This window comes from Mesorhizobium sp. M0923, from assembly GCF_040319365.1.
Lineage (GTDB): Bacteria > Pseudomonadota > Alphaproteobacteria > Rhizobiales > Rhizobiaceae > Mesorhizobium.
In genome coordinates, this window is sequence record NZ_JAMYNW010000019.1 from 1 (window position 1) to 57,270 (window position 57,270).

51 protein-coding genes (1 of these 51 only partly in view) are annotated in these 57,270 nt (G+C 63.2%); 23 read left to right on the forward strand and 28 right to left on the reverse strand.

Annotated elements, in window-relative coordinates; translation table 11 throughout:
• Both NKH89_RS26460 and NKH89_RS26465 read left to right on the forward strand, forming a co-directional pair.
• Positions 1-372: ABC transporter permease subunit (locus NKH89_RS26460; protein WP_352910621.1), on the forward strand; the 372-nt coding region annotated here is incomplete at its 5' end.
• Positions 373-405: 33 nt separating this feature from the next.
• On the forward strand, positions 406-1,407 hold the full coding sequence (locus NKH89_RS26465) for an Ldh family oxidoreductase (protein WP_352591783.1): 1,002 nt from the start codon (positions 406-408) through the stop codon (positions 1,405-1,407).
• A gap of 57 nt (positions 1,408-1,464) precedes the next feature.
• Here NKH89_RS26465 and NKH89_RS26470 read toward each other — a convergent pair whose 3' ends face one another.
• Positions 1,465-1,734, reverse strand: coding sequence for a hypothetical protein (locus tag NKH89_RS26470; RefSeq protein ID WP_352484389.1), 270 nt, complete (start codon positions 1,732-1,734; stop codon positions 1,465-1,467).
• Positions 1,735-1,977: 243 nt separating this feature from the next.
• On the opposite strand from NKH89_RS26470, the gene NKH89_RS26475 reads away from it, so the two are divergent.
• Positions 1,978-2,952: a complex I NDUFA9 subunit family protein gene (locus NKH89_RS26475; protein WP_023718032.1), complete on the forward strand. Its 975-nt coding sequence runs from the start codon at positions 1,978-1,980 to the stop codon at positions 2,950-2,952.
• A gap of 27 nt (positions 2,953-2,979) precedes the next feature.
• Here NKH89_RS26475 and NKH89_RS26480 read toward each other — a convergent pair whose 3' ends face one another.
• Positions 2,980-4,353, reverse strand: coding sequence for a cytochrome P450 (locus NKH89_RS26480; protein ID WP_023718033.1), 1,374 nt, complete (start codon positions 4,351-4,353; stop codon positions 2,980-2,982).
• A 184-nt stretch (positions 4,354-4,537) separates the two neighbouring features.
• On the opposite strand from NKH89_RS26480, the gene NKH89_RS26485 reads away from it, so the two are divergent.
• From NKH89_RS26485 to NKH89_RS26500, 4 genes are all read left to right on the forward strand, one after another.
• Positions 4,538-5,107, forward strand: coding sequence for an NADPH-dependent FMN reductase (locus NKH89_RS26485; protein WP_023718034.1), 570 nt, complete (start codon positions 4,538-4,540; stop codon positions 5,105-5,107).
• Between the two features lie 58 nt (positions 5,108-5,165).
• Positions 5,166-7,832 (forward strand): caspase family protein, encoded by a 2,667-nt coding sequence (locus tag NKH89_RS26490; protein ID WP_352910624.1) that lies wholly within the window; start codon positions 5,166-5,168, stop codon positions 7,830-7,832.
• Between the two features lie 146 nt (positions 7,833-7,978).
• Entirely contained in the window at positions 7,979-10,450 is a 2,472-nt protein-coding gene (gene gyrB, locus NKH89_RS26495) for a DNA topoisomerase (ATP-hydrolyzing) subunit B (RefSeq protein ID WP_352789354.1), read from the forward strand.
• A 248-nt stretch (positions 10,451-10,698) separates the two neighbouring features.
• Positions 10,699-11,616, forward strand: coding sequence for a hypothetical protein (locus NKH89_RS26500; RefSeq protein WP_352789356.1), 918 nt, complete (start codon positions 10,699-10,701; stop codon positions 11,614-11,616).
• A 102-nt stretch (positions 11,617-11,718) separates the two neighbouring features.
• Here NKH89_RS26500 and NKH89_RS26505 read toward each other — a convergent pair whose 3' ends face one another.
• The 11 genes from NKH89_RS26505 to NKH89_RS26555 form a co-directional block, all read right to left on the reverse strand.
• A complete protein-coding gene (locus NKH89_RS26505) occupies positions 11,719-13,185 on the reverse strand; it encodes a hypothetical protein (protein WP_036244458.1) in 1,467 nt (488 codons plus the stop codon).
• Between the two features lie 141 nt (positions 13,186-13,326).
• The gene (locus NKH89_RS26510) at positions 13,327-14,724 is read right to left on the reverse strand and encodes an NAD(P)(+) transhydrogenase (Re/Si-specific) subunit beta (RefSeq protein ID WP_023718039.1); all 1,398 of its coding nucleotides are present in this window, start codon (positions 14,722-14,724) and stop codon (positions 13,327-13,329) included.
• A 6-nt stretch (positions 14,725-14,730) separates the two neighbouring features.
• A complete protein-coding gene (locus NKH89_RS26515; RefSeq protein WP_036244434.1) occupies positions 14,731-15,153 on the reverse strand; it encodes an NAD(P) transhydrogenase subunit alpha part 2 in 423 nt (140 codons plus the stop codon).
• Entirely contained in the window at positions 15,153-16,427 is a 1,275-nt protein-coding gene (locus NKH89_RS26520) for a Re/Si-specific NAD(P)(+) transhydrogenase subunit alpha (RefSeq protein WP_352484384.1), read from the reverse strand. The genes NKH89_RS26515 and NKH89_RS26520 overlap by 1 nt, the downstream gene beginning before the upstream one ends.
• Positions 16,428-16,508: 81 nt before the next feature.
• Positions 16,509-16,733, reverse strand: a complete 225-nt coding sequence (locus NKH89_RS26525) for an aa3-type cytochrome c oxidase subunit IV (RefSeq protein WP_023718042.1) — start codon at positions 16,731-16,733, stop codon at positions 16,509-16,511.
• A 236-nt stretch (positions 16,734-16,969) separates the two neighbouring features.
• Complete coding sequence (locus NKH89_RS26530; RefSeq protein WP_023718043.1) at positions 16,970-17,119, reverse strand: DUF3096 domain-containing protein; 150 nt, start codon at positions 17,117-17,119, stop codon at positions 16,970-16,972.
• A gap of 125 nt (positions 17,120-17,244) precedes the next feature.
• Positions 17,245-17,928 carry an N-acyl amino acid synthase FeeM domain-containing protein gene (locus tag NKH89_RS26535; RefSeq protein WP_245278538.1) on the reverse strand — a complete coding sequence of 228 codons (684 nt, stop codon included), beginning with the start codon at positions 17,926-17,928 and terminating at the stop codon, positions 17,245-17,247.
• 244 nt (positions 17,929-18,172) lie between these two features.
• A complete protein-coding gene (locus NKH89_RS26540) occupies positions 18,173-20,485 on the reverse strand; it encodes a putative bifunctional diguanylate cyclase/phosphodiesterase (RefSeq protein WP_023718046.1) in 2,313 nt (770 codons plus the stop codon).
• 152 nt (positions 20,486-20,637) lie between these two features.
• Positions 20,638-24,117 carry an indolepyruvate ferredoxin oxidoreductase family protein gene (locus tag NKH89_RS26545; RefSeq protein ID WP_352716438.1) on the reverse strand — a complete coding sequence of 1,160 codons (3,480 nt, stop codon included), beginning with the start codon at positions 24,115-24,117 and terminating at the stop codon, positions 20,638-20,640.
• A gap of 224 nt (positions 24,118-24,341) precedes the next feature.
• The gene (locus tag NKH89_RS26550) at positions 24,342-24,887 is read right to left on the reverse strand and encodes a hypothetical protein (protein WP_023718048.1); all 546 of its coding nucleotides are present in this window, start codon (positions 24,885-24,887) and stop codon (positions 24,342-24,344) included.
• Positions 24,880-25,503, reverse strand: a complete 624-nt coding sequence (locus NKH89_RS26555) for a CGNR zinc finger domain-containing protein (RefSeq protein ID WP_023718049.1) — start codon at positions 25,501-25,503, stop codon at positions 24,880-24,882. The genes NKH89_RS26550 and NKH89_RS26555 overlap by 8 nt, the downstream gene beginning before the upstream one ends.
• Before the next feature lie 160 nt (positions 25,504-25,663).
• Between NKH89_RS26555 and NKH89_RS26560 the strand changes: the two genes are divergently transcribed.
• From NKH89_RS26560 to NKH89_RS26580, 5 genes are all read left to right on the forward strand, one after another.
• Positions 25,664-26,569 carry a branched-chain amino acid ABC transporter permease gene (locus tag NKH89_RS26560; protein ID WP_023718050.1) on the forward strand — a complete coding sequence of 302 codons (906 nt, stop codon included), beginning with the start codon at positions 25,664-25,666 and terminating at the stop codon, positions 26,567-26,569.
• Between the two features lie 204 nt (positions 26,570-26,773).
• Complete coding sequence (locus NKH89_RS26565) at positions 26,774-27,358, forward strand: TRAP transporter small permease subunit (RefSeq protein WP_023718051.1); 585 nt, start codon at positions 26,774-26,776, stop codon at positions 27,356-27,358.
• Positions 27,358-29,130 carry a TRAP transporter large permease gene (locus NKH89_RS26570; RefSeq protein ID WP_031193698.1) on the forward strand — a complete coding sequence of 591 codons (1,773 nt, stop codon included), beginning with the start codon at positions 27,358-27,360 and terminating at the stop codon, positions 29,128-29,130. The genes NKH89_RS26565 and NKH89_RS26570 overlap by 1 nt, the downstream gene beginning before the upstream one ends.
• 16 nt (positions 29,131-29,146) lie before the next feature.
• Positions 29,147-30,172: a zinc-dependent alcohol dehydrogenase family protein gene (locus NKH89_RS26575; protein WP_023718053.1), complete on the forward strand. Its 1,026-nt coding sequence runs from the start codon at positions 29,147-29,149 to the stop codon at positions 30,170-30,172.
• A gap of 275 nt (positions 30,173-30,447) precedes the next feature.
• The gene (locus NKH89_RS26580; protein WP_352484380.1) at positions 30,448-30,822 is read left to right on the forward strand and encodes a VOC family protein; all 375 of its coding nucleotides are present in this window, start codon (positions 30,448-30,450) and stop codon (positions 30,820-30,822) included.
• A 150-nt stretch (positions 30,823-30,972) separates the two neighbouring features.
• Here the strand turns inward: NKH89_RS26580 and NKH89_RS26585 are convergent, their stop codons facing one another.
• The gene (locus tag NKH89_RS26585) at positions 30,973-32,082 is read right to left on the reverse strand and encodes a TRAP transporter substrate-binding protein (protein ID WP_023718055.1); all 1,110 of its coding nucleotides are present in this window, start codon (positions 32,080-32,082) and stop codon (positions 30,973-30,975) included.
• A 285-nt stretch (positions 32,083-32,367) separates the two neighbouring features.
• On the opposite strand from NKH89_RS26585, the gene NKH89_RS26590 reads away from it, so the two are divergent.
• Complete coding sequence (locus NKH89_RS26590; RefSeq protein ID WP_352484379.1) at positions 32,368-33,141, forward strand: gamma-glutamyl-gamma-aminobutyrate hydrolase family protein; 774 nt, start codon at positions 32,368-32,370, stop codon at positions 33,139-33,141.
• A gap of 6 nt (positions 33,142-33,147) precedes the next feature.
• On the opposite strand, the gene NKH89_RS26595 is transcribed toward NKH89_RS26590, so the two are convergent.
• The 5 genes from NKH89_RS26595 to NKH89_RS26615 form a co-directional block, all read right to left on the reverse strand.
• Positions 33,148-33,543: a hypothetical protein gene (locus NKH89_RS26595; protein WP_352484378.1), complete on the reverse strand. Its 396-nt coding sequence runs from the start codon at positions 33,541-33,543 to the stop codon at positions 33,148-33,150.
• A 154-nt stretch (positions 33,544-33,697) separates the two neighbouring features.
• Positions 33,698-34,678, reverse strand: coding sequence for a 2-hydroxyacid dehydrogenase (locus NKH89_RS26600; protein ID WP_023718057.1), 981 nt, complete (start codon positions 34,676-34,678; stop codon positions 33,698-33,700).
• Positions 34,675-35,697, reverse strand: coding sequence for a LacI family DNA-binding transcriptional regulator (locus NKH89_RS26605; protein WP_023676245.1), 1,023 nt, complete (start codon positions 35,695-35,697; stop codon positions 34,675-34,677). Before NKH89_RS26605 ends, NKH89_RS26600 begins: the two co-directional genes overlap by 4 nt.
• Before the next feature lie 68 nt (positions 35,698-35,765).
• On the reverse strand, positions 35,766-36,650 hold the full coding sequence (locus tag NKH89_RS26610) for a DMT family transporter (RefSeq protein ID WP_352484377.1): 885 nt from the start codon (positions 36,648-36,650) through the stop codon (positions 35,766-35,768).
• Between the two features lie 185 nt (positions 36,651-36,835).
• The gene (locus NKH89_RS26615; RefSeq protein ID WP_023718059.1) at positions 36,836-37,243 is read right to left on the reverse strand and encodes a DUF2000 family protein; all 408 of its coding nucleotides are present in this window, start codon (positions 37,241-37,243) and stop codon (positions 36,836-36,838) included.
• 51 nt (positions 37,244-37,294) lie between these two features.
• Here NKH89_RS26615 and NKH89_RS26620 point away from each other — a divergent pair, with 51 nt between their 5' ends.
• Positions 37,295-38,167: an AraC family transcriptional regulator gene (locus NKH89_RS26620; protein ID WP_352910629.1), complete on the forward strand. Its 873-nt coding sequence runs from the start codon at positions 37,295-37,297 to the stop codon at positions 38,165-38,167.
• Between the two features lies 1 nt (position 38,168).
• Here the strand turns inward: NKH89_RS26620 and NKH89_RS26625 are convergent, their stop codons facing one another.
• Together NKH89_RS26625 and NKH89_RS26630 are read right to left on the reverse strand one after the other, a co-directional pair.
• Entirely contained in the window at positions 38,169-38,651 is a 483-nt protein-coding gene (locus tag NKH89_RS26625) for a MarR family winged helix-turn-helix transcriptional regulator (protein ID WP_023718061.1), read from the reverse strand.
• 203 nt (positions 38,652-38,854) lie between these two features.
• Positions 38,855-39,577 (reverse strand): intradiol ring-cleavage dioxygenase, encoded by a 723-nt coding sequence (locus NKH89_RS26630; protein WP_352484376.1) that lies wholly within the window; start codon positions 39,575-39,577, stop codon positions 38,855-38,857.
• Between the two features lie 186 nt (positions 39,578-39,763).
• On the opposite strand from NKH89_RS26630, the gene NKH89_RS26635 reads away from it, so the two are divergent.
• Both NKH89_RS26635 and NKH89_RS26640 read left to right on the forward strand, forming a co-directional pair.
• Positions 39,764-40,825 (forward strand): CobW family GTP-binding protein, encoded by a 1,062-nt coding sequence (locus NKH89_RS26635; protein ID WP_023718063.1) that lies wholly within the window; start codon positions 39,764-39,766, stop codon positions 40,823-40,825.
• 153 nt (positions 40,826-40,978) lie between these two features.
• Positions 40,979-41,953, forward strand: coding sequence for a WD40 repeat domain-containing protein (locus NKH89_RS26640; RefSeq protein WP_352910633.1), 975 nt, complete (start codon positions 40,979-40,981; stop codon positions 41,951-41,953).
• 4 nt (positions 41,954-41,957) lie between these two features.
• Here NKH89_RS26640 and NKH89_RS26645 read toward each other — a convergent pair whose 3' ends face one another.
• On the reverse strand, positions 41,958-42,479 hold the full coding sequence (locus NKH89_RS26645; protein ID WP_348633211.1) for a hypothetical protein: 522 nt from the start codon (positions 42,477-42,479) through the stop codon (positions 41,958-41,960).
• Positions 42,480-42,568: 89 nt separating this feature from the next.
• Here NKH89_RS26645 and NKH89_RS26650 point away from each other — a divergent pair, with 89 nt between their 5' ends.
• The 3 genes from NKH89_RS26650 to NKH89_RS26660 all read left to right on the forward strand — a co-directional run bounded on the left by NKH89_RS26650 (position 42,569) and on the right by NKH89_RS26660 (position 46,196).
• A complete protein-coding gene (locus NKH89_RS26650; protein ID WP_023718066.1) occupies positions 42,569-43,951 on the forward strand; it encodes an aspartate aminotransferase family protein in 1,383 nt (460 codons plus the stop codon).
• A 14-nt stretch (positions 43,952-43,965) separates the two neighbouring features.
• Positions 43,966-45,387 (forward strand): glutamine synthetase family protein, encoded by a 1,422-nt coding sequence (locus NKH89_RS26655; protein ID WP_352547943.1) that lies wholly within the window; start codon positions 43,966-43,968, stop codon positions 45,385-45,387.
• Between the two features lie 86 nt (positions 45,388-45,473).
• Entirely contained in the window at positions 45,474-46,196 is a 723-nt protein-coding gene (locus NKH89_RS26660; RefSeq protein ID WP_280940411.1) for a UdgX family uracil-DNA binding protein, read from the forward strand.
• Between the two features lies 1 nt (position 46,197).
• Here NKH89_RS26660 and NKH89_RS26665 read toward each other — a convergent pair whose 3' ends face one another.
• The 4 genes from NKH89_RS26665 to NKH89_RS26680 all read right to left on the reverse strand — a co-directional run bounded on the left by NKH89_RS26665 (position 46,198) and on the right by NKH89_RS26680 (position 50,748).
• Positions 46,198-47,463 carry a glycerate kinase type-2 family protein gene (locus tag NKH89_RS26665; protein ID WP_352910636.1) on the reverse strand — a complete coding sequence of 422 codons (1,266 nt, stop codon included), beginning with the start codon at positions 47,461-47,463 and terminating at the stop codon, positions 46,198-46,200.
• A gap of 175 nt (positions 47,464-47,638) precedes the next feature.
• A complete protein-coding gene (locus NKH89_RS26670; RefSeq protein ID WP_352910638.1) occupies positions 47,639-48,145 on the reverse strand; it encodes a heme-degrading domain-containing protein in 507 nt (168 codons plus the stop codon).
• Positions 48,146-48,220: 75 nt separating this feature from the next.
• Complete coding sequence (gene guaD / locus NKH89_RS26675; RefSeq protein ID WP_352910640.1) at positions 48,221-49,534, reverse strand: guanine deaminase; 1,314 nt, start codon at positions 49,532-49,534, stop codon at positions 48,221-48,223.
• Positions 49,531-50,748: a urate hydroxylase PuuD gene (locus NKH89_RS26680; RefSeq protein ID WP_023718072.1), complete on the reverse strand. Its 1,218-nt coding sequence runs from the start codon at positions 50,746-50,748 to the stop codon at positions 49,531-49,533. Before NKH89_RS26680 ends, guaD begins: the two co-directional genes overlap by 4 nt.
• 139 nt (positions 50,749-50,887) lie before the next feature.
• Between NKH89_RS26680 and NKH89_RS26685 the strand changes: the two genes are divergently transcribed.
• From NKH89_RS26685 to dps, 4 genes are all read left to right on the forward strand, one after another.
• Positions 50,888-51,808: a LysR family transcriptional regulator gene (locus tag NKH89_RS26685; protein WP_023718073.1), complete on the forward strand. Its 921-nt coding sequence runs from the start codon at positions 50,888-50,890 to the stop codon at positions 51,806-51,808.
• A gap of 76 nt (positions 51,809-51,884) precedes the next feature.
• Entirely contained in the window at positions 51,885-52,892 is a 1,008-nt protein-coding gene (locus tag NKH89_RS26690; protein ID WP_031193704.1) for an LLM class flavin-dependent oxidoreductase, read from the forward strand.
• Positions 52,889-54,142 carry an LLM class flavin-dependent oxidoreductase gene (locus NKH89_RS26695; RefSeq protein ID WP_023718075.1) on the forward strand — a complete coding sequence of 418 codons (1,254 nt, stop codon included), beginning with the start codon at positions 52,889-52,891 and terminating at the stop codon, positions 54,140-54,142. The genes NKH89_RS26690 and NKH89_RS26695 overlap by 4 nt, the downstream gene beginning before the upstream one ends.
• A 144-nt stretch (positions 54,143-54,286) precedes the next feature.
• Entirely contained in the window at positions 54,287-54,775 is a 489-nt protein-coding gene (gene dps / locus NKH89_RS26700) for a DNA starvation/stationary phase protection protein Dps (protein WP_023718076.1), read from the forward strand.
• Positions 54,776-54,784: 9 nt separating this feature from the next.
• Here dps and xdhC read toward each other — a convergent pair whose 3' ends face one another.
• Both xdhC and xdhB read right to left on the reverse strand, forming a co-directional pair.
• Complete coding sequence (xdhC, locus tag NKH89_RS26705; protein ID WP_352910683.1) at positions 54,785-55,747, reverse strand: xanthine dehydrogenase accessory protein XdhC; 963 nt, start codon at positions 55,745-55,747, stop codon at positions 54,785-54,787.
• Between the two features lie 62 nt (positions 55,748-55,809).
• Positions 55,810-57,270: the 3' portion of a xanthine dehydrogenase molybdopterin binding subunit gene (gene xdhB / locus NKH89_RS26710; RefSeq protein ID WP_023718078.1), read on the reverse strand. 891 nt of this gene lie beyond the right edge of the window; the window shows 1,461 of its 2,352 coding nt (coding positions 892-2,352); its start codon lies off the right edge, out of view; the stop codon is at positions 55,810-55,812.

The following is a 57,270-nucleotide window of genomic DNA, read 5'->3' on the forward strand; positions in this document are numbered from 1 at the left end:
ATCTCGTATGCCGGCTATGAAGGTGAAGTGATGCGTGGCGCCTTCGCCGGTGTACCGCACGGCCAACTCGAGGCGGCCCGCGCTTTCGGCATGAGCCGTTGGAAAATCTTCGGGCGAATATGGCTCCCGCAGGCGATCAGCCGGGCGCTGCCGACGCTGGCGGGTGAAACCGTTCTCCAGCTGAAAGCAACACCGCTGGTGGCAACGATAACCATGGTCGACATCTATGCCGTAGCCTCGCGGGTGCGCCAGGATCTCTTCGTCACCTACGAACCCTTGCTGCTTCTGGCGTTGGTCTATATGTCCATCACCGGTATCCTGGTGTTCGGCTTCCGCCGGCTCGAGGCACGGATCCCGAGCAAGCTAGGCTAAAGCTGTTAAAGTCGCGAATTCAGGGCAGCTACCATGCAACTCAGTCTCGACCAGGCGACAGGGCTGTGCCGGATGGCCGCACTTGGCGCCGGCGCCAACGAAGAGGCGGCGCAGTCGCTGGCTGCCTCGATCGTCGCGGCCGAGGCTGAAGGACTATCGACCGTCGGGCTGTCGCATTTCATTGATTATCTCGAAGCGCTGGAAGCCGGCCGTATCGACGGCAATGCCGATCCTGTCATCACCAGGCCAGCGCTCGCGGTTTATCTCTCCGATGCCCGCGGCGGACTGGCGCATACCGGTTTCGACCGCACGATCGATGACCTCGCCAAGGCGGCGCGGCTGTTCGGCGTTGCCATCTTTTCGCAGAAGAATGCCTATACGTGCGGCGCGCTCGGCTATTTCACCGGACGGCTGGCCTCGCAGGGATTGGTATCGTTCGCCGCGACCAACGGCCCGGCCGTGCTTGCCGGCTCGGGCTCGGTCAAGCCGGTCTACTGCACCAACCCGATGTCCTTTGCCGCACCGGCCGCGGACGGGGCGCCGCTGGTCATCGACCAGTCGTCGAGCGCCACCGCCTTCGTCAACATCCGCAAGGCGGCCGAGGACGGCAAGAAGATCCCCGAAGGCTGGGCACTGGACGCCAGCGGCAATCCAACCACGGACCCGGCAGCCGCCATGAAAGGCGCCATGCTTGCCTTCGGCGGCCAGCGCGGCGCCAACATCGCGTTGATGGTCGAGGTGCTGGCTGCCGGCCTGTCGGGCGCCAACTGGTCGCTCGATGCGCCATGGTTCGACGGCGGGCAGGACAGTCCGGGGACCGGCCTGTTCGTGCTCGCCGTCGAGCCCAAGCTGCTCGATCCGGACTTCGAGAAACGGATGAAGGACCAGCTCGACCGGTTGCGGCGGCGCTATGGCGTGCATGTGCCGGGGCGTGCCCGGGCCGAGGCCGCGGAGAAGTCGGCGGCGCGCGGCATAAGCGCGCCGAAAGCTGTGGTGCAACGCATTTCCGAATTCGCCGCGCGCTATTCGTCCTGAAGAAATTCGTTTGTCCGATGAGCGGCTGAGGAGGCCGGCCGATCCGGCAGCGCGAGCCTACTTCCCGCAATAATGATCGTTGATGACGTTCGCCGCATTCGCGTCCGGTCCTACCCTGTTGTAGGAGCAGGGTTCGGCGGCTGTCGTGAACAGGTGGTTGTCATAGTAGCGCGGGCCACCGAACAGGAACTCAATGATGTCGCCGTTGGCGGGAACATAGCGTTCGGGTTGAGCTTGGTGGTGATGCCGGTTTCCGGCGAATGCCGAGGCGCCAATGCTGCAGCCTGCTGCTAATGCCAGAGCGAAGATCGCAACGCGTTTTGTCATTGGCAATATCCTTCATTCGGAATCAAACCATACATCTAAAATCGCCGACCGAACAAAGGTTCCTGTTTCGAATGGAGTTACCGCAAAGCCGGGCCTCGGCGGAGTTTTCTGCCGTTTCGAGCGGATCCGGAAAATCATGCTTCAACAATGCCGGGCGACCTATGGTCGCCCTTTGCCTTTGGCGCGAAACGGACTATGAAACGGCTTCAACCAAGCCATCTGGATAGCCCGCCGGAGCCAGCCATGACCGAAATCCTGCAGACCCCAAAGCTCGTCGTCGTGTTCGGCGGCTCCGGCTTTGTCGGTCGTCATGTCGTGCGGGCGCTGGCCAGGCGCGGCTACCGCATCCGGGTCGCCTGCCGTCGGCCCGATCTCGCCGGCCACCTGCAGCCGCTCGGCAATGTCGGGCAGATCCAGCCGGTGCAGGCCAATGTCCGGGTGCGCTGGTCGGTCGACCGCGCCGTGCAAGGCGCGGACCATGTCGTCAATCTGGTGGCGATCGCGCATGAGGCCGGCCGGCAGAAATTCACTGCCGTCCACGAGTTCGGCGCGCGCGCTGTCGCTGAAGCGGCGCGCGCCGTCGGCGCCGGCCTCACCCACATCTCGGCTCTGGGCGCGGATCTCCACGCACAATCGGACTATGCGCGCACCAAGGCGCTTGGCGAAAAGGCCGTTCTTGAGACGGTCCAGGACGCTGTGATCCTGCGGCCATCGATCAATTTCGGGCCGGAGGACGGTTTCTTCAACCGCTTTGCCAACATGGCCCGCTTTTCCCCAGTCCTGCCGCTGATCGGCGGCGGTCAGACGAAATTCCAGCCGGTCTATGTCGGCGACGTCGCCGAAGCGGTGGCGCACTCGGTCGACGGCAAGGTCCAGGGCGGCCATATCTATGAGCTCGGCGGGCCGCAGGTGCTCACTTTCAAGGAATGCATGCAAGAATTGCTTGTTATCATCGAACGCAAGCGGTTTTTGCTGCCTATGCCGTGGTGGCTGGCGAACCTCCAGGCATCAATTCTCGGGCTGCTGCCCAATCCGTTGTTGACCAAGGACCAGGTCCTGCTGTTGCGCCAGCACAATGTCGTGTCGGATGCCGCCGTCAAGGACAACAGGACGCTCGCCGGCCTCGGAATCCAGCCACGGTCGATCGGAACCATCCTGCCCAGCTATCTCTGGCGCTACCGCGCCGCGGGCCAGTTCCAACGCAAGTCCGCCGCATAATACCGGCGCGAATGGACGTTCAGCCGCTTACGAGGCGCGCCGGGTGACTTGCATCGGCAGCCCGCCTTGCGGTTGCGTCGTCAGCTTCTGCACCGGCCAGGGGCGGGTCTCCGCGGTGGTGTCGAAACGGTAGCGCGACAGCATGATCGCCAACGCAATGATCGCCTCCTGCATGGCGAAGCTGGCACCGATGCAGACGCGGGGGCCGGCGCCGAACGGCAAATACTGGAAACGGTCGATCTTTTCGCGATTCCCCGGATGAAAGCGCTCCGGCATGAAAGCGTCCGGTCGGTCCCATAATTTCCTGTGGCGATGGACGACCCACGGCATCACCAGCACCGCGGCGCGGCGCGGTATATAGAGGCCGTTCCAGGTTTCGGGTTCGATCGGTTCGCGGTTGATCGACGGCGCCGGCGGATAGAGCCTGAGCGCCTCGTCGAAGGCGGCACGGGTCAGCGGCATGGCGTCGAGCCATTTCGTCGGGTCGGGCTCACGCGCCAGCACAGCATCGATCTCGTGCTCGATCTTTTCGCGCTCCCACGGCGCTTCGGCAAGGCAGTAGAGCGTCCAGCCGAGCGCCCTGGCTGTAGTCTCATGGCCGGCGCCGATGAAGGTGATGATGTTGTCCTCGACCTCGGCCCGGGTCAGCCCGCCCGGTCCCTCCGCCTTCAGCAGCAGCGTGAGAAAATCCTGCGGCACCGTGTCCGGAGCGCGCCTCAGCCGCGCCTCGCGCATCTGCACCGTGTCGGTTACGATCTTGCGGAAGTAGGCCATGGTCTTGCGGCCGCGGATGCGCGTCAGGCGCGGCAGCCAATCGGGCGCACGCAAAAGGTCGAGCGGATCGACCCGGCCCATCGTCTCGAACAGGCGGTCGATCTCCTTGGCGAAGCTGCCCGGCTCGCCCGATATCTCGCCCGAAAACAGCGTCTCAGCCAGGATGTCGAAGGTGAGCAGCGTCATGTCGTGGGCGATATCCGACGTGCCACCTTGCTCGTAACGGGTGACGAATTCGAGCGTGCGTTTCAGCATCGGCTCGGCGAAGCCGAAAATGTGACGCGGCGTGAACACCGGCGCCATCGCCTTGCGCGAACGCCGCCACACCTCGCCTTCGGCGGTCAGCAGCCCGTCGCGCAGGATCGGCCGCAGGATCTTCTGGCGCACCGTCGCCATCTTGTAGTTCTTGGCGTTGTCGACCAGCACATGGCGGATGAGGCCGGGATCGTTGGCGATGACCAGCGGCCCACCGACGCCGTTCACCGAAATCCAGGGCTCGTTGTAGGTCGCCTCGCCCCACAGTTCGAGCGGATTGCGATAGACGATGCGGATCATCTCCAGCGTCGAAGGCGGCGCGGTGCGCGGCTTCGGCGCCGGCGGGACGAAGGGGACGGGCTGACTGTCCATGGCTTGCTCCGCTGACCCCTCAATGTAGTGGCTGGCAAGGCAAGCGTCCATGTGGCCGGACGACAAGGCGAAGCATCCGCTCTCTGGAATGTGACCGGGGCACCGGAAAGTGCCTGCTTGCTGTGTCCGGCTGTGTGTCTTAGGTGGCAGCACCACAGATGCCACTAACCGGCGGGTGCCTGCCTTGAAGCACCAGTTGAACGTCATCATCGGCAGCACGCGGCCGGGCCGCGCCGGACCCGTTTTCGCAAGGTGGTTGGAAAGTTTTGCGCGCGAACACGGCAAATTCGAGCCATTGCTCACCGATATCGCCGCCTTCAACCTGCCGGTGCTGGACGAGCCGCATCATCCTAGACTCGGCAGATACGAAAACAGCCACACGAAAGCCTGGTCGAAAGCAATCGACGCCGCCGACGCGTTCGTCTTCGTAGCGCCGGAATACAATTATTTCGCAGCCCCCGCGATCGTCAACGCGGTCGACTACCTGCTCAGGGAATGGCGATACAAGCCGGCCGCCATCCTCAGCTACGGCGGTGTCTCCGGTGGCTTACGAGCGGCGCAGGCGGTCAAACCGTTGCTGACCGCGGTCGGCGTCATGCCGATTCCGGAAGGCGTGGCGCTCCCGATGTACCAGAAGCTGCTCGACGAGACCGGCGCCTTCCTGCCCAGCGAGCAGGTGCTCGGCGGAGCCAAGACCATGCTGGACGAGCTGTCCCGCTGGAGCGAAGCGCTGAGGCCGATGCGCGCCAGCTAACAACGCGAACGGCCGGGCTTGCCGATGCCATAACTTGCTCATGCCATAAAGAGATGGAATGCTCCGGGAAATGACCGGGCCGGGGCGGTTCGATTTGCGTCTTCTGTTTGCTTTGCTGCTGATCCTCTCGACGGCCTCCGGTGCCATGGCGGAGCGGCGCGTTGCGCTGGTCATCGCCGAGAACGACTACCGGCTGATCCGGCCGCTCGCCAATCCCGTCAATGACGGCGAGGTCATGGAAACGGTGCTGAGGAAGCTCGGTTTCGAGGTCTTCCTCGAAACCAACCGCGACCTGCGGCGCATGCGCCGGGCGCTCGACGATTTCCGCGAGGATGCTAAAGGCGCCGACGTGGCACTGGTGTTCTTCTCCGGCCACGGCGTCGAGATCGCCGGCGAGAATCGGCTCCTGCCGGTGGATGCAGACGCGTCGTCGCTCGCTACGCTGGAAGGGACCAGCCTGCCGCTGGAGGAGATCCGCGCGGCCGTCGCCGCCACCAGCAAGGTCGGACTGATCGTGCTCGATGCCTGCCGCAGCGATCTGTTTGCTGCCACGGGCGGCGAAGGCCGCGGCGCAACGGCGCTGGTAAAAGAGGTCAGCGACAAGGTCCGGCCGGGTCTTGGCCGCATCGGGCGGGCAGAAAACATCCTGTTTGCCTTCTCGGCGGCGCCCGGCGAGACCGCCTCGGATGGGACCGGCCAGAATTCGCCGTTCACCGCGGCGCTGACGAAATACCTCGGCACCGAGGGTCTTGAGATCCGCTCCGTGCTGACGCTCGTGCAGCAGGAGGTCTACGATCTCTCGCGCGGCAGGCAATTGCCCTATGTCGAGAGCGGCCTGCCGCAGTTGTTCTTTGCCACGACAGCCAAGGAGAAACTGCCGGAGCGCGAACGCTTGTTGCTGGCCATGGCCGAGGTGACGCCCGCGATGCGTGGCGAGGTGGAAAAGATCGCCAGCGACGCCGACATGCCGCTGGCACCGCTCTATGGCGCGTTGATCAGTTCCGATGCCGGCCGCCTCTCCGCGGACAGTCTGAACGCCAGGCTGCGTGAGGCAGCCGACGCCTTCGTCAAGGTGCGGAGCGAAATGCGGACGCTTTCCTCCGACGATCTCAGAGTGGCAGCGTTGCGCCGGCAGGCGGAAGAGCAGCTTTCGCTGGGAGCGTTCGATGCCGCGCGGAAAAAGCTTGCCGAAGCAGCCGAGATCGACAATATCTCGCGCAACGCGCTGAAGGCCAATTTCGTCAGTCGCACGCTTTCCGAAGCCGCGACGCGCTATTTGTCCGGCGGGGCAGCGCGCGCCGACCTCGACTACGCCACAGCCATCAAGGATTATGAATCCGTGCTCACGCTTTATGGCGAAGCCGGACAGGTGGTGCTGTCGCTCGACGACGCCGACCGCTTGATCCGCACGCTGGACGAGCTCGGCAAGCTCTATACCACGGTCGGCAACATCGATGCTGCTGGCCGCGCCTTCGAGGCGCTGCAAGCCGATCTCGAGCGGCGGTCGCGCCACGAAACCGATCCCAACGTGAAGCGCGACTTCGCCGTCAGCCACGTCAAGCTCGGCAACGTGCGGATGGCGCAAGGCAATCTGCCGGCAGCGCTGCAAAACTATGAAACGGCCAAGACCATTCTGCAGGACCTGACCGAGGCAGAGCCGGACAATCTGGAGTGGTTCGGCGACCTCGCCATGACCGACGACAAGATCGGTAACGTGCTGGCGACGCAAGGTGATCTGGCCGGCGCCGCACAGGTCTATCAGGAAAGCCTGTCGATCAAGAAACAGCTCGCTGCCGGCGAGCCCGACCGTGCCGAACTGCAGCGCGACCTGACCATCACCTATGATGAGATCGGCCACCTTGCCCATGTCGCAGGTCAACTGGACAACGCACAGGCGGCCTATCAAGAGAGCCTGAAGGTGCGGCTGGCGCTGGCGGCGGACAGACCGGGAGACGCCGATCGGCAGCGTGACGTCTCGGTCAGCCACGATACGATAGGCGACCTGCTGCGCGAACGCGGCGACGCCGCTGGGGCGCTGACGGCCTACAAGGAAGGCCTGGCGATCGTCAAGCAACTGGCGAAACGCGATCCGGACGACACCGAGCTGAAACGCGACCTGTCCGTCGGCAACGCCAAGGTCGGCAACGCGCTGAGCGACCAGCAGAATTGGCCGGCGGCACTTTCGGCTTATCGTCAGGCATTCTCGCAAGCCAGCGCGCTCGCCGCCGGCGACCCGAACAACACCGATTGGCAGCGCGACCTGTCCGTGTGCCTCGAGAAGGTCGCCGGCGTCCTGGCGATACAGGGCGACCACAAAGGCGCACTGAAAGCCTATCTGGACAGCTACGCGATTGCGGAGAGGCTGGCGAAGCTCGATTCCGCCAATTCCGACTGGCAGCGGGACTTGTCGATAACGCTGTCCGAAGTCGCCACGCTCCGCCTCAGGCAGCGCGACGTCAGGGGAGCCCGGCAAGCCCTTCAGGACAGCCTTGCCATTCGCGAGAAACTTGCCCAGTCAGATCCGGACAACGCCACCTGGCAGCGCGACCTGGTGCTTGCCTATATCGACTACGCCCAAGTCGCAAAGGACCCGAAAGCCGTCCTTTCCAAGGCACTCGACATGACGCTGGAGCTCGACCGGACCGGTCGGCTGGCGCCGCGATACAAGTTCATGATCAAGTTTTTACGTGAGCGGCTGGCCAGGATCGAAGCCAGGCGCCGGTAGCGGGTTCACGCGACGGTCATTCCGTTCGGAAATGCCTGCAAACCTTGGAAAAACCGCCTTTTGCGCCTATATCTACGACATTAGGAATGCGCGATTCGACGCCGATTTTTCGCGCTCTGCACACGGCACCAATCAGACAGGTTTTCATGAGCGACCAGACCGACATCGCCAACGGCGTTGAAGCCGAATACGGCGCCGATTCCATCAAGGTTTTGAAGGGCTTGGACGCCGTTCGCAAGCGGCCGGGCATGTATATCGGCGACACCGACGACGGCTCGGGCCTGCACCACATGGTTTATGAGGTGGTCGACAACGCCATCGACGAAGCACTGGCGGGCCATGCCGACCTGGTGACGGTGACGCTCAATCCGGACGGCTCGGTGACGGTCATCGACAATGGCCGCGGCATTCCGACCGATATCCACACCGGCGAAGGCATTTCGGCGGCCGAAGTGATCATGACGCAGCTGCATGCCGGCGGCAAGTTCGACCAGAACTCCTACAAGGTGTCGGGCGGCCTGCACGGCGTCGGCGTGTCGGTCGTCAACGCACTGTCGGCCTGGCTGAAACTGAAGATCCGCCGCAACGGCCAGATCTACGAGATGAGCTTCACGCATGGCGACGCCGACGCACCGCTGCGCATCACCGGCAGTTATGAACAAGACAAGGTCCCCGGCACCTATGAAGGGCGCAGCGGCAGCGAAATCACGTTCTTGCCGTCGTCCGAGACCTTCACCATGGTCGAGTTCGACTATGGTACGCTGGAGCACCGGCTGCGCGAGCTCGCCTTCCTGAACTCCGGCGTGCGCATCGTTTTGACCGATGCCCGCCATGCCGACATCGTGCGCCATGAACTGCACTATGATGGCGGGCTGGAAGAGTTCGTCCGATATCTCGACCGAACGAAGAAGCCGTTGCTCGACAAGCCGATTTCGATCCGCGCCGAGCGCGACGGCATCACCGTCGAAGTCGCCATGTGGTGGAACGACAGCTACCACGAGAACGTGCTGGCCTTCACCAACAACATCCCGCAACGTGACGGCGGCACGCATCTCGCCGGTTTCCGGGGTGCGCTGACACGCCAGATAACCGGCTATGGCGACTCCTCGGGCCTGACCAAGAAGGAAAAAGTGGCGCTGATCGGCGACGATTGCCGCGAAGGGCTGACCGCGGTGCTGTCGGTCAAGGTTCCCGACCCGAAATTCTCCTCGCAGACCAAGGACAAGCTGGTGTCGTCCGAGGTTCGCCCGGTGGTCGAAGGCCTCGTCAACGAGGCGCTCGGCACCTGGCTCGAGGAGCACCCGACCGAGGGCAAGGCGGTCATCGAGAAGGTCATCCAGGCCGCTGCCGCGCGCGAGGCCGCGCGCAAGGCACGCGACATCACCCGCAAGAGCTCGCTCGGCGTCACCTCGTTGCCCGGCAAGCTGGCCGATTGCCAGGAGCGCGATCCGGCGAAATCCGAAATCTTCATCGTCGAGGGCGACAGCGCGGGCGGCTCGGCCAAGGGCGGCCGTTCGCGCCAGAACCAGGCCATTCTTCCGCTGCGCGGCAAGATCCTCAATGTCGAGCGCGCCCGCTTCGACCGCATGCTCGGCTCCGACATGATCGGCACGCTGATCACCGCGCTCGGCACCTCGATCGGCAAGGACGAGTTCAATGCCGACAAGCTGCGCTACCACAAGATTATCCTGATGACCGACGCCGATGTCGATGGCGCCCATATCCGCACCTTGCTGCTGACCTTCTTCTTCCGCCAGATGCCGGAACTGATCGAACGCGGTCATCTCTATATCGCGCAGCCGCCGCTCTATAAGGTGACGCGAGGGAAGAGCTCGCAATATATCAAGGATGAAGCCGCCTTCGAGGAATTCCTGATCGGCTCGGGGCTGGAAGAAGCGTCGCTTGCGCTCAGCACGGGCGAGGTGCGGGCCGGACAGGATCTGCGCGGCGCCATCGACGATGCCCTGGCTGTCCGCCAACTCATCAACGGATTGCATACGCGCTATAACAGAGGCGTGGTGGAGCAGGCAGCGATTGCCGGCGCGCTCAACCCCGAAATCTTCACCGACCTCGGTCGCGCCAACGAGATGGCCGAGCGCGTTGCCCGCCGTCTCGACATTATCGCCGAGGACACCGAGCGCGGCTGGACAGGCCGCATGTCGACCTCCAACGAGGGCGTCGGCGGCTATGTATTCGAGCGCACGGTGCGCAGCGTCAAGGAGTTCGCGCATCTCGACCTGGCGCTGATCAATTCCGCCGACGCACGCCAGCTCGACCGCTATGCGCCGCGCCTGGCAGAAATCTATGGCGAGCCGCCGGTGCTGCGCCGCAAGGATGTCTCCGAAACAATTTCGGGGCCGCTGGCACTGCTCAATGCCGTGTTTGCCACCGGCCGCAAGGGTCTGACCATGCAGCGCTACAAGGGCCTTGGCGAAATGAACGCCGAGCAGCTCTGGGAAACGACCCTCGACCCGAATGTGCGCTCGCTCTTACAGGTCAAGGTCAATGACGCGACTGACGCGGACTCACTGTTTTCGCGACTGATGGGCGACGAGGTTGAGCCAAGGCGCGAATTCATCCAGGAAAACGCGCTGTCGGTCGCCAATCTGGACATCTGAGCCGCCATCCAGAATACCCAGCCTGCAGGCATGAAGTGCATTGGTGCATCTTGGCGCACCGACGCCGACTGCTGCACCGCAACAAAGATCACCGAGGATCTCCCGGAACGGAAAGTCTTTCAAGGCATTGTAGTTGATCACAATCGCCGCAGGAGGCATTCATGGGACGTGGCATTTTGCTCTGGCTTCTCGGAGTCCCGATTCCGATCATTATTCTGATTCTGCTTTTTGCAAGGTAGGAGGCTTCCATGCCGTCCACCCTAACGACTACCGAGGTTTCCGCACCGACGGAATCCTCATCCCCCGCCGTCAGCTGGGGACCAATCGTCGCCGGCGCCTTTGCTGCGTCGACGCTTACCTTCATCTTGATGCTGCTCGGCTCCGGGCTTGGGCTGAGTATGGTCTCGCCATGGTCCGGCTCGGGTGCGTCAGTCACAACTTTCGCCGTTTCCACCGCCGTCTGGCTGATCGTCGTGCAGTGGCTGTCGTCGGCCCTCGGCGGCTATCTTGCCGGGCGCCTGCGCACCAAATGGGTCGGCATCCACACCGATGAAGTCTTCTTCCGCGATACCGCGCATGGCTTCCTGGCCTGGGCGCTGGCGACGCTGCTCGTCGCCGGTATACTCGGCACGGCGCTGTCGGCCGCGATAGGCACCGGTGTCCAGGCTGCTTCGACTGTGGCATCCGGCGCGGCAATGGGCGCTTCGACAGGTGCTGCTGCAAACGCTGGTGGCGCCTCGACTGACAACGCCACATCGTATTTCGTCGATATGCTGTTCCGCCCGGCCGATCCGGCAAGGCTCGCTGCCGCCAATCCGGAGAGCGACGCCGCGGCAACGGCGCAGGCATCGCGCATTCTGATCGCGAGTGCCGCAGCAGGCGAAATATCGGCCGACGACAAGACCTATCTGTCGCGGCTGGTGGCCGCCCGGACAGGCCTGTCCGAAGCCGATGCCACCGCTCGCCTCGATGCGGTAATCGCCAGAGCGCAGGACGCCAAGGTCAAGGCCCAGCAGGCGGCCGACACCGCCAGAAAGGCCGGCGCCACCTTCTCGCTGATTGGCGCGCTGTCGCTGGTCGTCGGGGCTTTCATTGCCAGTGCGGCTGCGGCACTTGGCGGCAGGCAGCGCGACGACGAGGAAGCGATTTTCCTGACCAATCGCTGATCGGCGCCTAAGCGAACTCGGTCCGCTTCGAAGATTACTCCGAGCGGACCTTGCTTTGGGCTGTCGGCGCAGCATTGTCGTGCGTTGCTCGCCACCGACAGCTCAGTCCCCCAGCTTGCGGCCGAGATCGACCGCATCGCGCAGCACGGCAAGGTGCGAGCGCGGCACGCCGGACGGTGCGTTGGCCTCGACGCCGCTCGCCGTCAACGACCAGTAGAGAGTGTGCGTGAAGACGCGGCCGAGCGAGCCGCGCAGCTCGACCTGGATGTTTTCCACGCCCGGACCAAAGTTCTCCGTCATCGGCCCGGAGATCGGGTCGCCGGTCAACCAGCCATTGCCTCTGTCGAAAATGTTGGTCCAGCGCATCGCGGCAAACATCGCGCCATGATGCACCGCCCGCTGTGGCTTGCCCGAATGGCTGCGGCCTTCCTGATAGAGCATAGTCCCGCCCGCCGCCCTGTCGGCGATCGGCGGGCATGCCGAGAACAGCCGCTCGGCGATGCCGCGCCTGAACTCGGCAAGATTGTAGGTCACCAGAAACTCGCTGTGGGTCAGCGGACTGCCCAGCGTGACGAAATCGCTGATCTTCCACGGCAGCGGATGATCGGCGTCACTGTCGCGAAGCTGCCGGTAGAGTTCCCATTGGCCGCGCCGGAATGCGGGGAGGTCATCGAGGCGGTCGGGCCAGGCGGAAGCATCGGCGGCCAGCGTCGCCTTATCGACGGCGTGGATCGCCTTCAGCCTCGCTCTGTCGCGAATGGCTTCCAGCTTTCGAGGCCTGAAATCGGCCCATAATATCTGCAACAGATCATAGGCTATGATCGACCCCAGGCTGTGCGAGACCAGCACGATGCGGTCGTAGGCGTCGTCCACCATAAGGCGCTTCAGCAGCTTGAGGCCACGCTCGCGGACCAGCGCGCGCTTCTCGACCGTCGCCGCTTCGGCCCGCACATAGGCGGCGACATCGCCGAAATAGGGCAGGCCAAACTGGTCCACCGACCAGATAACGAACGACGCCAGGACGGTGACAAGAACGCCGGTCGTCCAGGAGATATAGCCTTGCCAGGCCGACGTTGCGAGCGCCAGCGCCGCGCCAAGGACGACGATGGTGGCCAAAAGCGTGACGACATAGAGTTTGCGCACATCGCGCGGAATATCGGCGGGCTTGCGCCAGAGCAGGGTCGTCACCCAGGCAGCAAGGCGGCTCCGGGTCGTGCCCTGGGTGATGTCGGCCCAGTAAAGCTCGTAGAAATCGGTGCGGCGGCCATCGACATCATACGGTGTGGTGATCCGGCGAAGCTCGTGCGAATTGGTCCGGCTGTCGGGCGTGATCCAGCTCTGGTTGATCTTCGCACCCATTGGGTCGGCCGGATCAGCGACATGGGCATAGAACGGAGCACGGGCCGGATCGTGGCTCCAAACGGCCTGGACAAATCCCCTCAACGTGTCCATGGGCCGCTGTTCGCCCATACCGTGCACGACCACCACCGCCTGGCTGCGCTTGCGCGGCACCTTCTCTGCTGCGGTCAGATCGGCGGCCGGCGACGCGGCAGAACCAGGGTCGGGCACCAGCACCTCCACCGATCACGCCGTTAGACAAGACGACGGGTCGCTATCGTAGCTTCAGAACCGGTAACAGCCAAGAAAAAGCCCGGCGCGGAGCCAGGGCTGTATTTCGACGACCGGCAGTGAGTTGGCAACGACGCCGTTTCAGTGATCAATCGCCTTGACGATCTCCTCGGTCATCTTCTTGGCGTCGCCGAGCAGCATCATGGTGCCGTCCTTGTAGAACAGCGTGTTGTCGATGCCGGCATAGCCGGACCCGAGCGAGCGCTTGACGAACAGGCAGGTGCGCGCCTTGTCGACGTCGAGGATCGGCATGCCATAGATCGGCGACGATTTGTCGTCGCGGGCGGACGGATTGGTGACGTCGTTGGCGCCGATGACATAGGCGACATCGGCCTGCGCGAACTCAGAGTTGATGTCCTCCAGCTCGAACACTTCGTCGTAAGGCACGTTGGCTTCCGCCAAGAGCACATTCATGTGGCCGGGCATGCGGCCGGCCACCGGATGGATGGCGTATTTGACGTCGACGCCGTTGGCCTTGAGCTTGTCGGCCATTTCGCGCAGCGCGTGCTGCGCCTGGGCGACGGCCATGCCGTAACCTGGCACGATGATGACCTTTTGCGCATTCATCATCAGATAGGCGGCATCCTCGGCAGAGCCCTGCTTGACGGTGCGCTCGATGCCGTCGTCGGCAGCGGCTGATGTCTCGCCGCCGAAGCCGCCGAGGATGACCGAGATGAAGCTTCGGTTCATGCCTTTGCACATGATGTAGGACAGGATGGCGCCCGATGAGCCGACCAGCGCGCCGGTGATGATCAGCGCCAGATTGCCGAGCGTGAAACCGAGTGCCGCCGCTGCCCAGCCCGAATAGGAATTGAGCATCGATACGACCACCGGCATGTCGGCGCCGCCGATCGGGATGATGAGAAGGACGCCGAGCACGAGCGAGGCGGCAACGATCAGCCAGAACACCAGCTTGGACTCGGTGGTGACGAGCAGCATGATCAGCACAATGAGCGCTATGCCCAGGGCTGCGTTGATGAAGTGACGGCCGCCGATCATGATCGGCTTGCCCGACATGCGGCCGTCGAGCTTCAAGAAGGCGATGACCGAGCCGGTGAAGGTGATGGCGCCGATGGCAACGCCGAGGCTCATCTCGATCAGCGCCTGGGCATGGATATCGGCGACGGTGCCGATGCCGAAACTTTCCGGCGCATAGATGGCGGCGGCCGCCACCATGACCGCGGCAAGACCGACCAGCGAGTGGAAGGCGGCGACCAGCTGCGGCATCGAGGTCATGGCAATGCGCCGTGCCGTGACCGCACCGACCGAGCCGCCGATGGCGAGGCCGAGCACGATCAGCGCAAAGCGGCCGGCGGAAGGGGTGGCCAGCGCCAGCGTCGTGACAATGGCGATGCCCATGCCGATCATGCCGTACATGTTGCCCTGGCGGCTGGTGGTCGGATGCGACAGGCCGCGCAATGCCAGGATGAACAGGATGCCGGAGACCAGATAGAGGAAGGAGGCGAAGTTGGCGTTCATAGCGGCCTACTTTTCCTTCTTCTTGTACATGGCCAGCATGCGCTGGGTGACGAGGAAGCCGCCGAAGATGTTGACCGATACCAGCATCAGCGCAACAAAGCCGAAGCCGGTGGCGATGCCCGAGGCCGAGATGCCGACGGCAAGCAACGCGCCGACGACGATGACGGAGGAAATGGCGTTGGTGACCGCCATTAATGGCGTGTGCAGCGCCGGCGTGACCGACCAGACGACGTAGTAGCCGACGAAGATCGCCAGCACGAAGATGGCGAAGCGGAAGACGAAGGGATCGATCGCGCCGCCGGACAGCGCGTGCGCGGCGTCACCAGCGGCCTCGGTGCCGGGCGCGGTGGCCAGGTTCTGGACCGCAAGGCGGACGGCAGCTGTGGCCTGGTCGAGCTGGTCGAGGGCTTTCTGCAGGGTCTGATCCATCACGCGATCCCTCCGGTGGTCTTGGGCTTCCTCGAAGCGGCCGGCCTCTTCGCAGCCGGCTTTGCCGAAGCCTCGGCAACCATCGTCTTGGCCGGAATGGCCGGCGGTTCGACATGTTGGCCCTTTGGCGGCTCCTGCTCAGCCCTGACGAAGGCGGGATGCACGACCTTGCCGGCATCGGTCAGCATGGTTGCCTTGACCAGCTCGTCGTCGCGGTTGATGGCAAGCGTCTTCGTCGCCTTGTCAACCAGCGTCTCGAGGAAGGCATAGAGGTTTCTCGCATAGAGCAGCGAGGCGGAGGCGGCGACGCGACCGGGAACGTTGAGATGGCCGACGATCTTTACCCCGTTGGCGGTGGTCACCACCTGCCCCGGAACGGCGCCCTCGACGTTGCCGCCACGCTCGACCGCAAGGTCGACGATCACCGAGCCGGGTTTCATCGAGGCGACCATTGCCGCAGAAACCAGCTTCGGCGCCGGCCGGCCCGGTATCAGCGCGGTGGTGATGACGATGTCCTGCTTGGCGATGTGCTCGGCGGTCAGCGCCGCCTGCTTGGCCTGATACTCCCTGGACATTTCCTTGGCGTAGCCGCCGGCCGTCTCGGCCGCCTTGAATTCCTCGTCCTCGACCGCCAGGAACTTTGCGCCGAGCGAAGCAACCTGCTCCTTGGCAGCCGGGCGCACATCGGTGGCGGTGACCACGGCGCCGAGGCGGCGCGCGGTGGCGATGGCCTGCAGACCGGCGACGCCGACGCCCATGATGAAGGCCTTCGCCGCCGGTACCGTGCCAGCCGCCGTCATCATCATCGGCAACGCCCGGTCATATTCGGCAGCCGCGTCGATCACCGCCTGATAGCCGGCGAGGTTCGCCTGGCTGGATAGAACGTCCATCGACTGGGCGCGGGTGATGCGCGGCATGAACTCCATGGAAAAAGCAGTAGCACCGGCCCTGGCCAACGCGGCGACGCCGGCATCGTTGCCATAGGGATCCATGATGGCGATCACGGCAGTGCCCGGCCGATAGACTTTCAGCTCGGCATCGCTCGGCCGGCGCACCTTCAGCACGACATCAGCCCTGGAAACATCGCCGGCCTTGCCGATCGCGGCGCCGGCCTTGGCAAACTCCTCGTCGGGAATGCGCGACGCCGCGCCGGCGCCAGCTTCGACGACCACGTCGAAACCCAGCGCCGCCAGCCGCTTCACCGTGTCGGGCGAGGCCGCGACGCGCGGTTCGTTCGCGTCGAGCTCACGAGGGATGAAAACCGTCTGTCCCACCGCATGATCCTTTCGGCCGCAACCCGTTACCGCAAGACGCCGGCCGGCCCCCGGCGGCGTCCTCGACAAAAATTGGAGGAGTTATCGGAGAATAAAGGCGCCGACGGCCAGGATCAGAACGAACAGGATGGTCCCCGAGAAGAAGCCGCCCACAAAGAAGCCGAACGCCATGGCCAGAAGCACTGCGGCGCAAAACAGCGACCCGTATTTGGCCAGCATCAGGAAGCCGGCATAGGTGCGGTCGTGCTCGGCATAGTCCATCTTCGCGCCCAGTTCGACAGGACCGGTCGGCGTGTGTTCAGCCATAGGAATACCCCTTCGAAGACATCTTTCAGGCACATAGCGAAAAGCCGCGTTAAGGGCAATGGCGCTATTGCCGCATCGCCGCAGCCAACAGTCTCAAGCGAAACTTGAAATCGCTGCGTCAATGATGTGGCGCAACGTGCGCAGCGGCTATGACTGACCCAACCCCTGAAACGAGGCGGGTCGGAGCGCGGCGATACCAATCACAATGGATGGCAGGTCCGCTATTGCCGATGTCGTTAGCTGGCGAGATGCGGGAACAGCCCGAGCAGGCCGACAACGATCAGATAAAGGGCGACGATATAATTGAGCAGCCGCGGCATCACCAGGATCAGCACGCCTGCAATCAGTGAGATAAGCGGGGTGAGGGCGAGCGTGGAAATGGTCATATCGGTTCCTTTGATCGGATGGCTGTCGAAGCGATACGTGGCGGATATCGGCCGTGCCGACCTACCACCAGCACCCTTGCCGTTATCCAGAACGCCGAAGCTACCGGAAGGCTCCATGGGCTCGTTCAGGCGGCTTCGCGAAAATACTTGGCGGTTGGCAGGATGGTCAGCGGAGCGAGTTCGCCGGCACCGGGCGCATTGAATAACATACGCTGCTCCATTGGCGTCGAACGGAAGAATGGAAAGCGCGACAGCGACCGTTCGCGAATAGCGCCAACATCAGCACGGTAGAGCACGACCTTGTTATAGACGCCAGGATAGGCACGAGGCTCACTGATCTTCTCGGCGTAGTAGATCCGCTTGTAGAAGCCGGCGTGATCCTCGCGGATGGTCGAAAGGCAATAGGGCGCGTTGAAGTGAAAACATGCCATGCCGGCGAGCCGCAGCGTGAGATAGGGTATTTGCGGATAGACGCGCGACCATTCCGGGTCGGAGGCGAACCGACTGGGGCAGACGAAGCTCATGCCCTCCTCGAGCATCGGCATGACGATGTCACCGAAAGCTTTGGTGGAAGGCGATCTTGGCGTCGACAGCGTTACGTGATGAATACGCAGTGTGCTGACGAGTTCCTGGTCGATGTAGACACCGAACCGGAAGACGTTAGGCACCTCGTCGAGTTCGTCGTGAATGGTGTGGTTCTCGTTATCGGGAACCATATCGTTGGAACGGTACGACTTGTAGCGCAGGCGATAGATGTCCTCGAGATCCTCGCCCTTGTCGCAACGGCGGTATTCCGTCCGCTCCAGCATCGCCGAAACATTCCTGGCGAAACTAGACATAGTTTCGGACGAATTTTCACCGCCCGCGCTCGCCGCATGGCCGAGCGAACTCAACTGGGCACACATGAACTCTATTCCCCGCGATTACCGCCACCAGCCGACACTACGGACGGGTCATGAGATGTAAAGATGAAAATAAGTACGAGCTCGTTTACCGCTCGTTAAGGTTAACAATTAATAAAATTATACTAAAATACGCGGTTTTCAGCGCAAATCAGCGCCGCGGCGCCTTCCTTGCGGTCTGGATGTCTTTGGCGAATGGCCAGACGGTGCTTGACATCGTCTCGATGCCGGACGCGCTGAGTGCCGACCCGAACAGAAAGCCCTGGACCAGGTCCGGCTTGACCTGCAATGCTAGGATCTTGAGCTGTTCGAAGGTCTCGACACCTTCGACGGTAACCGAAAGTCCCAGCGGCCGTGACAGGTTGACGATGCCCTTGAGCAATTCGAGCGACCGGCTGTTCTGGGTAACGTCGATCAGGAACGAGCGATCGATCTTGATCTTGTCGAGCGGCAGTTTGTGGAGATAGCTGAGGCTCGAATAACCGGTACCGAAATCGTCGAGCGCGATGCGAACGCCGAGCCGCTTCAATTCCTCGATATATTGGCGTGTCAGCGACTTGTCATCGAGCAGCGCCGTCTCGGTGACCTCGATCTCGAGGCGGTCGGCCGGCAGACCGGAACCGGCCAGCGCATCGCGAACCTTCTGGATGACATCACGATTGCGGAAATCCTTGGCCGAGAGATTGACCGACACGCTGGTCTGGGCCGGCCATTTGGCGCATTCCGTGCAGGCCGCATGCAGGACGAAAGTGCTGATGTCGGAAATGATGCCCATTTCCTCCGCAAGAGGAATGAAGATACCGGGGGAGATCGGCCCGAGGTCGGGATGATCCCAGCGGCACAGCGCCTCGCAACTGGCGATCCGCATCGTGTTCATCGCGACGATCGGCTGGTAGACGACTCGCAGCTCCTTGTTTTCCACCGCACTGCGCAGATCCGCCTTCATCAGCTGGCGGCTGCGGAAGGCAGCGTCCATGGAGGCCTCGAACAGCCGCCAGCCGTTCTTGCCAAGCTCCTTTGCCTTGTAGAGTGCAAGGTCGGCCTTGACGATCATGGCATCGACGTCGGTATCCCTGACCCGCGAGAGCGCCGCACCTCCGCTGGCCTGGATGCGCAATCCGTGGCCGGCGACATCGACCTCGCCCTGTAGATTGACAAAGATCTCATCAACCTGGCCGGTCAGATGGCTTTCATCTTCGATGCGTTCGAAGAAGATCATGAACTCGTCGCCGCCGAAGCGGCTGACGGTGATACCTGGCCCGGCGATCGCGGCCAGCCGCTCAGCGACGGCGTAGATCAAACCGTCACCGACCGGATGGCCGAGCGTATCATTTACGCTCTTGAAATCGTCGAGGTCGAGCACGACCAGCCCGCAGAGACGATCCGGATCGCCCGAGGCCATGGCCTCCACGACCAGCTCATGGAAATAGGCGCGATTGGGCAGACCGGTGAGACTGTCGTAGCGCGCCATGAAGCGGATCTTGTCCTCCGCCTCGACGCGGGCGGTCACATCCTCGAAAGTGATGACGCCCAGTTCCTGGCTGCCTTCCCGGGCAGAAAATTCATAGTGCTGGCCGTTGGCGAGCGAGACCAGAACCTTGCGGTCGCGGCCCTCGCGCAGGGCGCGCGTCAGTTGGGCTTCGATGTAGCGGCAATCCTTCGGCGCCAGCATGCCGCCGGCAACGCCGCGCATCAGCAGACCGTGGATCGACCGTCCGAGCAAGGCATCCGGCGATTTGAGCGACATCAGGTGCGCGGCTTCGGCATTGGCCACCGCTACCCGGCCGTCCGGACCGAGCATGACAAGACCATGCGACATGGTGTTGAGGGCGCGGTTGAAACGCTGTGCGATGCGGTTCGCCTTTTTTTCCTCCGAGACGGCGGCAAAAAGCACGTCGCGGACCGTGTCGGCGAATTTGCGAATAGCAAACAGGAATGGGGCGGACAGGAGCCCGAGAAGGATGTGGTAGATATCGCCACGTAAAAGGAACCCCAACGAGATCGGCCACGTCAAGGCAAGCGTCAGGATGGTGACCATGCGCGGGGAGCCATAGTTGCGCCCGGCAATGGAGGTGGCCGTGGCCAGCGTCAGGCAGACGGAGGCGATCTCAGCGAAATTGTCGCGCGCAAAATAGATGCCAAGCAGGCAGAAGGCGCCAAGCGTGAGCCCGTGCAAGGAGCCATAGAGGATGTAGTCGTTCTCGCGCTTGTGCGCCTCTTCCCAGGTCGCCGGCGGGGGCAAGCTGTTGTATTTGCGGAAGTTTCTCATACGGAAGATGCCGACGAGAACCATCGCGATCGCGACAAGCAGATAAAGCGGGTCGCCGCTTTTCCACCAGACAAGGCCGATCAGGAAGGTCTGCGCGACAATGCCGATCGAAAGCGTAACGCCGTCGCGAAACAGAGTTTCCACGAACGGAATGTAAACGTCGACCGGAATCTCGTTTTGTCTTTTCAGATTCACGCCTGGATCCCAACCCTTGGGAACCCAGCAGTGTCACATTGGCCTTAAGAAAGGTTTAGAGAGGCGGTTTGAGACCTGCCGGGATCCCCCGCTGACGCTGCGGAAACAGGGAAACTACCGTTCAGGTAAACAAGGCGTATCACGGTGCGGAATCATTCGGCGGCTTGAAGCTGCGGCCGCAGTGGCGCCGTCGAAAGGCGGTCGAGCAGACGCTGGCGTTCGCCGGCGGCTTTTTCGGCACTGGCCCGCTTGACGTGGCCATAGCCGCGGATGAGCGCCGGCACCGAGACAAGCGCGGCAGCGGCCTCGATCTTGCCCGGTGCCAGCGCGCCGGCGACAAGCTCCAGGTCGGCTTCATAGATGGCAAGAAGCTGCCGCTCCATACGCCTCTCGGCGCTGTAGCCGAACAGGTCGAAAGCGGTGCCGCGCAGGCCCTTCATCGCCGCCAGCAGGCGGAACCCGTTCATCATCCACGGACCAAAGCTCGATTTCTTCGGCTTGCCGTCACTGCCGCGCCTGCCCATGATCGGCGGTGCGAGATGGAATTCGAGCCTGTCGTAACTCTGGAACTGCTTTGCGAGATCTGCGGCAAAGGAGCCGTCGGTATAGAGCCGCGCCACCTCGTATTCGTCCTTGATAGCCATCAGCTTGAACAGGTTCTTTGCGGCAGCTTCGGTCACCACGGTCGAACCGGGCACGACCTTGGTTTCGGCCTTACGCAGCGCTGCCAGTCTGTCGGCATAGCGCTTGCCATAGGCGGCGTTCTGATAGGCGGTCAGGAAGGCGACGCGGCGGGCAATGATGTCGGCCAGCGTCTCGGCAATCGCGGCAGGCTGCGTGGCCTTGCCCGGCTGGGTGAGAAGGCCGCGCACGAAATCCGGCTGGTGGGCGGCGCGGCGACCCCAGCGAAATGCCGCGATATTCATCGCCACCGCCTCGCCGTTGAGCTCGATTGCCTTCTCGACCGCCTCGTCCGACAGCGGCAAGCCGCCATGCTGGAAGGCAAAGCCGAGCATAAACATGTTGGCGCCGAGCGAACTGCCGAACAGCGCGGTGGCGGTGCGGGTGGCGTCGAAGAAATGCGCCTTGTCGTCGCCCGCGGCAGTTCTTATCGCTTTCTTCAGCCGCTCGATAGGCAGCGAGAAATCGGCCGAACGGGCGAACTCGCCCGGCATGATCTCGGCGGTGTTGGCGAGGAAGATGGTATAGCCTTCGCGCACCGCGGCCAGCACCTTCTTTGCACCCGAAACGACGAGATCGCAGCCAAGCACGAGATCGGCCTTGCCGGCCGATACGCGAATGGCGTGGATGTCGTCCGGCGTGCGGGCAATACGGACATGGGTGAACACGGAGCCGCCCTTTTGTGCGAGGCCGGCCATGTCGATCATGCCGCAGCCCTTGCCTTCGAGGTGGGCTGCCATGCCGAGCACTGCGCCAATGGTGACGACGCCGGTGCCGCCGACACCGTCGATGATTGCCGCCCAGCCTTGTTCACCGAGCGTAAATTGCGCCGGCGCCGGCACCCCCGCGAGCGGGTCGGCCGCGCCGGCTATGCCTTCGGCTTTCCTGATTTTGGCGCCGTGGACGGTGACGAAGGACGGGCAGAAACCATTGACGCAAGAGAAGTCCTTGTTGCAGCTCGACTGGTCGATCTTGCGCTTGCGGCCGAATTCGGTCTCGACCGGCTGGATCGAGACGCAATTCGACTGCACGCCGCAATCGCCGCAACCTTCGCAGACCAGCTCGTTGATGAAGATGCGCTTGTCGGGATCGGGGAAGGTGCCGCGTTTGCGGCGGCGGCGCTTCTCGGCGGCGCAGGTCTGGTCGTAGAGCAGCACCGAGACGCCCTTGACCGAACGCAACTCGCGCTGGACGAGATCGAGGTCGTCGCGGTGGTGGATGGTGGCGCCGGCGGGAAATTCCACCTTGCCGGTATATTTGTCCGGCTCGTCGGTGACGATGGCGATGCGCTCGACGCCCTCGGCGCGCACCTGCCTGGCGATCATGTCCACCGTCAGGCCGCCCTCGTGCGGCTGCCCGCCGGTCATCGCGACGGCGTCATTGTAGAGGATTTTGTAGGTGATGTTGGCGTCGGTCGACAGCGCGAAGCGGATCGCCAGCACACCCGAGTGGTTGTAGGTCCCATCGCCCAGATTCTGGAAGATGTGCTCGCGCTTCGAGAACGGCGCCTGGCCGACCCACTGCGCGCCCTCGCCGCCCATGGCAGTGAAGCCGACGGTGTTGCGGTCCATCCACAGCGCCATGAAATGACACCCGATTCCGGCGGCGGCGAGCGAGCCGTCCGGCACCTTGGTCGAGGAATTGTGTGGGCAGCCGGAGCAGAAGAAGGGCGTGCGCGAGGCGATGTCTGACGTGTCGGCCAGCATCGCCTGGAACTGGCGCAATTTCGCCACCCGCGCGGCAATTTCTTCCGACGGGCCGATCGTTAGCAAGATCCTCTCGCCGAGTGCGATGGCAATGTCGTTGGGGTCGAGCGCGCCCTTGGCCGGGAACAGCCAGTCGCCGCGTTCGTTTTTCTTGCCGACGATGACCGGCTGCGTGGCGGTGCCGTAAAGGTTCTCGCGCAGTTGCACCTCGATCAGCGAGCGTTTCTCCTCGACGACAACGATGGTGTCTAGGCCGCGAGCAAAGTCGGCGATGTGCTGCAGGTCGAGCGGCCACGGGCAGCCGACCTTGAACAGCCTGATACCGATACGATTGGCGGCCACTTCGTCGATGCCTATGTCTTCGAGCGCCTGCCGAACGTCGAGATAACTCTTGCCGATGGTGACGATGCCAAGCTTCGGGCTGCTGCCGCCTGAATAGACGATCCGGTTCAGCCCGTTGGCGTGGATGAAGGCCGAAGCAGCGGCGCGCTTGTATTCATGCAACCGCTCCTCCTGGCCGAGCATGTCGATCTCGTTACGGATGTTGAGGCCGCCGGGCGGCATGTCGAAGTCCGGGATGACGATATCTAGCCGGTCGAGCGCGGCATCGACCGAGGCCGTCGATTCGATGTTGTCCTTGACGCATTTGATCGCCGCCCAGGTGCCGGCAAAACGCGACATGGCAAAGCCGTAGAGGCCGTAGTCGATGATCTCCTGGACACCGGCCGGATTGAGGATCGGCACCATGGTGTCGACAAACAGGAACTCGGTGGCATGCGCGTTGGTCGAGGATTCGGCCATGTGGTCGTCACCCATCAGGGCCAGCACGCCGCCATGTTTCGACGAGCCGGCGAGATTGGCGTGACGGAACACGTCGCCGGAGCGGTCGACGCCCGGACCCTTGCCGTACCAGACCGAAAAAACGCCGTCACGAGTGCCCTCGCCCAGCAATTCGGCCTGCTGCGAGCCCCAGCAGGCGGTGGCGGCGAGCTCCTCGTTGAGACCGGGCTGGAAGACGATGTCCGACTGCGCGAGCTGGTCCCGGGCCTTCCACAGCTGCATGTCGAGGCCGCCGAGCGGCGAGCCGCGATAGCCGGAGACGAAACCGGCGGTGTTCAGGCCAGCCCGGCGGTCGCGCTCGCGTTGCATCAGAAGCATGCGGATGACTGCTTGGGCACCCGACAGGAAGATGCGCTCCTTTGCCAGGTCGAACTTGTCGTCGAGCGCGACATTGTGCAGCGTCATCAGGCATTTCCTGTGCGGAAGCCGCACCTGGAGGGTGCGCGGCCAACGTCGGAGTCAAGTACCTATAGTCTTTCTTCCCTTGCCGGGGAGGTCAAACAAAATCGAAGCCGCCAGGCGGTCCGCAACAAATCATCAACGCCGCGCCCGCCGGCGTAAGAAACCGCGCGTCGGCTGTTTTCGACAGCAATAAAATTCCGCGCCATCCGATGCCGTCGAAAAATGCGTCAGAGACCTTTCGAACAGTCGGGCTTAGGTTCGTTCGGCAACTTGCCGTCCGGGTGGCCGGCAAGGTCCGGATTGGGCGTATAAAGCTGATCGATGACCAGCGGCCGGTCGGGCAGGACGGACTGGTCCTCCGTCGACATCAGAGTGGTGTCGATCTTCTGGAGGATCGTGCCGTCAGCGTCCTTGATGCTGATCGCGATCGCGTAAGGCTTGTCCTTGACGACGCATTGAAGCGCCGGACTCTCCAGCGTCACCTTGTCGAGCTTCGGCCAGATTTTCTGCTCGACTGCCAGCGGCTCGCCGCCGGCCGGGTTTTGGAAGCTGGCGACCGCGACCTGCCCCTCCCCCATCGGCCGCAACGGCCGCAGCGTAACGAGGTAGGTCGCCCTGGCGAGGCGATAGTTGAACACGAATATCTTGCCTGAAATCTCGAACAATTTGCCATCGCCGTTGTCGTCCGTGCCCGTCTCGCGACAGGCGCCGAGCGCTGCAGCCACAATCAGCGCAACCCCGACAACGATCGAGCGCGAAAACAGCCTAGCCATTCTGGACCTCGCCATTGTGGACCTCGTTCGCCGCCGTCCGGCGGCGATAGTGACGGTTTGCCTTCTGGCGGTTGCCGCATACCGCCATGTCGCACCAAAGGCGGCTGGAATTGCGGCTTCGGTCGACAAACAGCCAGCTGCAGTTGGGACAAATCCTCAGCCTGGCGATGGTGTCGCCGCGCAGCAGCGACAGCGCCGAGACCGCCAATGCCGCCTCAAAGGCGATCGGCGTCGCCGGGTCGCCGAACGGTTTTCCAAGCGTCCCGATTTCGGTGCGGCCATGGGCGAGGCCGTCGGCGCAGGCTTCCAGGAATTCAGGCATGTCGGCGGTGGCGATCGCACCTTTCGACACCGCGCGGCGAAACAGCCGATCGGTGGTTTCGCGGATCGACAGTACCACCGGCGCGATCTTGTCCGGCGACGGGGCCTCCAGCCGCCTGCCGCCGAGCTCGGCGGCGCGAAAGCCGCTGGCGGCTTCGGCAAAGCGGGCAATCTCGGCGGGATCGTCGAAACGGTCGAAGGTCTTCTCCGGATGGTGCCGCAGCACAACGGTGTTCGCCGTGTCGAGCGCAAGCATGCCGCCGGTGAAGCGGTGCGGAGTCCAGGATACCGTCATGCGATGAAATCTAACCGATAAATCGCATTTGACAAGTTAGATTCCGAGTGCAACGCTCTTCACGGCTGCGAGCGCCGCGGCTTGTAGCACTTTGATTTTGTGCATGATCCCAGCGAAAGTCGATTTCCGATTATTCGGAGCCATGCACCGAGGATTTTGCATGCTCTATTTCTTCCAGCAGGTTCTGAACGGGCTGCATTCGGGCGCGCTCTACGCACTGCTTGCCTTCGGCTATGTGCTGACTAACGGCATCCTGCACCGCACCAATCTTGCCTATGGCGCGCTGTTCGCCTTTTGCGGGCAAACGATGATCCTCACCGCGGCATTCGGCTATCAGGCACTGTGGCTGACGCTGCTTGCATCGGTCGCGCTCGGCATAGTTGCGGCGTTTCTCTACGCGGCGCTGATCAGCCACGTTCTGTCACGAAGCATCTTCGAACCCTTGGCCGACCGCTCGCCCAATGCGATCGTGGTGACAACGCTCGGTATATTGCTGGTCTTGTCGGAAGCCAGCCGCATCGCCGCCAACACCCACGATCTGTGGTTGCCACCGATGCTGGCCCAGACCATCGTCTTCGCGCAGAGTGCCAGCTTCAAGGCGACGTTGACGCTGATCCAGTTGCTCGATTGCGCTGCCGTGCTGGCGGCCATTGCGCTGGCTGCGTGGGGCTTCACACATTCGAGCTTCGGCCGCAGTTGGCGCGCCGTTTCCGACGATCCCAAGGCTGCTGCGATGTGCGGTGTCGATGTCCGCGCGGTGTTTCGGCGTGCGGTGCTTTTCGGCGGCCTTTGCGCTGCGCTGGCCGGCGTGCTCGCCGGCTTCTACTACGGCAACATCAGCTTCGGCACCGGCCTGGTCTACGGGTTGAAGATCCTGTTCGTGACGGCAGTAGGCGGCTATCTTTCGCCGCTGCGGGCGGCACTGGGCGCCGCCGCTTTCGGCATGGCCGAATCGCTATGGGCCGGCTATTTCCCGCTCGAATGGCGCGATGCCTGGATGTACCTGTTCCTCGTCGCCATGCTTGTGCTGATCGGCGCCGGCCGCGACCAACAGAAGATCGCCTGAGCCGCACCCGACTTTGGTTGGTGAAAGAGCCGCATGTCCTTGGACATGCAAAGGACGCGGCAGCTTTTTTGCCGGTCGTCACCTCACAACTGTGTTTATGCGGGCAGGCCCGTGTTGACCCGCCGAACCACGCACTGCATACCGTTGGTCCACAGCGGCGCAACGGACAGGGAACCGCCGCGCTCTGACACAAGGGAGGAATGCATGGCAGGGCTTCTCGCTCTTTCCAGAACCATTGACCGTTTGAACGAATTCATCGGCAAATGGGTATCGTGGCTGATCCTGCTCGCAATTCTGGTAAGCGCCGCTAACGCCGTCATCCGCAAGCTGTTCGACATGTCCTCGAACGCCTGGCTGGAATTGCAGTGGTATCTGTTCGGCGCCGCCTTCATGCTGGCCGCCGCCTACACGCTGAAGCAGAACGACCATATCCGCATCGACATCGTCTACGGCATGTTCTCGCGCCGCGTGCAGCACTGGATCGACCTTTTCGGTCACGTCTTCTTCCTGATGCCGTTCGTGACATTGATGGTGGTCTATTTCGTTCCCTATGTGTCGCTGTCGTATCGCAGCGGCGAGATGTCGAACAATTCCGGCGGGCTGATCATCTGGCCGGCGAAGGCGATCCTGCTGGTCGGCTTTTTCCTGCTTGCGCTGCAGGGCATTTCCGAAATCATCAAGAAAATCGCCATCATGCGCGGTCATATGGACGATCCCACTCCATTCATATCGGTGCATGAACAGGCCGAGCTAGAAGCCAAGGCGCTCGTCGAAGAGGTGCGCTCGTGATCGAGTTCATCGCCCAGAACATGGCGCCGATCATGTTCGCCTCGCTGATCTTCTTCCTGCTGATCGGCTACCCCGTCGCCTTCTCGCTTGCCGCCAACGGCCTGATGTTCTTCTTCATCGGCGTGCTGCTGTCGCCCTATTCGGGCGGCTCGATCAACCTCGCCTGGCCGTTGCTGCACGCGTTGCCGGACAATTTCTACGGCAGCCGGGTGATGTCGAACGACACGCTGCTGGCGATCCCGTTCTTCACCTTCATGGGCATCGTGCTCGAACGATCCGGCATGGCCGAAGACCTGCTCGACACGATCGGCCAGTTGTTCGGACCGGTTCGTGGTGGCCTGGCCTATGCCGTGATTTTCGTCGGCGCGCTGCTGGCCGCGACGACCGGCGTGGTGGCGGCTTCCGTCATTGCCATGGGGCTGATTTCGCTGCCGATCATGCTGCGCTACGGCTACGACCGGCGGCTAGCATCCGGCGTCATCGCAGCATCGGGCACGCTCGCCCAGATCATCCCGCCGTCACTGGTGCTGATCGTGCTGGCCGACCAGCTCGGCCGCTCGGTCGGCGATATGTACAAGGGGGCGCTGATCCCCGGGCTCATTTTGACCGGCATCTACATGCTCTACATCCTGCTCATGTCGATCGTCCGGCCGAAGTCGATGCCGGCACTGCCGCTGGAGGCCCGCACGCTCGGTCACGGTGTGCTGTCGCTGCTGGCGGCGCTGCTGGCGGCGGTGGTGGTTTCCTATGCCGCGTATCGCTACCTCGCGCCAAACCATGGCGGCAATGCCGATATCCTCGGCGCCACCATCGGCGTGATCTTCATCTATGTCGTGGCGATCATCGACCAGCGCCTGAAGATCAACCTGATGTCGAGGTTGGCACAGCAGGTGATCATCGTGCTGATCCCGCCGCTGGCGCTGATCTTCCTGGTGCTGGGTACCATTTTCCTCGGCATCGCCACGCCGACGGAGGGCGGCGCCATGGGCGCCGTCGGCGCGCTGGCGATGGCGGCGATGAAGGGGCGGCTGTCGCTCGACGTGGTCAAGCAGGCGCTGGCCTCAACGACGCGGCTGTCGTCCTTCGTGCTGTTCATCCTGATCGGCGCGCGGGTGTTCTCGCTGACCTTCTACGGCGTCAATGGCCACATCTGGGTCGAGCACCTGTTGACGTCGCTGCCGGGCGGTGAAGTCGGTTTCCTGATTGGCGTCAACATCCTCGTCTTCGTGCTCGCCTTCTTCCTCGATTTCTTCGAGCTCGCCTTCATCATCGTGCCGCTTTTGGCGCCGGCGGCCGACAAGCTCGGCATCGACCTGATCTGGTTCGGCGTGCTGCTCGGGGTTAACATGCAGACCAGCTTCATGCATCCACCGTTCGGCTTCGCGCTGTTTTATCTGCGCTCGGTCGCCGCACGCGTGCCCTATCTCGACCGGCTCACCGGCAAACAGATCGCGCCCGTCACCACCGGGCAGATCTATTGGGGCGCAGTGCCGTTCGTCTGTATCCAGGTGATCATGATCGGCCTGACCATCGCCTTCCCGCAGATGGTGATGCACTACAAAGGCGCCGTCGTCGATCCAGCGACGATCGACATCAAGGTGCCGGAGATGCCCAGCCTGTCGCCGCTCGGCACGCCGCCGGCCGGTGGCAGCACGGCACCCGCTGCGCCCGGCGCGCAGGACCTGTCGCAGCCGCCAAGCTTCGACGAAAAGCCGCCCGCGAAACCGGCGGCACCGGCAACCGATCTGTCGCAACCACCGAGTTTCAATTGACGAAGGCCCGGCAGCCATGAAGGCGGTGCGACTGGAGCGAGTGGGCGGCCTCGCCGTGTGCGAGGTCGAGAAACCGACTGCCGGACCGGACGAGCTGCTGGTGCGGATCGAGGCGTGCGGCGTCTGCGGCACCGACCGGCATCTTTTCCATGGCGAATTCCCGTGCACGCCGCCGGTGACTCTCGGCCATGAATTCTCCGGCATCGTCGAGGCGATCGGACCTGCCGTATCCGGCTTTGCCGTCGGCGACCGCGTCACCGGCGATCCCAACATCGCCTGCGGCCGGTGCGCGCATTGCCAGGCCGGCCGGGTCAACCTCTGCGGCAATCTGCGTGCCATCGGCATCCATCGCGATGGCGGCTTTGCCGAATATCTTGCCCTGCCGCAGAAACAGGCTTTCGTCCTGCCAGGCGATCTGACGCCGACGCATGGTGCGTTCTGCGAGCCGCTCGGCTGCTGCCTGCATGGCGTGGACCTTGCCGCGATCAGACCAGGTTCGTCGGTTGCCGTGCTCGGCGGCGGCGTGATCGGCCTGCTCACCGTTCAACTGGCAAAGCTCGCCGGTGCGACGACCATCATCCTGTCGACGCGCCAGGCCTCGCGGCGCGCCCTTGCCGAGGAACTTGGCGCAACGGCGACGGTCGATCCCAGCGCTTCCGACATCACCGACGCGATCGTCGGCCGGTCGGGTTTGATGCCGGGCGGCGTCGACGTGGTGTTCGAATGCGCCGGCGTGAAAGACACCGTCGAGCAGGCGATGCGGCTGGCCAAGGCGGGCGGCACAATTGTCGTCGTCGGCGTCATGCCGCAAGGCATGAAAGCGGCGTTCGAACCGTTCGACCTGCTGTTCCGCGAGTTGAAGGTCCTGGGCTCCTTCCTCAATCCCTTTACCCATCGCCGGGCCGCCGATCTCATCGCCTCGGGTGCGATCGAGGTAGACCGGCTGATATCGCGACAAGTCGACCTCGACGAGGCGGTGGCGATCATTGCCAACCCGTCGGCACCAGGTGAGGTCAAGGTCCTGGTAGTGCCTCAGGGCTGATCGATCGGGCCAGTTGCCACCGGCGGGGCGACCGGTTACAGAAACTACGCCGAAAAAGACATTGCCGGTTCGGTAGTCCGGCTCTTCCCGTCCTGAGCACGATGCTCGGGGAAGCCTGTTCGCCACATTACTTGTGGGAGAACCCGCGGCCGGCAAGCGAGGCGAAACTCGCGAGCCGGTCGGGTCACGTCCGGATTTTCGGATGTAGCGGTCCCGCCGGTTTGCGCTCTTCGGTCGAAGCCTATCCGCATTCAACCCGTGGCAGGAGACGCATCATGAAACTGAACCACATAAATCTCGTCACCACCGAAGTTGCCGGCCTTGCCCGCTTCTTCACCAGCCATTTCGGCTTTGAATTTGTCGCCGTGCGCGGCAAGGACGCCTTCGCGGTTCTGCGTGGCATCGATGGCTTCATCCTCAATCTGATGAAGCCGGGGAAAGGCGAGCCCGCCAGCTATCCGGACGGCTTTCACGTTGGCTTCTTCGTCGGCAAGCCGGAGTTTGTGCATGCAAAGCGAGCCGGGCTTGCCGATGCCGGCCTGCAACCGGGCGAGGTCCAGCAGCTAATGCGCGGCCGCATCCAGTCGACGACGTTCTATTGCCATGCGCCGGGTGGAGTACTGGTCGAAGTCAGTGCGTCCGAAGGCTGACAGGGAAGGACCGCGGGGCGTGGCTCGCGGTCCTTTGACGAGATCCATCAAACGCCTGGAGCGGAATGCATTCAAACCAAACGGGACATCCGCTTTGTTTTAGCCCTTTTCTGCGACGCCGAGTGGAGCCACTCGGCGTCGCAGAATATTCTAGAGCTTGCCGTTGCGCTGCTGGACCATCATGAAGGTGTCGTAATTGTACTCGGCCACCTGCGCCCAGAGATAATGCTCCTTGCGGAACGCCTTGATCGAGTCCCAGATCTTCTTGAACGGCGCGTTCGAGGCTTCCATCTCGGCATAGACTTCGTTGGCCTTTTCGAAACAGGCGGCCATGATCTCCTGGCTGAACGGGCTCAACTTGGCGCCGCCGGCAACCAGCCGCTTCACCGCCGCCGGGTTGAGGTAGTCGTATTTCTGCAGCATGTTGGCGTCGGCCGCTTGGGCGGCAGTGTGCACCAGCGACTTGTAAGCCGGCGAAAGTTCGTCGTATTTCGCCTTGTTGAACATCAGATGGACGGTCGGTCCACCTTCCCACCAGCCGGGATAGTAGTAATAGGGCGCAACCTTGTAGAAGCCGAGCTTCTCGTCGTCGTAGGGGCCAACCCATTCGGCGGCGTCGATCGTGCCTTTTTCCAGCGCCGGATAAATGTCGCCACCGGCGATCTGCTGCGGAACTACGCCGAGCCTTTGCACCACTTTGCCGGCAAAACCACCGATACGCATCTTGAGGCCGGAAAGGTCGGCGACCGTTTTGATCTCCTTGCGGAACCAGCCGCCCATCTGCACGCCGGTATTGCCGCCCGGCAGCCCGAACAGACCCTGCGTCGCCAGGAACTCGTTGAACAGATCGATGCCGCCGCCATGATAGTGCCAGGCGTTTATGCCGCGCGCGTTGAGCGAAAACGGAACCGCCGCCCCCAGCGCCCAAGTCGGGTCCTTGCCCCAGTAATAGTATGCCACCGTATGGCAGGCCTCGACGGTGCCGGCAGTGGTGGCGTCGGCGGCCTGCAGGCCGGGAACGAGTTCGCCGGCGGCGAAGACCTGGACCTGGAAGTTGCCGTCGGTCGCCTCCGACAGCATCTTGGAAAACACTTCGGCGCCACCATAGATCGTATCGAGCGACTTCGGGAAGGACGACGCCAGCCGCCAGGTCACTTTCGGGTTGGACTGGGCGATGGCCGGCGCAGCAAGTGTCGCGGCAGCGGCCGCGGCGCCGAAACCGGTGGTGCCGGCCTTGCGGATGAACGAACGACGATCCATGAAGTTCCTCCCTTTTGGATCAACTGACCGACATTCGGGACGCTTCGGGGCCCGGATCGGCTTCGAGCCCGACAATACACAGGCAAGGAGTCGAGTCCAGCGTGGCAGCCCGGTTTGAGTGGCGCATTTCGGGGAAATTCACGGCGTTGGGGCAGATCTTGCAACTATAGTCTAAGGTCGATTAACTGGCCTACGCGACACGCCGAAACTTGCCATGGAAATGCGCCTTCGGATCGCCTATTTTGCAGGCAGATAATTCGTTGCACCCGATGGGATCCGGACCAAATGCACCAGCCGCTCGTCGCCATATCGACCGACGTCCGCCAGTTCGACAATTACATCTGGCATGCCGCGCCACAGCAATATCTTGAAGCGGCGCTTTCGGGTGCAGGCGTGTTCCCGCTGCTGGTACCGTCCTTCGGCGACCGGCTCGACTTCGATGAACTGCTTTCCGCCGTCGACGGCGTCATGGTCACCGGTTCGAAGTCCAACGTTCATCCCTCGCTCTATGGCGGTGACGCCAGCGAAGCCAATGGTCCTTACGACTCCGCCCGCGACGCGACGACGTTGCCACTGATCCGCCGGGCGGTGGAGCGCGGGGTACCGCTGCTCGCCATCTGCCGCGGAATCCAGGAGATGAATGTGGCACTGGGCGGCACGCTGGCGACCGAAATCCAGGAACGCGTCGGTTCGCTCGACCATCGTGCGCCGGCAAGCGACAATCAGGACGAACGCTTCGCCATCCGCCAGAGCGTGTCGATAAAACCCGGCAGCTGCCTGGCCGGGGTCTTCGGCGCCGGCGACATCCTGGTCAATTCGGTGCATCGCCAGGCCATCGATCGGCTTGGCCCGAAGCTGCAGGTCGAAGCGGTCGCCGCCGACGGCACTGTCGAGGCGGTTTCGGTCAAGGACGCCCGCGCCTTCGCTGTTGGCGTGCAGTGGCATCCAGAGTACTGGGTCGAATCTGACAACATCTCGGCAAAGATTTTCCGCGCCTTCGGCGACGCTGTACGTCTGCATCAGGCGGCGAAATCGGGCGCGCGCGCAGCGGCAGAATAGCGCTCGTCAGTTGCCGGCCGACGCCAGCGATAGCAGCGGCAGCGCCGGCGCGTAGGATTCGTAACCGTCGCCATCGGCGACTGAGAACATGACGATTGGATCGGTGCCGTTGGCGCTGAATGTGACCGTGCCGTCATTCTGCTCTCGCCAGAACTTCGCCTGCTCGACACCGGGCAACACCCGGCGGCAATTCGCGGCGACCGTCAACAGCGACAAGCCTTGCGAAATCTCGGCGCCACGGCTGACCGCACAAGACGCCTCGTCACCATGGGCTACCAGCCGGTAGTTGCCGGATGAAGGTGGTGACTCACTGGCTGCACGGCTTTCACCGCTACCGGCATAAAACAGCTGGACGCTGCCGAACAGCACAGCAACCGCCATCAATGCAGGAAGCGTTTTCATCCTGTTTCTCCGCGCATTTCAAGCGCGCCGCGTTCGAAGAGATCAGGAGGCGCGCTTCATCTTGCTGTCATGTGCTGTCAGGCGGACAGACACTAGGAAGGGACCAGAATGATTCCGAAGGGTTAAGCTGAAGTTAATAGATATGGCAGCCCGCTTACGGCCTTGCCTTGACATTTGCCGTCTCCGGCACCGGCGTCAGTGCCTTGCGCTGCGAAAACCACGAGACCAGATTGTCGACGCATAGGTCCGCCATGGCGCGGCGGGTGTGCTGCGAGGCGGAGCCGACATGTGGCAAAAGCGAGGTGTTGGGCGCGGCAAGCAACGCCGCTGGCACATTCGGCTCGTCGGCAAAGACGTCTAGCCCGGCAGCGGCGATGCTGCCGCTGGCAAGTGCGGCGGCAAGGGCTGGCTCGTCGACCGTGCTGCCCCGGCCGATATTGACGAAGACGCCGTTCGGCCCAAGAGCCGAGAGGATTTCGGCATTGACTGCCCTTTCCGTCGCGGCCCCGCCGGGCGCCACCGAGATCAGTGTGTCGACCGCCTCGGCGAGACCTTTCAGCGTCGGGTGATAGTCATAGGACAGGCCTTCGACGCGGCGCCGGTTGTGGTAGGCGATGGGCAGCCCGAAAGCGTCGAGCCGGCGGGCAATGGCGAGGCCGATGCGGCCCATGCCAAAGATACCGACATGGCGCCCGCGCAGGGTCAGCCGGCTCAGCGGATAGTTGCCTTTGCGCAGCCAACTTCCGTCGCGCAGCCAGGCCTCGGCGCGCGGCAGTTCGCGGATGGTGTTGATCAGCAAGCCGAGCGCCGTATCGGCGACCTCTTCGGTCAGCACATCCGGGGTGTTGGTGACCATGATGCCGCGCTGTACGGCGTGGCGGACATCGACAGAATCATAGCCGACGCCGAAATTGGCGATGATCTCGAGCTTTGGCAGCGCGTCCATCAACGCGGCGCTTATGCCGCCGAAGGCGGCTATGCCGCGCACCGTACGGCGCATGTCGTCGGTGACCAGCGACGGATCGGCGCCTTCGATCCGGACGCGGCTGAACGCCCCGTCGATGCGGCCGACCGCATGGTCGTTGAACTGGCCCGGCACCAGAATGGCGACAGCTTGCTGTTCGGTTTTTGTCATGCACGTTCCACCGGTTTGCCGGTCGACTGGCGCACATGCAGTTCCGGCTTGATCAGTTCCTGCGACGGCCGCACCGTCTGTCCGTTGAGTTTGTCGAGCAGCGCGCTGGCGGCGCGGCGGCCAACCTCGCGCTGGCCGTTCCAGACCGTGGTCAGTGCCGGCGTCGCGATCGCCGCTTCCTCGAGGTCGTCATAGCCGGTAACGGAGATGTCGATGCCCGGCACCAGCCCCGCGCGCGCAATGCCGTTCATCAGGCCGATGGCGACGAGGTCGTTCCAGCAGCAGGCCGCGGTAGGCCTGTCTTTCAGCGCCAAGAACTGCCCGGCAGCCTCGAAGCCGGCCTGCTTGGTGCGCGGGCCGGCGATACGCCATGACGGCCTGACCTCGAGCCCTGCCGCCTCCATGGCGTTGACATATCCCTGATAACGGTCGCGGCCGGTCGACGTCTGGTCGGTACCGCCGATCATGGCGATGCGCTTGTGGCCAAGCGAGATCAGATGATTGGTAGCAAGCCCGGTGCCATAGGCATCGTCGCCGCGAAACACCGGCACGTCGGCACCTTCGACGGTGCGTGCAATCAGCACTGCCGGGAGACCGTTCTCCTCGGCCATGATTATGTCTTCGGGCGGTGTGCCGATGGCCGGCGACATGATGACGCCGTCAGCGCCGAGCTGCAGAAGCGTGTCGATGAAGGTGCGCTGTTTCTCGAGTTGGTCGTAGTGGTTCGACAGGATGAAGGTCTGCCGGCTGCGGTCGAGTTCGCTCTCGATCGAACGCAGTATCTCGGCAAAGAACGGGTTCATGATGTCGTGGACGACGACGCCGACAATGCCCGAGCGTGAGGTGCGAAGGCTGGCGGCGCGGCGGTTGTAGATATAGCCGATGGCGCGTGCATGTTCCTTGATACGGTCGCGGGTGCCGCCGGCGACCAGCGGGCTGTCGCGCAAGGCCAGCGAGACCGTGGCCGTGGACACGCCGAGCGCATCCGCGATGGTCGAAAGCTTGATCTTCTGTGCCAGCGCCCTGCGCTCCCGAAGCAATTTAAACTGTTTAAAGGCCGGCTCTTATGCCATCGATCCCGAGCAAATCAAAGTTTTTTTGCCAGCGCTTCCGCCTCCGCGTCCAGCGTCGCGCGGTTGTGCAAGCGAAGCCGGTGCTCGCGGTGGACGATGTAGAGGCCGCTGGCGACGATGACGGTGGCACCGACCAGCGTCCAGCGGTCGGGAAACTGGTTGAAGACGATCAGGCCGGAGATGATCATCCAGATCATCTGCGAATAGGGATAGGGAGCCAGGGCCGTGGTGGTGGCAAGGCGATAGGCCTGCACAAGAAGCCAATGGCCGATGGCGCCGAAGACGCCAAGCATCAGCAATATGAACCAGTGCCAGCCATCCTGCGGCAGCGAAAGCGAAAACGGCAGTGTCGGCAGCAGCAGCACGGCCGGCGCCAGCGCCGAAAACAGGATGAGACTTTCCGAGGTTTCCGTCGCCGACATACGGCGCGTCATGATGACGTAGAAACTGTTCGATAGCATCGAGCCGAGCGCAAAGAGATGGCCGACGCCAAAAACCCCGATGCCCGGCCGGGTGATGATGAGGACGCCGACAAAGCCGCTCATGATCGCCAGCCAGCGCCGCCAGCCGGCCCATTCGCCGAGCAACGGACCGGCAAGCGCGGTGATCACCATCGGGCCGAAGAAGTAGATCGAGGTGGTTTCCGCCAGCTGCAGCGTCCGCAGCGCCAGAATGTTGAACATGGTCGATCCGAACAGGAGCAGACCGCGCGTGAGATGCGCCGGCAGGTTGGCGGGACGAAAACGCAACGGCTCACGCCATCCGCGCAGAAAGACGCCGACAAGCAGGACATGGACCGCGAAGCGGGTCCAGGCGACGATCAGCGCCGAGACGCCAGCCAGCACAAGGTACTTGCTGCTGGTGTCGAGGAAGGTGAAAAACACATAGACGGAAAGCATGCACAGGATCGCCGCCGGCGACGTCGCGCTTTCGTCTTGTCTTGGGGGAGCATTCAATTTCAGGCCGGACGGGAAGCAAGGCAGTCCCTCACCAATGCGGGAATTGTCGCCAGCGGGCAAGCCAAAAGAGGCTGGCACACCGACAGGCGACGACAGGCTCAGTTTTGTTCCTGGTGGCCGGAGAGTCAGGTGTGCATGCGGGCACCCTTGGTGATCTTGTCGACGAGCTTCTTTTCGGCGCGAAGCGCGATGCCGACCACCTTGGCATCCTCCGGCGCAAATTCGGCAAAGACGGCACGGTTGGCCAGATCGTACCCAGTCGAAAACATTTCCTCGACATAGAGCGAAACCGTCACACCACGCTCCAGCGCCCGCCGCTGGATCGTTCCGAGCGCCTGGCCGTCTGCCGAAAGCACGATGACCGGCTGGATCGATAGCGGGTTGTAGATATTGCCGGCGCGGTCACGGTAGGGCTCGCCGATGAGGTCGGGAAACTGCGCGACGATGCCGCTGGTCAGAAAGGCGGTGACGTTGAGCTTCTGCCAGACGGGAAGATCGTCCCTGAGCACGATTGCAAATTTCGTATCGAACATGCGACAGTTTCCAATCCGAAAGGGGGCCAATCCGAGGCTGCGAGTGAAGCGATGCCGCACGGTCTAGACGGGGAAGCCTTTCAGGGTCTTGGACGTTTGTGCGTGGATGCAGCCGAGAACTGCATCGTATCGGCACCCGGTACTGCCGGCATGGAACGCATCGAGGCCCGGTTCCACGGCAACGCCTTCGATCTCCATCGCCACGACACCTATGCAATCGGGGTGACGCTTTATGGCATACAGAGCTTCCGCTATCGCGGCGCGACGCATCAGAGCCTGCCTGGCCAGATCATTATCCTTCATCCCGACGAAACGCACGATGGCGGCGCCGGCACAGAAGACGGATTGCGTTACAGAATGCTGTATTTGGAGCCGTCCCTGATGCTCGATTGCCTCGGCGGCGGGTCACTGCCGTTTGTCGGGGATGCCGTGATGACAGACCGCGATTTCCGCGCGACGCTGCTTTCGGCGCTCGGGCCGCTGGATCAGGAACTGGACGAGCTGTTTGTGGTCGATTTCATGACGCAGCTGATGCAAAGCCTGGCCCGGCACGCCGGTCAGCCGGCGAAACCGATAGCGAAAACTGCGTGGCGTGCCGCCAGTCTGGCGCGCGACTATCTGGAGGAAAATGTCGCGCGGATTGTACGTTCGGATGAATTGGAGGCGATCACCGGATTGGACCGTTATGCCCTGTCGCGGCATTTCCGCGCCACCTTCTCCACCAGCCCGCACCGGTTCCTGTTGATGCGCCGGCTTCAACGAGCCCGTCGGATGATCGAATGCGACGAGCCGCTGGCGCAAATCGCCATCGCAGCCGGCTTCAGTGACCAAAGCCATTTCAATCGGCATTTCAAGAAGGCGTTCGGCGTCACACCCGGACGCTGGTCGGCACTGACGCGGCGGCCGTCAGCGGCGAACGCGTGACCTATTCAAGGATCTTGTCCTCGATATCCAGTTCGTCATCGGGGAGCACCATTTCGCCGTTCGAAAGATTCGCTTCGACACGGGCAAGCAGCTTGAACAGCGATTTCTGATCCTTCTTGTCGAGACCCTTCAATGCCTGCTTTTCGGTCTTCTTCACCGATTTCTCGATGGCGTGGATAATTTCGCGGCCGGTGTCGGTGAGGAAAATATGCGCCTGGCGGGCATCGGCGGAGGAGGCCCGCTTTTCCAGAAAACCCTGCGCCTGCAGCCGGTTGATGGTCTTGGTGATGGTCGGCGGACGCACGCCGAGGCGGCCGGCAAGATTGCCGGGCGTCTGCCCGTCCTCGCGGTCGAGCGCCAGCATGATCTGGTCCTGACCGGCATAGAAGCCATGCGCCAGAAGCCGGGCGGCGAGCGCCGTGCGCGCCAGCCGCGCCGCCGAATGCAGCCGGCTCATTGTTGCAGTCTTGTCCGCCTTGGCCATGCTCATCCCTCCTCGGCCGAACCGGTGCGGACAGCATAGAAGCAGGCCGCCGATTGGCAATGACGATCGAAAACATTCCGGCTCGGAAAATAGCTTTGCCGGCAAGCATCGCGGTGTTCGCCGTGGCTAATGCCAGATGTTTATTTCAGTTAGATGACAAACGACTTTCCGCGACGGCTGGATGGCGACGTGACGAGGTGTCCTCAACCGGCCCTCACCGCGACCACCATCAAGGCCTGATAGGCGTCCGCCATTTCCCGCAGCGCTGCCTGCGACGGCGGCCCGGCCTGCCGCGCAATGCCGTCCCGCATGTTCGATGTATCGCGTTTGCCGGGGCGATCGTTATAGGGCGCGACGGTGGCGAATATATGCTCGCTCAAGCTGTCGGGGAAGAACATCTGGCCGGTCATTGCCGAGCGGTCGTCGGGGAAGATCTTGAAATGGATGTGGGTGGTGCGGCCGCGATACCAGCCGGGATAGATGGTGGCGAAAGAAGCGATGCCGCTTCCATCGCTTCTCTGCCAGCCGCGCAGAAAGCTCTGGCCGGACGTGTCGATATCCTGCCCGTCGCCCTGTCCGGGATAGCCGGAATAGGCGCCCTGGGCGTCGCAATGCCAGATATCGACGCGTGCGCCGGGAAGCGGCCGGCAGGCGGCGTCGACGATTTGCAGCCGCACATTGAGGGCGACGCCCTTCTTGCCCTCGGTGATATCGGCGCGTTCGAGCTTCGGGTCGAAATAGAACGGTCCTTCGGTGACCTCGGGCGTCATGGTGCAGACGCCGGCACCGGCTTCGAACAAAGCAAGCCCGGCATAGGGCGAGACCTGCCCGGCCCTTGCGCCGGCGGGCAGGAATATGCCGCCCGTGGTGACCGCTACAAGACCGAGAGCCTGCCGCCGGCTTAATGGCAAGGACTTGTCGGACATCTGGCGCCTCCTCAGTGCGAACAACCCCTCGCCCTATCTAGGCCCCACCGCCAGCCCGCGCCAATGAACGTTCGGCAATGTGAGGAAAGTTCGGCAATACCGGCCTCTTTGGCCCATCGGTTTGCCTCGTGCAAAAGCCGAGCACACATCCTATATGGAGCCGACAATCCCTATTCGAGGCACAATATGAGCGACGCACAGACGCAGATCCCCGTTACCGTCCTTACCGGCTATCTCGGCGCCGGCAAGACGACACTGCTCAACCGCATCCTTTCGGAAAACCATGGCAAGCGCTACGCCGTCATCGTCAATGAGTTCGGCGAGATCGGCATCGACAACGAGTTGATCGTGGAATCCGACGAGGAAATCTACGAGATGAACAATGGCTGCATCTGCTGCACCGTGCGCGGCGACCTGATCCGCGTCGTCGAAGGTCTGATGCGCAGGCCCGGCCGCTTCGACGCCATCGTCGTCGAGACCACAGGCCTCGCCGATCCCGTGCCGGTAGCGCAAACCTTCTTCATGGACGACGATGTGCGTTCCAAGACCAGGCTCGATGCGGTGGTGGCGCTGGTCGACGCCAAGCACCTGCCGCTGCGCCTCAAGGATTCCCGCGAGGCCGAGGACCAGATCGCCTTTGCCGATGTCGTCGTGCTCAACAAGACCGACCTGGTCACCCCCGAAGAGCTGAGCAAGGTGGAGGCGACGATCCGCGCCATCAACCCGGCGGCACGCATCCATCGCACCACACGCGCCGGCGTGGCGCTGTCCGAGGTGCTCGATCGCGGTGCGTTCGACCTGTCCCGGGCGCTGGAGAACGATCCGCACTTCCTCGAGGCGCATGACGATCACGACCATCATGATCATGATCACCATGATCACGAGGGCCATGATCATCACGATCATGACGGGCATGACCATCATCACGCGCACCCTTCCGACATCCATGATGTGACGGTGCAGTCGGTGTCGCTGCGCGGCGGCGAGATGGACCCGAAAAAGTTCTTCCCGTGGATCGAGAAGGTCACCCAAATGGAAGGCCCGAACATCCTGCGGCTGAAAGGTATCATCGCGCTGAAAGGCGATGACGAGCGCTATGTCATCCAGGGCGTGCACATGATCATCGAAGGCGACCACCAACGCGCCTGGAAGGACGGCGAGAAGCACGAGAGCCGGCTGGTGTTCATCGGCCGCGAACTCGACGCCGAGCGGCTGAAGACAAGCTTCCAGGCCTGCCACGCCGCTTGATTTAGCTGCCCTTTCCCCCTTCTCCCCTTGTGGGAGAAGGGGCGCCCGCAACGCTGGCGCTCTCTCCTCACGACGATCCGAAGCACGGGTTGAGACCCGCAGCTCAACCCCTTAAGGGTGGGGCAGCAGAAATCTCGAACGGAATGGTCTCTCATGCCGACAGTCGCCCCGCTCGATCTCGAAGGCCACTGCCTCGCCGCCGTGTTCCTTGGCGACGTGCCGCATTTCGCGCTGGCCGACGGCACAATCCATCGGCTCGACCATGGGCACAAGACGGTGCAGGCCAATGACGGGCTGCTCGCCGCCCTTCACGATGGCGCAAACGACCGGCTGATCACCGGCGGTGAGGACGGCAAGATCTTTGCCGTGACCGCAGGCGGCAATACTGCGGAATTGGCGACCGCAGGCAAAAAATGGATCACCAGCGTGGCCGCCGGGCCGCAAGGCGCTGTTGCCTATGCTTCGGGCAAAATTGCCTATGTGCGTTTTGCTGACGGCAAGACCAGCGAATTCTCGCATCCGCGCTCGGTCGAGGGGCTGGCCTTCTCGCCCAAGGGCATGCGCTTCGGCGTTGCCCGCTACAATGGCGCGACGCTGCATTTCCCGGCCGCCGACGGCAAGCCGGTCGAGCTCGAATGGGCCGGCGCCCACACCGGCATCACGTTTTCGCCGGACGGCGGCTTCGTCGTCACCACAATGCAGGAAAACGCGCTGCATGGCTGGAAACTCGCCGACGGCAAGCACATGCGGATGTCCGGCTATCCCGGCAAGGTCAAAAGCCTGTCGTGGAGCGCCAAGGGCAAATGGCTGGCGAGTTCCGGCGCGCCGGCGGCGATCGTCTGGCCGTTTTCGGGCAAGGATGGGCCGATGGGCAAGGCGCCGCTGGAACTCGGCACGCGCGGCAGTGCGATGGTCACCTCCGTCGCCTGCCATCCGAGCCAAGATGTAGTGGCGGTAGGGTATGATGACGGCATGGTGATGGCGGTGCGCTTCGCCGACGCCAGGGAAGTGCTGCTGCGCCGGCCAGGCAAGGGCGCCATCACATCGATGATGTGGGACAAGGAAGAGCGCCGCGTCGCGTTCGGCAGCGCCGCCGGCGATTGCGGCGTCATCGACATTTCCGCCTAGCCCGTTAGTCGGCTCCGCAAGATACTTTGCCGGTCAATTCAGCCGGCTTGCCATCCTTTTCGGCATCGTCCGTTACATCATAGATTGAGAGCAAATAGCGGCCGTCATAGACGCCTTCGTCGCTGGCCTTGGTCAGGATCGCCAGTTCGACATAGTCGTAGGCGTTTTCGACCTGCCGTTCGCGATAGACGAGCAGCCGCAATTCCTTGTTGTCGAGCCAATATTGCGTGAGGTTCTGATCCTCGAACACAGTCTTGCGCAGACTGTCGCCGACTGGCCTGCCCAGAATTTCGAGCTCGCCGCGAAAATTGAAGGTCGGCCCGCCCATGCCTCTGGTGACCCCGGCATCGACCTCAAATTTGACGGCTGCATCCTCGGCGGAACACCAGATGCCGCCGGATGCCAAAGCCGCACCAACCGACGACAGCAGCGTTGCCGCGCAGATGATCGCCCGCACCATCGTGTCCCCTCCAGCCGAAGTGCCATTGGCGCCCGAAGGCGGCTCGCGGTCAAGCGCCTGTTCCATTCAAATGACCGCTGACCCAACACAGGGCAGCCGCCCGCCAATTGCGGTGGCGGATGCCGATTGTCTAAAGTGCGGCGGAGAGGGCCGCCATGAACGTCATCGACCATTCAAAGACCTCCATCGGCGGCATCGGCCCGGCCCGGATTGCCGAGTTGCGCGAGACCGAGGCAGAAGCCTTCCGCCAGGCGCGGCCGAAATCGATGGCGAAAATCGGCAATGGCCTGCCCGGCTTCTTCGGCGGCGTGCCGATGCACTGGATGAACGACTGGCCGACGCCGTTCCCGATCCTCGTTGATAAGGCCAAAGGCACCGCCATCAGAGATATCGACGGCAACCGGCTCGACGATTTCTGCCTCGGCGACACCGGCTCGATGTTCGGTCATTCGCCGCCGCCGGTCGCCCGCGCCATCCGCCGGCAGGCCGGACGCGGTCTGACCTACATGCTGCCTGCCGAGGACGCGCTCGCCATCGGCCCGCTGCTGCAACAGCGCTTCGGTCTGCCGTTGTGGCAGATCGCGACGACGGCAACCGACGCCAACCGCTTCGCGCTGCGGGTTGCCCGTGCCGTTACCGGCCGGGAGAAGATCCTGGTCTTCAACGGCTGCTATCATGGCTCGGTCGACGAGACGATGGTCCGGCTGGTCGACGGCAAAGCGGTGAACCGACCGGGACTGGCCGGCGAATTCCGCGACCTGACGCGGGCAACTGATATCGTCGAGTTCAACGATCTGCCGGCGCTTGAGGCCGCACTTCAGGGCAACGATGTCGCCTGCGTCATCGCCGAGCCGGTGCTGACCAATTCCTGCATGGTGCTGCCCGAAGCCGGCTTTCATGACGGCTTGCGGCGTCTCACCCGTGCGACCGGCACGCTGCTTCTAATCGACGAGACGCATACGATCTCGACCGGTCCCGGCGGCTATACAAGCAAATACGGGCTGGAGCCGGACCTGTTCGTGCTCGGCAAGCCGATTGCCGGCGGCATACCGGCGAGTGTGTGGGGCATGAGCGAAGGCGTTGCGGCGCGCTATGCCGCTTATATCAGCCGGAAAGAGCCCGGCTATTCCGGCATGGGGACAACGCTGTCGGCCAATCCGCTGCAATTCGCGGCGATGCGTGCCACGCTCGAAGACGTCATGACCGACGAGAACTACAGCCATATGGACCATCTGGCGCGGCGGCTCGACGCCGGGCTGACTGCCGTTATCGATCGCTATCGCCTGCCCTGGCATGTTGCTCGGGTCGGCGCCCGCGTCGAGTTCATCTGCGCGCCAGGCCCGCTGAGGAATGGCGGCGAAGCCGAGAGGGCGCATGCGCCGGAGCTCGAAGCGGCGATGCATGTCGCGCTGGTCAATCGCGGCGTGCTGATCGCACCGTTCCACAATATGATGCTGATCTCGCCGGCAACTCGCGCCGCCCAGGTGAACCGGCTGATCACCGCCTTCGGCGCGGTTGCGGCAAAGCTTACGGCATGAGACAAGCTGGCAGCATGAAACAAGCGCCCAAGCAAAGTTTGAACCTGGTCACGGCATCCCCTTCGGGCTCGACGCCCGCCGAGGCGCAGGCCTTTCTCGACGCCCATCCGGAGATCGAAGCGTTCGACATCGTGCTGACCGACGCCAATGGCGTGGGGCGCGGCAAGATCGTGCGCCGACATGAGTTGATGAGCATCTTCGAGGGCGGCCGGCACATGCCGATCTCGATCCTCGGCCTCGACATCACCGGCGAGGATGTTCACGAGACCGGGCTGATCTGGACGACCGGCGACGGCGACCTGCGGGCGTGGCCGATCCCCGGCACGCTGGTGCCGCTGTTCGGCACCCAGCCGCCGCGCGGCCAGGTGTTGATGGCGATGTACCATCTCGATGGCCAGCCGATGTCGTCCGACCCGCGGCTGGCGCTCGCCCGCCAGGTAGATATCCTCGCGGCCAAGGGCCTGCATCCGGCCGGCGCCTTCGAGCTCGAGTTCTTCCTGCTCGCCAATGAGCGCGATGCCGAAGGCAAGGTGCAGCCGGCGCATGCGGTGCTCGACGGCCGCCGCTCGGCCAAGACAGAGGTCTATTCCGTCGACCATCTGCACGGCATGGAGCCGCTGTTTTCCGACATCTATGCCGCGGCCAAGGTGCAAGGCATCCCGGCCGAGACGGTCATCTCGGAATATGCGCCCGGCCAGTACGAACTGACGCTCAATTACCGCAAGGACGTGATGCGGGCGGCCGACGATCTCGTCATGCTCAAGCGGCTGGTGCGGGCGCAGGCACGCCGTCATGGTGTCACCGCTTGCTTCATGGCCAAGCCGATCGAGAAGTATGCCGGCTCTGGCATGCATTTTCATGTCTCGCTGCTGGATGATGCCGGCAAGAACGTCTTTGCCGAAGCCGGCGGCGAAAGCTGGTCGCTTCCGCTGCTGCGCGGTCTCGGCGGACTGATCCAGACGATGGCGGAATCGATGCTGGTGTTCGCGCCGCACGCCAATTCATGGCGGCGCTTCGTATCGCAATCCTATGCGCCGGTGGCGCCGACCTGGGGCGTCAACAACCGTTCGGTGGCGCTGCGTGTGCCGGCCGGCGATGCCAAGAACCGCCGCATCGAGCACCGGCCATCGGGCGTCGACGCCAACCCTTATCTAGTCGCGGCAACGGTGCTGGCCGGCATCACTAGGGGTCTCGACGAAGGTCTTGACCCCGGCCCTGAAACCACCGGCAATGGCTACGAATCCGCCGTCACGCGCACGACGATGCCGGTCGACTGGCGTGCCGCGATCGAGGCGGCAAGGGCGTCGACCTTCCTCAAGGGCGCATTGGGCGAAGACCTGCACCGGACATTCGTGGCGATCAAGCAGTCGGAATATCTGCGCGTGGCGCGCACGGTCAGCGAACTGGATTATCACCTCTATCTGCACGAGGTTTAGGGCTTCACATCGTCGGCCATCTGCCGGTGAAGGCCCATGCGGAATAATTTCAGCGGAACCTTCGGCGGGCTTTGCTCATTGCGTGTCTGATTGCAGGAGCGAACAAGGCCGCCTTAGTCATGATCGCCAGGATGCAGACAACCCCGACGCCGCACCATGCCAAGGTGCAGTCAAGAGGCTTGCCTGCAAGCAAGTCCCCGGACACGACAGAAATCGACGCCAGGACGATTCCTGAACTGCGCGAAACGGCCAAGATCTGCCGCCGCTGTCCGCTATGGCGCGATGCCACGCAGACCGTGTTCGGTGAGGGTCCTGATAAAGCCAAGGTGATCTTCGTCGGCGAACAGCCGGGCGACCAGGAGGACCTGGCGGGCAAGCCTTTCGTCGGTCCGGCCGGCAAGGTGTTCGACGCGATCCTGGATGATGCCGGCGTCGATCGGCTGAAAGTCTACGTCACCAACGCGGTTAAGCATTTCAAGTTCGAGCCGCGCGGCAAGCGGCGCATCCACTCCAAGCCGAATGCCGGCGAGGTGCAGGCTTGCCGCTGGTGGCTGGACAAAGAGATCGATCTGATCAAGCCCAACCTGGCGGTGGCACTCGGCGCCACTGCAGCGCAGGCGCTGCTCGGCAAGGTGGTGCCGATCATGAAGATGCGCGGGGCGGTAGTGGAGCGCGACGATGGCTTGCGTGTCTTCGTCACCATCCACCCGTCCTTCATTCTGCGCATTCGCGAGCCGGCGGACAAGCGGGCCGAACGCGAGCGGTTCCTGCAGGATATGAGAGCGGTGAAAAGGCTGATGGCGGCCTGAGCTATTTGATCAATATCGCCCGGAGATCGTTGATGTTTGTGCCGGTCGGACCGGGTACGAAAAGGTCATCTACGGCATTGAATGCCGTCCAGGCGTTGTTGCCGGCAAGCATGGCCTTGGCATCGACGCCCGCCGCGCGCATCCGCGAAACTGTCGAGCCGTCGGCGAAGGCGCCGGCATTGTCTTCCGAACCGTCAATGCCGTCGGTGTCGGCGGCCAGTGCGTGCACGCCCGCCATGCCGGTGATGCCGATGGCGAAGGCGAGCAGGAATTCCGAGTTACGGCCGCCTTTACCTTTCGCGCGCAGGGTCACCGTCGTCTCGCCGCCCGACAGGATCAGCACCGGCTTTGCAAATGGCCGGCTGCGCGTCGCCACCTCGCGCGCGATTGCGGCGTGGATGCCACCGACCTCGCGTGCCTCGCCCTCGATGGAATCGGAGAGAATGACGGCCTGAATACCTCGGCGCTTCGCTTCGGCCGCTGCTGCCTCCAGCGAGACGCCGGCCGAAGCGATCAGATGCACCTCGTTGCGGATAAAACGCGGATCGTCCGGACGTGGCGCATCGGCCGCCGGCGACTTGATATGCGCCATGACCGAAGCCGGCAGCTTCATGCCATAGGCAGCGATCGACGCCAGTGCGTCCTCACGGCTGCCTATGTCCGGCACGGTCGGACCAGAAGCGACCAGAGCCGGATTGTCGCCCGGAATGTCTGATACCACCAGCGAGACCACCTTGGCCGGATATGCGGCGGCCGCCAGCCTGCCGCCCTTGATGGTGGAAAGGTGCTTACGGATGGTGTTCATCGCGGTGATCGGCGCACCGGAGGCGAGCAGCGCCTCGTTGACGGCGATCTCATCGGCCAGCGTCAGACCTTCGGCGGGTGACGGCAGCAGCGCCGAGCCGCCGCCGGAAATGAGCGCTACGACCAGGTCGTCCGCAGTCAGTCCCTGGACTTTTTCGAGCAGCCGTCGCGAAGCTTCCAGCCCGGCGGCATCCGGCACCGGATGCGCCGCCTCGATGATCTCGATGCGCCGGCAGGCCGCGCCATAGCCGTAGCGGGTGACGACCAAACCTTCGATCGGCCGGTCCCACACTTTCTCGAAAGCCGCCGCCATCTGCGCCGAGCCTTTTCCTGCACCGATGACGATCGTGCGGCCCTTCGGCCTTGCGGGCAAATGATTCTTGATCGTCCTCTGGGGATCGGCGGCGGCAACGGCGGCGTTGAAGATGGATATAAGGAAGGATTTCGGGTCGAGAATGGTCATACTGAGCTGCCACCGACGTTCTGCGAACTTCTGCGGCGTTTGCGCTGCCCCTCACCCTTACCCTCTCCCCGTCTAGAGACGGGGAGAGGGGGTAGCCAGCGTTGGAGCGCTTCCCTTCTCCCAGTCGCTAGACGGGGAGAAGGTGCCGGCAGGCGGATGAGGGGCGGCGCCAACGTCACGATGTTGCTTCCGGCGGCAGGACCAACTCCTGGTTATCCACGCCCAAATAGGCACAGAGCGCATCGACGACCACACCATGGTCCTCACGCTCCGGCAGGCCCGAGACGGCGATCACGCCGATGACACCGGCGCCCTTGACAGTGATGGGAAAGCCGCCGCCGGCCAGCACGTAGTCGACAATGTCCAGCCCCTCGCCAGGCTTGAAGCTGCGGTCGGGGCGCTGCTGCTCCAGCACCATGCGGTAGGTGCTTTTCAGGAACCGCCGCACGACGTTGATCTTGCGCCGCGCCCAGTCCGGATTGGAAGCGTTCGAGCCGGGCATTGCCGCATAGAACAGCGGCCGATCGAAGGTTCTGATATCGACGATGATCGGCAGGTTCTCGGTCAAAGCCCGGTCGCGGATCGCCGAGCCGATCTCGAAAGCGACAGCCTCGTCAAAGGCGGAGAAAACAAGCGCGGCTTCCTGTTTCTTGATCAGAGCGATGTCGTCCGCAACGGCCATGTCGTTCCCCTGTCAATCTCGTCGCACGCTTTGGCCGATGGCTGCCGTTCGGTCAAGCCGGGACGCCGGGACCAGCTAGGTCGCCATGTCCGCCTTAACTGCCCGACCGGCGACATAGACCTCGTGCACGGCGCGGTCGTCGCCTAGCGTCTGCAGCAGAAACAATTCCTCGGCGAGCGTGTCCGCCGTCTCCACCCGCAGCCGCATCGCCGGCGTGGCGCGGGCGTCGAGCACGACGATATCGGCGTCGCTGCCTTCCTCCAGAGTGCCGATCTTTTCCGCAAGCGACAAGGCCTCGGCATTGCCGCGGGTCAGTTGCCAGAATGACTGAAACGGATTGAGCTTCTCGCCATTCAGCGCGATCACCTTGTAGCCCTCGTCCATGGTGCGCAGCATCGAATAGTTGGTGCCACCGCCGACATCGGTGGCGGCGGCGATGCGGAGCGGCTTCTCGCGGCGGCGATAGCGCTGATAATCGAACAGGCCCGAGCCGAGAAACAGGTTGGAGGTCGGGCAGAACACCGCCACCGAGCCGCTATCCGAAAGCACATCCGCCTCGCGTTCCGACAGATGAATGCAGTGGCCGAACAGGCTTTTGCGGCCGAGCAGTCCATACTGCTCGTAGATGTCGGTATAGTCCCGCGTCTGCGGGTACAATTGCTGCGTAAAGGCGATCTCGGCGTGGTTTTCCGACAGATGCGTCTGCATATGCAAGTGCGGATATTCGCGGCAGAGCGCGCCCGCCGTTTCCAATTGCTCGGGTGACGAGGTGATGGCGAAGCGTGGGGTGATGGCATAGTGCTGGCGCCCCTTGCCGTGCCACTCCTCGATCAGCGCCTTGCTGTCGTCATAACCCGATTGCGGCGTGTCGAGCACGCCGTCCGGCGCGTTGCGGTCCATCATCACCTTGCCGGCGATGTTGAGCATGTTGCGGTCATGCGACTCGGCAAAGAACGCCTCGGCCGATTCCTTGTGTACCGAGCAATAGGCGGCGACAGTCGTCGTGCCATGACGCAATACTTCATCCAGGAACAGCCTGGCGATACGGCGGCCATGCTGAGCGTTCTCGAATTTTGTCTCTTCCGGAAAAGTGTAGGTGTTCAGCCAGTCGAGCAGCTCGGCGCCGAAGGAAGCGATGACCTGCATCTGCGGAAAATGCGCGTGCGCATCGATAAACCCGGGCAGCAGCAGATGCGGCCGGTGGTCGATCTTTTTCGTTCCCTCGCCCGCCTTTTTCTCGACCTCGGCATAGGCGCCCGCGGCAACGATCCTACCATCGCGGAGCAGCAGGCCGCCATCTTGCTCGTAGCGCCAGGCGGAATGGTCGTCGACGGTTTCGGGCCAGCGCAAAAACGACAGCGTGCGGCCGCGCAGGAGCGTGCTGGTCATTTCCTTGCGCCTTCGAACCATGCCACCAGCAGCGCCCGTTCCTTGTCGGTGATCTGGGTGACGTTGGCGGGCGGCATGGCGTGGCTGCGGCCGGCCTGCAGGTAGATCTCGCCGGCGTGCTCGGCGATGCCGGCATCGGTGTCGAGCATCACGCCCTTCGGCGCGTGGTAGATGCCCTCGTAGGACGGCTCCGCGGCGTGGCACATCGAACAGCGGCCAAGCACCGTATCGCGCACGGCAGGGAAATGCGCCGAGGCAACGTAGACCTGGGCCGCCGCCGACGCCTTCGCCTCGCCGGTCAGCAACTTCGGCACCGTCGACAGCCAGATGATGACCAAGAACAGCACGGCCGCCGCCAGCCAGGTCCAGGTCGGATTGCCTTTGCGCGCATGCCTGGTGTTGAAATAGTGCCGGATCAGCACGCCGATGATGAACACCAGCGAGGCGATGACCCAGTTGAACTCTGTCCCGAACGCCAGCGGATAATGGTTCGACAGCATCAGGAACAAAACGGGCAGCGTCAGGTAGTTGTTGTGCAGCGAGCGCTGCTTGGCGATCTTGCCGTATTTCGGATCGGGCTTACGGCCGGCGATCAGGTCGGCGACGACGATCTTCTGGTTGGGGATGATGACCATGAAGACGTTGGCCGACATGATCGTCGCGGTGATGGCGCCAAGATGCAGGAAGGCGGCGCGGCCGGTGAACAGGTGGGTCAGTCCCCAGGCCATGAATACCAGCACCCCATACAGCACCAGCATCAGGCCGGTGTCGCTGTTGCCGAGCGGCGAACGGCACAGGAGATCGTAGACCACCCAGCCGACGCCGATCGTCGCCAGCGACAGCAAGATGCCTGTAGGCACCGACATGGCAAGCACATTCGGATCGATCAGGAACAGGTCCGCCCCGGCATAATAGACCACGCACAGCATCGCGAAGCCTGACAGCCAGGTGGCGTAGGATTCCCACTTGAACCAGGTCAGGTGCTCGGGCATTTCGGCCGGTGCCACCAGATATTTCTGCACGTGGTAGAAGCCGCCGCCATGCACCTGCCATTCCTCGCCGAAAGCGCCTGCAGGCATGCCCGGGCGTTGGCGCAGGCCGAGGTCGAGCGCGACGAAATAAAAGGACGAGCCGATCCAGGCGATGCCGGTGACGACGTGCAGCCAGCGCACGGCGAAACTCAGCCAATCCCAGAATATCGCGAAATCCATCATGAAAAATCGTCCCTGCCGATCGACTGACTTTACGGACTGGAGCGCAAACGGAAAGGGCTGAGGTGCACGATGACTTTCAAAAAAAATTGGAAAATACTAGGCTGATCATACGCAGCCACATGAGAGCCCCGAAAGCCGCATGGCCTATCTCGATAACATCGCCGTTTTTGTTCGCGTCGTCGAACTCGGCAATTTGTCGGCGGCTGGGCGCGACATGCGCATTTCGCCGGCGGTCGCTTCCAACCGGATCAAGGAGCTCGAGAAGCATCTCGGTGTCAGGCTGTTCAACCGCACGACGCGGCAGTTGATGCCGACCGAGCACGGCACGGTGTTCTATTCCGGCGCCAAGCAGGTGCTCGAGGCGGTCACCGAGGCCGAAGCTGCGGTCAGCGCGTTATCCGGCCAGCCGCGCGGCACCATAAAGGTGACAGCGCCGCTCGGCCTCGGGCGGAGACTGGTGGCATCCGGCATCCCGGATTTCCACGACAGATACCCAGATATCGAGGTGCGGCTCCGGCTTTCCGACCACAATGTCGATATCATGAAGGAAGGCATCGACGTTGCGTTCCGGCTGGGCATCATCGAGGATTCCAGCCTCAGGATGCGCGGCATCATGGACTGCGAGCGAGTGCTGGTGGCGGCTCCGCAATATCTGGAGGCGCGCGGCGAGCCGAGCGAGCCGAGCGAGTTGATCGGCAAGAAGCACGATTGCCTGATGCTGCGCTATTCCGGCGCGCGCGAATATGTCTGGACCCTGCAGACGCGGAACGGGCCGCAAAAGTTCGAAGTGCACGGCCCCTACGATACCGATGACGGCGACGTGCTGACCGGCTGGGCGCTGTCCGGCCGCGGCATCATCAACAAGCCGCGCTTCGAGGTCGAGCCGTTTATCCGCGACCAGCGGCTGAAGGTGATCCTGAGCAAAACGCCGCCGACGCCGGTGCAATTCGCCGCCGTCTACCCGCATAAGAAGCTGCAGGATCCGAAGGTGCGGCTGCTGCTCGACTTCATGGCCGAGCGCTGCCAGCGGCTGATCAGGGATATTCTGGCCGGCAAATGATCGCCGGCTGGCCGGTTGCTTTCCGTCCAGCCGGCGAAGATATTTCTTATGGAATCTCACTCACCAGGGAAGACCGATGGCCAGCGGCGCCACAATGCATCTAGCCGTTTCACTAGCTCCGGAAACTGCTCCCTCCTCTCCGTCCGACGTCGTTCCGGATTTCAGTCTGCTGACGCGGTCCGTGCAAAAAGCCGAAGCGGCCGGCCTGGATATGGTGTTGCTCGCCGATTCCGCGCCGGTTGCAGGCGGACCGAACCGGCAAATGCGCTTCGAAGCAACGACCTTGCTGGCAGCGCTGGCGACGGTGACAAGCAGGATCGGTCTCATCGCCGCGGCGTCAATGGTCGCCCACCAGCCCTATAATCTCGCGCGCCGTTTCGCTTCGCTCGACATTATCAGCCATGGCCGCGCCGGCTGGAACGCCAGCATGATGCCCGACCCGCGCGAGGCGGCCAATTTCAGCCGACCGGAAGGGTTTTCCGGCGACGCATTCCGCCTGCGCGCCGAGGAATTCGTCGGCATCGTGCAAGGCTTGTGGAAAGGCTGGGACGCAGACGCGCTTCTGTTCGACAAAAGTGGCGGCCGCTTCTTCGATCCCGAGAAGATGCACCTTCTCGACCACAGGGGCGAATATTTTTCTGTGCGCGGGCCGCTCAACGTGGCGCGGTCGCCGCAGGACACGCCGGTGCTGGTCATGTCCGGCCTGTCCGAGCCCGACATGGATATCGCCGCCCGCACCGCCGATGTTGTCCTGCTAGACCAGCGATCGATCGACTGGGCTGACGATCTGAAGCGCCGTGCGCTTGCCTTCGGGCGCAGGCCGGAGGGGCTGAAGGTGCTGATGAATGTTGTCACGGATGGCGAGATGGCCGCCATGCCGGATATGTTTGCGGATAGGCTCGAAGAGTGCTTTCGCTCGAAAGCCTGCGACGGTTTCAACATCGCCGTGCCGCTCACGTCGGCGCTCGACGATTTCATCGGTCTCGTGCTGCCGGAGCTTCGCCGCCGCGGCCTTGTCCGGTCCGGCTACAGCGCGGCGACACTGCGGGCCCATCTCGGGCTTGCAGGGGAGGATCGGCAATGAGCGCCGGTCGAGGCCAGATGAAGCTCGGCGCCTTCCTATGGGCGACAGGCCACCACATCGCCGCCTGGCGCCATCCGCAGGCGCATGTCACGGCTGGCATCGACATCGATCATTACATCCAGCTGGCGCGGACGGCGGAAGCGGCGAAGTTCGACATGATCTTCTGCGAGGACGCCGCCGGTGTGCGCGAGGCCAATGTCGACATCGCCAGCCAAACGTCGCGCTCGATTGGCTTCGAGCCGATCAGCCTGCTTGCGGCGCTCGCGGTGCAGACGGAGCGCATCGGCCTCGTCTCCACGGCATCGACGAGTTACAACGAGCCTTACGGGCTGGCGCGGACCTTCCTGTCGCTCGACCATCTGAGCGGCGGGCGTGCCGGCTGGAACCTTGTCACTTCGGCCAGCCAGATCGAGGCCGCCAATTTCGGCTCGACCGGTCTGCGCCCGCATGCGGACCGTTACGGGCGGGCGCGCGAATTCGCTGCCGTGGTTGCCGGCCTTTGGCGAGGCCAGGGTGGACACGAAGGCAGAAGTTTTTCGGTGCGTGACCCGCTCGATCTGCCGCGCTCGCCACAAGGTGCACCGGTCATGGTGCAAGCGGGAGCGTCGGACGAGGGTCGTGACCTCGCCGCCCGGACCGCCGACGTGGTCTTTACGGCGGCGCAGACATTCGAGGAAGCGAAGGCCTTCTACGACGACCTCAAGGGACGGCTGGCTGCCTATGGGCGCAAGCCGGACGACCTCAAGATCATGCCTGGGGTGGCGCCGGTCGTCGCGGCAAGCGAAGCGGAAGCCCGGGCAAAACATGATGAACTGCAGGAGCTGATACCGGACGATGTCGGCGTTGCGCTGCTTTCCAGCTATCTCAGCATATCCGATCTCTCGCGCTATCCCATCGACGGACCGCTGCCGCAGCTGCCGGCCAGCGAAGGCATGCAGAGCCGGCAGGCGCTCGTCATCGAGCAATCGCGCCGCGACAACCTGTCCATTCGCCAGCTTGCCCGTCATTTCGCCGGCGCGCGCGGCCATTGGCGCGTCGTCGGAACTCCGGCCCAGATCGCCGACCAGCTCGCAGCACGCTTCGAGGGCGGCGCGGCAGACGGTTTCAACCTGATGCCATCCTATTTTCCCGGCGAACTCGATGCCTTTGCCACGCTTGTCGTGCCGGAGCTGCAGCGGCGCGGTCTGTTCCGTACGGATTATGACGGCAGCACGCTGCGCGACCATCTGGGCTTGAAAAGGCCAGCGTAAACGACGAGCGGAACGAAAGTCGGAGATCGCCGTTTTGGGATGCTGTGCCGCGGCGATGAGGGCGTCTGCGCGCATGCTCGATTGACCTTCCACAAACTTCGCCCTCTTCAAACCACGCGGACGCAACCGCCACAGGAGCCGATCATGGATGCCATCGCCACCCGCAACGACCTGCAATCCAATGCCAAGAAAGAGTGTATCGATCTTCTCAACGCCCGCCTCGCCGACGCCATAGATCTGGCCTTGATCACCAAGCAGGCGCACTGGAACGTCAAGGGGCCGCAATTCATCGCCATCCATGAGATGCTCGACACGTTCCGCGAGGAGATCGACGGACATGTCGACACCATTGCCGAGCGCGCCGTACAGCTCGGCGGCACGGCGCTCGGCACATCGCAGGAGGTGTCGAAGGCGACTATGCTCGAGGCCTATCCGACCGACATCCACAAGACCCGAGATCATCTGGCGGCGCTGATCGACCGCTATGCCGCGACCGCCAAGCGGGCACGCGCGGCGATCGACGAAGCGGCGGGAGCGGGCGACGCCGACACCGCCGACATCTTCACCGCCTATTCACGCTCGCTCGACAAATTGCTGTGGTTCCTCGAGGCACACACGCAGGAACAGGAATAGAAGGAAACGTCAGCCCGCCATCGCCTTGCCACGACGTGCTTTGGACGGAGCTGCCGGTTCTATCGCGTGGGCGGCCAACGCCGTCATGATCTCGGCTGCGGCGAGTGCGGCGATCACTTGCGGGCGCTTGTCCTTGACGGCATCGCCGCCGATCGGCGAGACGAGGCGGTCAAATTCCGCCTCGCTTCCGTCCGCCGACTTAAGGAACCAGTTCCGAAACGTCGCCTTCTTGGTTCTGGAGCCTATCATGCCGACATAGGCGGCATCCCGGCGTTTCAGCGCCTCGGCGACGATCAGGAAATCCAGCGCGTGGTCATGGGTAAGGACGACGAAGGCGGATCCAGCCGGGGCTTCGCGCACCATCGCCTCAGGCATCGGCGTCAAACAGGTTTCGACCGTGTCTGGCATGCCCTCCAGCGCTTCGGCTCGCGTCTCGGCAATGACGACATGCACCGGCAGCAAAGCCACCGCCGAGGCCAACGCATGGCCGACATGGCCGCCGCCGAAGATGTAGACATGCGGCAGCTGCGCCTCCTCGGCTTCCGCCGCCGCGACCAACTTGGCCTCAAGCGCGGCGTCAACCAGCCGGATCAGCACCTCGACCCTGCCGCCGCAGCACTGCCCGATCTCCGGGCCGAGCGCGACGTCGAGCGTCGCGACAGCGTTGCGGCCAGCCCCCTTCTCCCCGTAACTATACGGGGAGAAGGGGCCGGCAGGCGGATGAGGGGCGGCGCCAGCCTCGACAGATTCGCCAGAACCTGAGGCCGATCGACCAAGCATCTGCCGCGCTTTGTCGATCGCCATATATTCGAGGTGGCCGCCGCCGATCGTGCCGAAAGTGGCCGATCCTGAGACGAGCATGAAGGCACCCCTCTCGCGCGGCGTCGAGCCTTTTGTCCCGGCCACCTCAACCAAGGCGACCCGGCAGGCACCGGCAAGAAAGGCTTTCAGGCTCTGCATTTTCGCGTTCATCATTCGCGTTCCCTGTTGGGAAATATAGAGTTTTTCGGCCTGAATTGCACGTTTTCCGGGATTCAAGTGCCGGTCCTGGCTTCTCGCTTCAGCCGTTCGATCGCCATCAGCACCCGTTCCGGCGTGGCAGGCGGGTCAAGGCGCGGGCAGATCTTGTGGCCAGCAACGCTCGCCACCGCATCCGACAGCGCATGCAGCACCGACATTGCGAGCGGAAAGGGCGGCTCGCCGACCGCCTTGGAGCGGTGCACCGTCGGCTCGCCTGCTTCCGCCCAGTCGGCCAACGTGATGTTGAAAATCTTCGGCCGGTCCGAAGCGAGCGGGATCTTGTAGGTCGACGGCGCATGGGTGCGCAGCCGCCCCTTGTCGTCCCACCACAGTTCCTCCGTGGTCAGCCAGCCCATGCCCTGGATGAAGCCGCCCTCGATCTGGCCGAGGTCGATGGCGCGGTTCAGCGAACGCCCGGTTTCGTGCAGAATATCGGTGCGCTCGACGACATATTCGCCGGTCAGCGTGTCGACCGAAACTTCCGAGCAAGCCGCGCCATAGGCGAAATAATAGAAGGGGCGACCCTCGCCCTTGTCGCGGTCCCAATGGATTTTCGGCGTCTTGTAAAAGCCAGCCGCCGAAAGCTGGATGCGCGCCATATAGGCCTGCCTGACGAGATCGGCGAAGGCGATCTCCTGATTACCGATGCGCACCCGGTTTGGCAGGAATAGCACCTGGTCGCGCGGCACCTGGAATTTCTCGGCGGCGAAATTGGTCAGCCGGTCCTTGATCTGGCGGGCGGCGTTCTGCGCCGCCATGCCGTTGAGGTCGGAGCCGGAAGACGCGGCAGTGGCCGAGGTGTTCGGCACCTTGCCGGTCGTCGTCGCGGTGATCTTGACCTGATCGAGGTCGATCTGGAACTCTTCCGCCACAACCTGCGCCACCTTGACATAGAGGCCCTGCCCCATCTCGGTGCCGCCGTGGTTCAGGTGCACTGAACCATCGGTATAGACATGCACCAGCGCGCCGGCCTGGTTGTAATGGGTGGCGGTGAACGAGATGCCAAACTTGACCGGCGTCAGCGCCAGTCCCCGCTTGATGAAGCGGCTGTTGGCGTTGAAAGCATCGATGGTGCGGCGGCGCCTTGCATAGTCGGAACTCGCCTCCAGCTCGGCGACGATGCGGTGGATGATGTTGTCCTCGACCGTCTGGTGGTAGGGCGTGATGTTGCGGTCGCTGGTGCCGTAGAAATTCTTCTTGCGGATTTGGAGCGGGTCCTTGCCGACGGCAAACGCGACTTCGTCGATGACGCGCTCGGCGCCGACCATGCCTTGCGGGCCGCCGAAGCCGCGAAAGGCGGTGTTCGATACCGTATTGGTGTAGAGCGGCGCCGATTGCGCGTGCACCGCCGGCCAGAAATAGGTGTTGTCGCAATGGAACAGCGCGCGGTCGGTGACCGGGCCGGAGAGGTCGGCCGAGAAGCCGCAGCGCGCCGCGAACATGAAATCTACGCCGAGAATATTGCCCTCATCGTC

What these genes read in the sequence shown, in the direction of transcription:
- NKH89_RS26465 (WP_352591783.1), top strand. Translation starts at nt 406, where the DNA reads ATGCAACTCAGTCTCGACCAGGCGACAGGGCTGTGCCGGATGGCCGCA.
- NKH89_RS26470 (WP_352484389.1), bottom strand. Translation starts at nt 1,734, where the DNA reads ATGACAAAACGCGTTGCGATCTTCGCTCTGGCATTAGCAGCAGGCTGC.
- NKH89_RS26475 (WP_023718032.1), top strand. Translation starts at nt 1,978, where the DNA reads ATGACCGAAATCCTGCAGACCCCAAAGCTCGTCGTCGTGTTCGGCGGC.
- NKH89_RS26480 (WP_023718033.1), bottom strand. Translation starts at nt 4,353, where the DNA reads ATGGACAGTCAGCCCGTCCCCTTCGTCCCGCCGGCGCCGAAGCCGCGC.
- NKH89_RS26490 (WP_352910624.1), top strand. Translation starts at nt 5,166, where the DNA reads ATGCTCCGGGAAATGACCGGGCCGGGGCGGTTCGATTTGCGTCTTCTG.
- gyrB (WP_352789354.1), top strand. Translation starts at nt 7,979, where the DNA reads ATGAGCGACCAGACCGACATCGCCAACGGCGTTGAAGCCGAATACGGC.
- NKH89_RS26500 (WP_352789356.1), top strand. Translation starts at nt 10,699, where the DNA reads ATGCCGTCCACCCTAACGACTACCGAGGTTTCCGCACCGACGGAATCC.
- NKH89_RS26510 (WP_023718039.1), bottom strand. Translation starts at nt 14,724, where the DNA reads ATGAACGCCAACTTCGCCTCCTTCCTCTATCTGGTCTCCGGCATCCTG.
- NKH89_RS26515 (WP_036244434.1), bottom strand. Translation starts at nt 15,153, where the DNA reads ATGGATCAGACCCTGCAGAAAGCCCTCGACCAGCTCGACCAGGCCACA.
- NKH89_RS26525 (WP_023718042.1), bottom strand. Translation starts at nt 16,733, where the DNA reads ATGGCTGAACACACGCCGACCGGTCCTGTCGAACTGGGCGCGAAGATG.
- NKH89_RS26530 (WP_023718043.1), bottom strand. Translation starts at nt 17,119, where the DNA reads ATGACCATTTCCACGCTCGCCCTCACCCCGCTTATCTCACTGATTGCA.
- NKH89_RS26535 (WP_245278538.1), bottom strand. Translation starts at nt 17,928, where the DNA reads ATGCTGGAGCGGACGGAATACCGCCGTTGCGACAAGGGCGAGGATCTC.
- NKH89_RS26545 (WP_352716438.1), bottom strand. Translation starts at nt 24,117, where the DNA reads ATGACGCTGCACAATGTCGCGCTCGACGACAAGTTCGACCTGGCAAAG.
- NKH89_RS26550 (WP_023718048.1), bottom strand. Translation starts at nt 24,887, where the DNA reads ATGGCTAGGCTGTTTTCGCGCTCGATCGTTGTCGGGGTTGCGCTGATT.
- NKH89_RS26555 (WP_023718049.1), bottom strand. Translation starts at nt 25,503, where the DNA reads ATGACGGTATCCTGGACTCCGCACCGCTTCACCGGCGGCATGCTTGCG.
- NKH89_RS26560 (WP_023718050.1), top strand. Translation starts at nt 25,664, where the DNA reads ATGCTCTATTTCTTCCAGCAGGTTCTGAACGGGCTGCATTCGGGCGCG.
- NKH89_RS26565 (WP_023718051.1), top strand. Translation starts at nt 26,774, where the DNA reads ATGGCAGGGCTTCTCGCTCTTTCCAGAACCATTGACCGTTTGAACGAA.
- NKH89_RS26575 (WP_023718053.1), top strand. Translation starts at nt 29,147, where the DNA reads ATGAAGGCGGTGCGACTGGAGCGAGTGGGCGGCCTCGCCGTGTGCGAG.
- NKH89_RS26580 (WP_352484380.1), top strand. Translation starts at nt 30,448, where the DNA reads ATGAAACTGAACCACATAAATCTCGTCACCACCGAAGTTGCCGGCCTT.
- NKH89_RS26585 (WP_023718055.1), bottom strand. Translation starts at nt 32,082, where the DNA reads ATGGATCGTCGTTCGTTCATCCGCAAGGCCGGCACCACCGGTTTCGGC.
- NKH89_RS26590 (WP_352484379.1), top strand. Translation starts at nt 32,368, where the DNA reads ATGCACCAGCCGCTCGTCGCCATATCGACCGACGTCCGCCAGTTCGAC.
- NKH89_RS26595 (WP_352484378.1), bottom strand. Translation starts at nt 33,543, where the DNA reads ATGAAAACGCTTCCTGCATTGATGGCGGTTGCTGTGCTGTTCGGCAGC.
- NKH89_RS26600 (WP_023718057.1), bottom strand. Translation starts at nt 34,678, where the DNA reads ATGACAAAAACCGAACAGCAAGCTGTCGCCATTCTGGTGCCGGGCCAG.
- NKH89_RS26610 (WP_352484377.1), bottom strand. Translation starts at nt 36,650, where the DNA reads ATGCTTTCCGTCTATGTGTTTTTCACCTTCCTCGACACCAGCAGCAAG.
- NKH89_RS26615 (WP_023718059.1), bottom strand. Translation starts at nt 37,243, where the DNA reads ATGTTCGATACGAAATTTGCAATCGTGCTCAGGGACGATCTTCCCGTC.
- NKH89_RS26620 (WP_352910629.1), top strand. Translation starts at nt 37,295, where the DNA reads ATGCCGCACGGTCTAGACGGGGAAGCCTTTCAGGGTCTTGGACGTTTG.
- NKH89_RS26625 (WP_023718061.1), bottom strand. Translation starts at nt 38,651, where the DNA reads ATGGCCAAGGCGGACAAGACTGCAACAATGAGCCGGCTGCATTCGGCG.
- NKH89_RS26630 (WP_352484376.1), bottom strand. Translation starts at nt 39,577, where the DNA reads ATGTCCGACAAGTCCTTGCCATTAAGCCGGCGGCAGGCTCTCGGTCTT.
- NKH89_RS26635 (WP_023718063.1), top strand. Translation starts at nt 39,764, where the DNA reads ATGAGCGACGCACAGACGCAGATCCCCGTTACCGTCCTTACCGGCTAT.
- NKH89_RS26640 (WP_352910633.1), top strand. Translation starts at nt 40,979, where the DNA reads ATGCCGACAGTCGCCCCGCTCGATCTCGAAGGCCACTGCCTCGCCGCC.
- NKH89_RS26645 (WP_348633211.1), bottom strand. Translation starts at nt 42,479, where the DNA reads ATGGAACAGGCGCTTGACCGCGAGCCGCCTTCGGGCGCCAATGGCACT.
- NKH89_RS26650 (WP_023718066.1), top strand. Translation starts at nt 42,569, where the DNA reads ATGAACGTCATCGACCATTCAAAGACCTCCATCGGCGGCATCGGCCCG.
- NKH89_RS26655 (WP_352547943.1), top strand. Translation starts at nt 43,966, where the DNA reads ATGAAACAAGCGCCCAAGCAAAGTTTGAACCTGGTCACGGCATCCCCT.
- NKH89_RS26665 (WP_352910636.1), bottom strand. Translation starts at nt 47,463, where the DNA reads ATGACCATTCTCGACCCGAAATCCTTCCTTATATCCATCTTCAACGCC.
- NKH89_RS26670 (WP_352910638.1), bottom strand. Translation starts at nt 48,145, where the DNA reads ATGGCCGTTGCGGACGACATCGCTCTGATCAAGAAACAGGAAGCCGCG.
- guaD (WP_352910640.1), bottom strand. Translation starts at nt 49,534, where the DNA reads ATGACCAGCACGCTCCTGCGCGGCCGCACGCTGTCGTTTTTGCGCTGG.
- NKH89_RS26680 (WP_023718072.1), bottom strand. Translation starts at nt 50,748, where the DNA reads ATGATGGATTTCGCGATATTCTGGGATTGGCTGAGTTTCGCCGTGCGC.
- NKH89_RS26685 (WP_023718073.1), top strand. Translation starts at nt 50,888, where the DNA reads ATGGCCTATCTCGATAACATCGCCGTTTTTGTTCGCGTCGTCGAACTC.
- NKH89_RS26690 (WP_031193704.1), top strand. Translation starts at nt 51,885, where the DNA reads ATGGCCAGCGGCGCCACAATGCATCTAGCCGTTTCACTAGCTCCGGAA.
- NKH89_RS26695 (WP_023718075.1), top strand. Translation starts at nt 52,889, where the DNA reads ATGAGCGCCGGTCGAGGCCAGATGAAGCTCGGCGCCTTCCTATGGGCG.
- dps (WP_023718076.1), top strand. Translation starts at nt 54,287, where the DNA reads ATGGATGCCATCGCCACCCGCAACGACCTGCAATCCAATGCCAAGAAA.
- xdhC (WP_352910683.1), bottom strand. Translation starts at nt 55,747, where the DNA reads ATGAACGCGAAAATGCAGAGCCTGAAAGCCTTTCTTGCCGGTGCCTGC.